The sequence below is a fragment of the Pseudomonas lyxosi genome (assembly GCF_047758685.1).
Lineage (GTDB): Bacteria > Pseudomonadota > Gammaproteobacteria > Pseudomonadales > Pseudomonadaceae > Aquipseudomonas > Aquipseudomonas lyxosi.
On sequence record NZ_CP180481.1, the window covers coordinates 3,074,094 to 3,129,444 of the forward strand.

The 55,351-nt window shown below is 60.2% G+C and carries 52 protein-coding genes, 4 tRNA genes and 3 pseudogenes (2 of these 59 only partly in view); 36 read left to right on the forward strand and 23 right to left on the reverse strand.

Annotation, left to right across the window (positions count from 1 at the left end; translation table 11 throughout):
• The 3 genes and pseudogenes from ACMXYI_RS14115 to ACMXYI_RS30885 form a co-directional block, all read left to right on the forward strand.
• On the forward strand, positions 1 to 87 hold the end of the coding sequence (locus tag ACMXYI_RS14115) for a response regulator (RefSeq protein WP_046046505.1). Its footprint begins 591 nt before the window's first position; only the last 87 of its 678 coding nucleotides appear in the window; its start codon lies off the left edge, out of view; its stop codon occupies positions 85 to 87.
• Entirely contained in the window at positions 84 to 1,430 is a 1,347-nt protein-coding gene (locus tag ACMXYI_RS14120; protein WP_415773650.1) for an ATP-binding protein, read from the forward strand. Before ACMXYI_RS14115 ends, ACMXYI_RS14120 begins: the two co-directional genes overlap by 4 nt.
• A gap of 163 nt (positions 1,431 to 1,593) precedes the next feature.
• Positions 1,594 to 1,674: pseudogene (locus tag ACMXYI_RS30885) on the forward strand (DUF6124 family protein); the annotation flags it as partial.
• Between the two features lie 132 nt (positions 1,675 to 1,806).
• Here ACMXYI_RS30885 and ACMXYI_RS14125 read toward each other — a convergent pair.
• Positions 1,807 to 2,805: an AraC family transcriptional regulator gene (locus tag ACMXYI_RS14125; protein WP_415773651.1), complete on the reverse strand. Its 999-nt coding sequence runs from the start codon at positions 2,803 to 2,805 to the stop codon at positions 1,807 to 1,809.
• 339 nt (positions 2,806 to 3,144) lie between these two features.
• On the opposite strand from ACMXYI_RS14125, the gene ACMXYI_RS14130 reads away from it, so the two are divergent.
• Positions 3,145 to 4,479: a dicarboxylate/amino acid:cation symporter gene (locus tag ACMXYI_RS14130; RefSeq protein ID WP_415773652.1), complete on the forward strand. Its 1,335-nt coding sequence runs from the start codon at positions 3,145 to 3,147 to the stop codon at positions 4,477 to 4,479.
• A gap of 144 nt (positions 4,480 to 4,623) precedes the next feature.
• Entirely contained in the window at positions 4,624 to 5,805 is a 1,182-nt protein-coding gene (locus ACMXYI_RS14135; protein WP_415773653.1) for a CaiB/BaiF CoA transferase family protein, read from the forward strand.
• Positions 5,806 to 5,912: 107 nt separating this feature from the next.
• On the opposite strand, the gene ACMXYI_RS14140 is transcribed toward ACMXYI_RS14135, so the two are convergent.
• Both ACMXYI_RS14140 and ACMXYI_RS14145 read right to left on the reverse strand, forming a co-directional pair.
• Positions 5,913 to 6,407 carry a SprT family zinc-dependent metalloprotease gene (locus tag ACMXYI_RS14140; RefSeq protein ID WP_033055255.1) on the reverse strand — a complete coding sequence of 165 codons (495 nt, stop codon included), beginning with the start codon at positions 6,405 to 6,407 and terminating at the stop codon, positions 5,913 to 5,915.
• Between the two features lie 158 nt (positions 6,408 to 6,565).
• Positions 6,566 to 7,168, reverse strand: coding sequence for a Yip1 family protein (locus ACMXYI_RS14145; protein WP_008147981.1), 603 nt, complete (start codon positions 7,166 to 7,168; stop codon positions 6,566 to 6,568).
• A gap of 347 nt (positions 7,169 to 7,515) precedes the next feature.
• On the opposite strand from ACMXYI_RS14145, the gene ttcA reads away from it, so the two are divergent.
• Both ttcA and ACMXYI_RS14155 read left to right on the forward strand, forming a co-directional pair.
• Positions 7,516 to 8,340 carry a tRNA 2-thiocytidine(32) synthetase TtcA gene (gene ttcA / locus ACMXYI_RS14150; protein ID WP_415773655.1) on the forward strand — a complete coding sequence of 275 codons (825 nt, stop codon included), beginning with the start codon at positions 7,516 to 7,518 and terminating at the stop codon, positions 8,338 to 8,340.
• A 127-nt stretch (positions 8,341 to 8,467) separates the two neighbouring features.
• Positions 8,468 to 9,142: a DNA-3-methyladenine glycosylase I gene (locus ACMXYI_RS14155; protein ID WP_074879137.1), complete on the forward strand. Its 675-nt coding sequence runs from the start codon at positions 8,468 to 8,470 to the stop codon at positions 9,140 to 9,142.
• A 123-nt stretch (positions 9,143 to 9,265) separates the two neighbouring features.
• Here the strand turns inward: ACMXYI_RS14155 and ACMXYI_RS14160 are convergent, their stop codons facing one another.
• The 3 genes from ACMXYI_RS14160 to arsC are packed head-to-tail and all read right to left on the reverse strand — an operon-like array spanning position 9,266 to position 10,639.
• Positions 9,266 to 9,691 (reverse strand): DUF2069 domain-containing protein, encoded by a 426-nt coding sequence (locus tag ACMXYI_RS14160; protein WP_415773656.1) that lies wholly within the window; start codon positions 9,689 to 9,691, stop codon positions 9,266 to 9,268.
• A gap of 1 nt (position 9,692) precedes the next feature.
• The gene (gene wrbA / locus ACMXYI_RS14165) at positions 9,693 to 10,289 is read right to left on the reverse strand and encodes an NAD(P)H:quinone oxidoreductase (protein ID WP_109633953.1); all 597 of its coding nucleotides are present in this window, start codon (positions 10,287 to 10,289) and stop codon (positions 9,693 to 9,695) included.
• On the reverse strand, positions 10,286 to 10,639 hold the full coding sequence (gene arsC / locus ACMXYI_RS14170; protein WP_123369215.1) for an arsenate reductase (glutaredoxin): 354 nt from the start codon (positions 10,637 to 10,639) through the stop codon (positions 10,286 to 10,288). The genes wrbA and arsC overlap by 4 nt, the downstream gene beginning before the upstream one ends.
• 114 nt (positions 10,640 to 10,753) lie before the next feature.
• Between arsC and ACMXYI_RS14175 the strand changes: the two genes are divergently transcribed.
• A complete protein-coding gene (locus ACMXYI_RS14175) occupies positions 10,754 to 11,221 on the forward strand; it encodes a TlpA disulfide reductase family protein (protein ID WP_415773657.1) in 468 nt (155 codons plus the stop codon).
• 48 nt (positions 11,222 to 11,269) lie between these two features.
• Here the strand turns inward: ACMXYI_RS14175 and ACMXYI_RS14180 are convergent, their stop codons facing one another.
• Both ACMXYI_RS14180 and ACMXYI_RS14185 read right to left on the reverse strand, forming a co-directional pair.
• Positions 11,270 to 11,674: an META domain-containing protein gene (locus ACMXYI_RS14180; protein ID WP_309674491.1), complete on the reverse strand. Its 405-nt coding sequence runs from the start codon at positions 11,672 to 11,674 to the stop codon at positions 11,270 to 11,272.
• A complete protein-coding gene (locus ACMXYI_RS14185) occupies positions 11,674 to 12,108 on the reverse strand; it encodes a hypothetical protein (RefSeq protein ID WP_415757492.1) in 435 nt (144 codons plus the stop codon). The genes ACMXYI_RS14180 and ACMXYI_RS14185 overlap by 1 nt, the downstream gene beginning before the upstream one ends.
• A gap of 134 nt (positions 12,109 to 12,242) precedes the next feature.
• On the opposite strand from ACMXYI_RS14185, the gene ACMXYI_RS14190 reads away from it, so the two are divergent.
• Positions 12,243 to 12,644: a hypothetical protein gene (locus ACMXYI_RS14190; protein WP_415773658.1), complete on the forward strand. Its 402-nt coding sequence runs from the start codon at positions 12,243 to 12,245 to the stop codon at positions 12,642 to 12,644.
• 5 nt (positions 12,645 to 12,649) lie between these two features.
• Here ACMXYI_RS14190 and ACMXYI_RS14195 read toward each other — a convergent pair whose 3' ends face one another.
• Entirely contained in the window at positions 12,650 to 13,639 is a 990-nt protein-coding gene (locus tag ACMXYI_RS14195) for a 2-hydroxyacid dehydrogenase (protein ID WP_415773659.1), read from the reverse strand.
• A 191-nt stretch (positions 13,640 to 13,830) separates the two neighbouring features.
• Complete coding sequence (locus tag ACMXYI_RS14200; RefSeq protein ID WP_415773661.1) at positions 13,831 to 16,584, reverse strand: response regulator; 2,754 nt, start codon at positions 16,582 to 16,584, stop codon at positions 13,831 to 13,833.
• A 214-nt stretch (positions 16,585 to 16,798) separates the two neighbouring features.
• Between ACMXYI_RS14200 and ACMXYI_RS14205 the strand changes: the two genes are divergently transcribed.
• The 8 genes and pseudogenes from ACMXYI_RS14205 to ACMXYI_RS14240 all read left to right on the forward strand — a co-directional run bounded on the left by ACMXYI_RS14205 (position 16,799) and on the right by ACMXYI_RS14240 (position 25,336).
• Complete coding sequence (locus ACMXYI_RS14205) at positions 16,799 to 17,521, forward strand: response regulator transcription factor (RefSeq protein ID WP_415773662.1); 723 nt, start codon at positions 16,799 to 16,801, stop codon at positions 17,519 to 17,521.
• Positions 17,508 to 18,938 carry a histidine kinase sensor domain-containing protein gene (locus tag ACMXYI_RS14210; protein ID WP_415773664.1) on the forward strand — a complete coding sequence of 477 codons (1,431 nt, stop codon included), beginning with the start codon at positions 17,508 to 17,510 and terminating at the stop codon, positions 18,936 to 18,938. Before ACMXYI_RS14205 ends, ACMXYI_RS14210 begins: the two co-directional genes overlap by 14 nt.
• A 41-nt stretch (positions 18,939 to 18,979) precedes the next feature.
• Positions 18,980 to 19,204, forward strand: a pseudogene (locus ACMXYI_RS14215) (DUF1016 N-terminal domain-containing protein); the annotation flags it as partial.
• 100 nt (positions 19,205 to 19,304) lie between these two features.
• Positions 19,305 to 20,207 carry a cysteine synthase CysM gene (gene cysM / locus ACMXYI_RS14220; RefSeq protein WP_415773899.1) on the forward strand — a complete coding sequence of 301 codons (903 nt, stop codon included), beginning with the start codon at positions 19,305 to 19,307 and terminating at the stop codon, positions 20,205 to 20,207.
• Positions 20,207 to 21,559 carry a 23S rRNA (uracil(1939)-C(5))-methyltransferase RlmD gene (gene rlmD, locus ACMXYI_RS14225; RefSeq protein WP_415773665.1) on the forward strand — a complete coding sequence of 451 codons (1,353 nt, stop codon included), beginning with the start codon at positions 20,207 to 20,209 and terminating at the stop codon, positions 21,557 to 21,559. Before cysM ends, rlmD begins: the two co-directional genes overlap by 1 nt.
• A 123-nt stretch (positions 21,560 to 21,682) precedes the next feature.
• Positions 21,683 to 23,926, forward strand: coding sequence for a GTP diphosphokinase (gene relA / locus ACMXYI_RS14230; RefSeq protein ID WP_140895605.1), 2,244 nt, complete (start codon positions 21,683 to 21,685; stop codon positions 23,924 to 23,926).
• 5 nt (positions 23,927 to 23,931) lie between these two features.
• Entirely contained in the window at positions 23,932 to 24,765 is an 834-nt protein-coding gene (mazG, locus tag ACMXYI_RS14235; protein WP_415773900.1) for a nucleoside triphosphate pyrophosphohydrolase, read from the forward strand.
• 28 nt (positions 24,766 to 24,793) lie between these two features.
• Positions 24,794 to 25,336, forward strand: coding sequence for a DUF2058 domain-containing protein (locus tag ACMXYI_RS14240; RefSeq protein ID WP_033056870.1), 543 nt, complete (start codon positions 24,794 to 24,796; stop codon positions 25,334 to 25,336).
• A gap of 70 nt (positions 25,337 to 25,406) precedes the next feature.
• Here the strand turns inward: ACMXYI_RS14240 and ACMXYI_RS14245 are convergent, their stop codons facing one another.
• From ACMXYI_RS14245 to ACMXYI_RS14270, 6 genes are all read right to left on the reverse strand, one after another.
• Positions 25,407 to 25,595: a hypothetical protein gene (locus ACMXYI_RS14245; protein ID WP_095132420.1), complete on the reverse strand. Its 189-nt coding sequence runs from the start codon at positions 25,593 to 25,595 to the stop codon at positions 25,407 to 25,409.
• A 399-nt stretch (positions 25,596 to 25,994) separates the two neighbouring features.
• On the reverse strand, positions 25,995 to 27,215 hold the full coding sequence (fabB, locus tag ACMXYI_RS14250) for a beta-ketoacyl-ACP synthase I (RefSeq protein WP_415773667.1): 1,221 nt from the start codon (positions 27,213 to 27,215) through the stop codon (positions 25,995 to 25,997).
• Between the two features lie 11 nt (positions 27,216 to 27,226).
• The gene (gene fabA, locus ACMXYI_RS14255) at positions 27,227 to 27,742 is read right to left on the reverse strand and encodes a 3-hydroxyacyl-[acyl-carrier-protein] dehydratase FabA (protein WP_008148022.1); all 516 of its coding nucleotides are present in this window, start codon (positions 27,740 to 27,742) and stop codon (positions 27,227 to 27,229) included.
• 247 nt (positions 27,743 to 27,989) lie between these two features.
• Entirely contained in the window at positions 27,990 to 29,891 is a 1,902-nt protein-coding gene (locus ACMXYI_RS14260; protein WP_415773668.1) for an ATP-binding protein, read from the reverse strand.
• A complete protein-coding gene (locus tag ACMXYI_RS14265; RefSeq protein WP_415773669.1) occupies positions 29,888 to 30,820 on the reverse strand; it encodes an ABC transporter substrate-binding protein in 933 nt (310 codons plus the stop codon). Before ACMXYI_RS14265 ends, ACMXYI_RS14260 begins: the two co-directional genes overlap by 4 nt.
• Before the next feature lies 1 nt (position 30,821).
• Complete coding sequence (locus tag ACMXYI_RS14270) at positions 30,822 to 32,945, reverse strand: TonB-dependent receptor plug domain-containing protein (protein ID WP_415773670.1); 2,124 nt, start codon at positions 32,943 to 32,945, stop codon at positions 30,822 to 30,824.
• 196 nt (positions 32,946 to 33,141) lie between these two features.
• Between ACMXYI_RS14270 and ACMXYI_RS14275 the strand changes: the two genes are divergently transcribed.
• The 10 genes from ACMXYI_RS14275 (at position 33,142) to ACMXYI_RS14320 (ending at position 41,788) form a co-directional block, all read left to right on the forward strand.
• Positions 33,142 to 34,167, forward strand: a complete 1,026-nt coding sequence (locus ACMXYI_RS14275) for an NAD(P)H-dependent glycerol-3-phosphate dehydrogenase (protein ID WP_033056878.1) — start codon at positions 33,142 to 33,144, stop codon at positions 34,165 to 34,167.
• A gap of 31 nt (positions 34,168 to 34,198) precedes the next feature.
• The gene (locus ACMXYI_RS14280; protein ID WP_046046475.1) at positions 34,199 to 34,546 is read left to right on the forward strand and encodes a DUF4389 domain-containing protein; all 348 of its coding nucleotides are present in this window, start codon (positions 34,199 to 34,201) and stop codon (positions 34,544 to 34,546) included.
• Positions 34,543 to 34,995 (forward strand): phosphohistidine phosphatase SixA, encoded by a 453-nt coding sequence (gene sixA, locus ACMXYI_RS14285; RefSeq protein WP_129437530.1) that lies wholly within the window; start codon positions 34,543 to 34,545, stop codon positions 34,993 to 34,995. The genes ACMXYI_RS14280 and sixA overlap by 4 nt, the downstream gene beginning before the upstream one ends.
• Before the next feature lie 166 nt (positions 34,996 to 35,161).
• Entirely contained in the window at positions 35,162 to 36,829 is a 1,668-nt protein-coding gene (locus tag ACMXYI_RS14290) for an AMP-binding protein (protein ID WP_415773671.1), read from the forward strand.
• Between the two features lie 32 nt (positions 36,830 to 36,861).
• Positions 36,862 to 37,305 (forward strand): hotdog fold thioesterase, encoded by a 444-nt coding sequence (locus ACMXYI_RS14295; RefSeq protein ID WP_415773672.1) that lies wholly within the window; start codon positions 36,862 to 36,864, stop codon positions 37,303 to 37,305.
• A gap of 175 nt (positions 37,306 to 37,480) precedes the next feature.
• A complete protein-coding gene (locus tag ACMXYI_RS14300) occupies positions 37,481 to 38,287 on the forward strand; it encodes an alpha/beta fold hydrolase (protein ID WP_415773674.1) in 807 nt (268 codons plus the stop codon).
• Positions 38,284 to 39,138 (forward strand): alpha/beta hydrolase, encoded by an 855-nt coding sequence (locus ACMXYI_RS14305; protein WP_415773675.1) that lies wholly within the window; start codon positions 38,284 to 38,286, stop codon positions 39,136 to 39,138. Before ACMXYI_RS14300 ends, ACMXYI_RS14305 begins: the two co-directional genes overlap by 4 nt.
• Positions 39,139 to 39,188: 50 nt before the next feature.
• The gene (locus tag ACMXYI_RS14310; protein ID WP_415773676.1) at positions 39,189 to 39,848 is read left to right on the forward strand and encodes a glutathione S-transferase family protein; all 660 of its coding nucleotides are present in this window, start codon (positions 39,189 to 39,191) and stop codon (positions 39,846 to 39,848) included.
• A gap of 8 nt (positions 39,849 to 39,856) precedes the next feature.
• Positions 39,857 to 40,663 carry a DUF4892 domain-containing protein gene (locus tag ACMXYI_RS14315; protein ID WP_415773677.1) on the forward strand — a complete coding sequence of 269 codons (807 nt, stop codon included), beginning with the start codon at positions 39,857 to 39,859 and terminating at the stop codon, positions 40,661 to 40,663.
• 69 nt (positions 40,664 to 40,732) lie between these two features.
• Positions 40,733 to 41,788, forward strand: coding sequence for an AI-2E family transporter (locus ACMXYI_RS14320; protein WP_056745051.1), 1,056 nt, complete (start codon positions 40,733 to 40,735; stop codon positions 41,786 to 41,788).
• 50 nt (positions 41,789 to 41,838) lie between these two features.
• Here the strand turns inward: ACMXYI_RS14320 and xopAW are convergent, their stop codons facing one another.
• The 3 genes from xopAW to ACMXYI_RS14335 form a co-directional block, all read right to left on the reverse strand.
• The gene (gene xopAW, locus ACMXYI_RS14325) at positions 41,839 to 42,687 is read right to left on the reverse strand and encodes a XopAW family type III secretion system calcium-binding effector (protein ID WP_415773678.1); all 849 of its coding nucleotides are present in this window, start codon (positions 42,685 to 42,687) and stop codon (positions 41,839 to 41,841) included.
• 247 nt (positions 42,688 to 42,934) lie between these two features.
• A complete protein-coding gene (locus ACMXYI_RS14330) occupies positions 42,935 to 43,987 on the reverse strand; it encodes a sensor histidine kinase (protein ID WP_415773679.1) in 1,053 nt (350 codons plus the stop codon).
• Complete coding sequence (locus ACMXYI_RS14335) at positions 43,987 to 44,745, reverse strand: response regulator (RefSeq protein WP_033053235.1); 759 nt, start codon at positions 44,743 to 44,745, stop codon at positions 43,987 to 43,989. The genes ACMXYI_RS14330 and ACMXYI_RS14335 overlap by 1 nt, the downstream gene beginning before the upstream one ends.
• A 293-nt stretch (positions 44,746 to 45,038) precedes the next feature.
• On the opposite strand from ACMXYI_RS14335, the gene pyrF reads away from it, so the two are divergent.
• On the forward strand, positions 45,039 to 45,737 hold the full coding sequence (gene pyrF / locus ACMXYI_RS14340) for an orotidine-5'-phosphate decarboxylase (protein WP_415773680.1): 699 nt from the start codon (positions 45,039 to 45,041) through the stop codon (positions 45,735 to 45,737).
• A gap of 139 nt (positions 45,738 to 45,876) precedes the next feature.
• Here pyrF and ACMXYI_RS14345 read toward each other — a convergent pair whose 3' ends face one another.
• Both ACMXYI_RS14345 and ACMXYI_RS14350 read right to left on the reverse strand, forming a co-directional pair.
• Entirely contained in the window at positions 45,877 to 46,881 is a 1,005-nt protein-coding gene (locus ACMXYI_RS14345) for an NADP-dependent oxidoreductase (protein ID WP_415773681.1), read from the reverse strand.
• Positions 46,878 to 47,015, reverse strand: coding sequence for a hypothetical protein (locus ACMXYI_RS14350; RefSeq protein WP_415773682.1), 138 nt, complete (start codon positions 47,013 to 47,015; stop codon positions 46,878 to 46,880). The genes ACMXYI_RS14345 and ACMXYI_RS14350 overlap by 4 nt, the downstream gene beginning before the upstream one ends.
• 101 nt (positions 47,016 to 47,116) lie before the next feature.
• Here ACMXYI_RS14350 and ACMXYI_RS14355 point away from each other — a divergent pair, with 101 nt between their 5' ends.
• The 4 genes and pseudogenes from ACMXYI_RS14355 (at position 47,117) to ACMXYI_RS14370 (ending at position 51,527) form a co-directional block, all read left to right on the forward strand.
• Positions 47,117 to 47,878, forward strand: coding sequence for an SDR family oxidoreductase (locus ACMXYI_RS14355; RefSeq protein WP_415773683.1), 762 nt, complete (start codon positions 47,117 to 47,119; stop codon positions 47,876 to 47,878).
• Between the two features lie 184 nt (positions 47,879 to 48,062).
• Entirely contained in the window at positions 48,063 to 49,454 is a 1,392-nt protein-coding gene (locus tag ACMXYI_RS14360; protein ID WP_415773684.1) for a PLP-dependent aminotransferase family protein, read from the forward strand.
• A 987-nt stretch (positions 49,455 to 50,441) separates the two neighbouring features.
• Positions 50,442 to 50,666 (forward strand): annotated as a pseudogene (locus ACMXYI_RS14365) (HAMP domain-containing protein); the annotation flags it as partial.
• A complete protein-coding gene (locus ACMXYI_RS14370; protein ID WP_415773901.1) occupies positions 50,664 to 51,527 on the forward strand; it encodes a methyl-accepting chemotaxis protein in 864 nt (287 codons plus the stop codon). The pseudogene ACMXYI_RS14365 and the gene ACMXYI_RS14370, both read left to right, overlap by 3 nt.
• Positions 51,528 to 52,001: 474 nt before the next feature.
• On the opposite strand, the gene ACMXYI_RS14375 is transcribed toward ACMXYI_RS14370, so the two are convergent.
• Positions 52,002 to 52,760, reverse strand: a complete 759-nt coding sequence (locus ACMXYI_RS14375; protein WP_415773685.1) for a hypothetical protein — start codon at positions 52,758 to 52,760, stop codon at positions 52,002 to 52,004.
• A 393-nt stretch (positions 52,761 to 53,153) separates the two neighbouring features.
• On the opposite strand from ACMXYI_RS14375, the gene ACMXYI_RS14380 reads away from it, so the two are divergent.
• From ACMXYI_RS14380 to ACMXYI_RS14395, 4 genes are all read left to right on the forward strand, one after another.
• Positions 53,154 to 53,229, forward strand: a tRNA-Glu gene (locus ACMXYI_RS14380).
• 2 nt (positions 53,230 to 53,231) lie between these two features.
• A tRNA-Gly gene (locus ACMXYI_RS14385) sits at positions 53,232 to 53,307 on the forward strand.
• A gap of 105 nt (positions 53,308 to 53,412) precedes the next feature.
• Positions 53,413 to 53,488: transfer RNA gene (locus ACMXYI_RS14390), tRNA-Glu, on the forward strand.
• A 3-nt stretch (positions 53,489 to 53,491) separates the two neighbouring features.
• Positions 53,492 to 53,567 (forward strand) — tRNA-Gly (locus ACMXYI_RS14395).
• A 125-nt stretch (positions 53,568 to 53,692) separates the two neighbouring features.
• Here ACMXYI_RS14395 and ACMXYI_RS14400 read toward each other — a convergent pair.
• Positions 53,693 to 55,351: the 3' portion of a dipeptidase gene (locus ACMXYI_RS14400; RefSeq protein ID WP_415773686.1), read on the reverse strand. The gene runs 81 nt beyond the window's last position; only the last 1,659 of its 1,740 coding nucleotides appear in the window; its start codon lies off the right edge, out of view — the gene reads right to left on this strand; its stop codon occupies positions 53,693 to 53,695.

A 55,351-nucleotide genomic window follows, 5' to 3' on the forward strand; every position in this document is an offset into this window, starting at 1 on the left:
CGCCGCAAACTTGAAGGCCCGGCCGGCTTCAAACCAATCGATACCGTGCGTGGCCTCGGCTACCTGTTCAATGAGCGCTGCACTTGATTCGTTCCCTTCGTGTCCGTTTGATGCTCGCCGCCACGATCCTGGCGGTGTTGTTCATGTTGGCGTTGCTGCCGGCGATGCAGGGCGCGTTCAGTCTGGCGTTGCAGGACTCGATCGAACAACGCCTGGCGTCGGACGTCACCACGCTGATCTCCGCCGCCCGGGTGGAGAACAACCGCTTGCAGATGCCGGCGCAGTTGCCCGATGAGCGTTTCAACCTGACTGACGGCCGTTTGCTTGGCTACATTTATGACCGCGAAGGGCATCTGGTCTGGCGCTCGAAGGGCACCCAGGAAGAGCACATCAACTACAAGCCGCGTTACGACGGACGCGGTAATGAGTTCGCGAGGATCAGCGAAGCCAACGGCCAGGAATTCTTCGTCTACGACGTCGAAGTCAAACTGCTCGGCGGCAAGAGCGCGGCGTTCAGCATCGTCGCGCTGCAGCCGGTGCGTGAGTACGAAGCCACCCTCGAAGGCCTGCGGGAAAATCTCTACCTCGGATTCGGTGCAGCCTTGCTGGTGTTGCTCGCGCTGCTGTGGATCGGCCTGACCTGGGGCTTGCAGGCGTTGCGCCGGCTCAGTCAGGAGCTGGACGAAATCGAAAGCGGCACCCGCGAAAGCCTCAGCGAACAACACCCGCGCGAACTGCTGCGCCTGACCGGCTCCCTCAACCGCCTGCTGCACAGCGAGCGCGAACAACGCAGCCGCTATCGCGATTCCCTCGACGACCTGGCCCACAGCCTGAAAACCCCGCTGACCGTGCTGCAAGGCGTCAGCGAAGACATGGCCCAGCGCCCGGCCGATCGTGATCAGGCCTGGGTGCTGCAAACCCAGATCGAACGCATGAGCCAGCAGATCAGCTATCAACTGCAACGCGCCAGCCTGCGCAAAAGTGGTCTGGTGCGCCATCAGGTACGCCTGCGCCCGGTGCTGCAAAGCCTGTGCGACACGCTGGACAAGGTCTACCGCGACAAACGCGTGCGGGTCGCTTTCGATTTGCCGGAGCAGTGTTACGTGCCGATCGAGCAGGGTGCGTTGCTGGAAATGATGGGCAACCTGCTGGAAAACGCCTATCGCCTGTGCCTCGGCGAAGTGCGTATCAGCGTGCGCGAAAGCCTTGGCGGGGTTGAGTTGTGTGTTGAGGATGACGGGCCGGGTGTGCCGCCGGATCAGCGGGCGCGGATTCTGCAAAGGGGGGAACGGCTGGATCGGCAACATCCAGGGCAGGGGATTGGGCTGGCGGTGGTGAAGGACATTATCGAGAGCTATAGCGCGAAGCTGACGCTGGGGGATTCGCCGATGGGTGGGGCGGCGTTTCGGATTCATTTTCCGGTGGTTTGACTCCTGTCACCGATCGTTCCCACGCTCCGCGTGGGAATGCAGCCCGGGACGCTCCGCGTCCCATCTACAGCCGAACGCGGAGCGTCCGTTGAGGCATTCCCACGCGGAGCGTGGGAACGATCATAAACAGCGGTGTTTAAAACACATCTCCAGACACTCACGCAGGTTGGGTATTGCGCAGATCATCATGCTGGGGGAGCTGGCGGTGAATCGGGCGCTGGATAACATCGATCCGCGAGACTGACAGGCGCACTGATCGTTCCCACGCTCTGCGTGGGAATGCCTCAAGGGACGCTCCGCGTTCCAGCTCCCGAAAGGGACGCGGAGCGTCCCTTGAGGCATTCCCACGCGGAGCGTGGGAACGATCAGTGTGCCTTCAGTTTTCTTGGGCGCGGTAGGCGCCGGGTGTAAGACCGGTCCATTTCTTGAACGCCCGATGAAACGCCGAAGGCTCTGAAAACCCCAACTGCTCGGCAATCTGCTGCAACGACAAATCCGCCCGCCCCAGGTGATAAATCGCAATGTCCCGCCGCAGCTGATCCTTCAATTCCTGAAAACTCGACCCTTCCTCCCGCAAATGCCGACGCAAGGTTTGCGGGCTGATGTGCAAGTGCGCGGCCACCGCTTCCAGGTCTGGCCAGTGTGAACTGTCGCGGCTGAGCAACCGTCGCAGCTGGCTACTCAAACTGTCGCCGTCATCCGGGCGTGACAACAGGTCGGCGGGGGAGTGTTCGAGGAAATGTTTGAGTGTCCGTTCGTCCTGCAGCAATGGCATGTTCAAGTAGCGACTGTGAAACAACAGGCTGCTCTGAGTCGTGGAAAAGGCCATCGGGCAGGGGAACAGCAAATCGTATTCGGCCCCGTGCTCGGGCCTCGGGTAACTGAACGTCGCCTGTTCCAGCCGAATGCGCTGGCCGATCAGCCAGCTGCCGAGTCGATGCCACACCATCAGCTGGCTCTCGGTGAGGAAGTGGTCCGGGTCGCGGAACTGCGAATCGTCGAGGCTGAGGCGAATCATGTCGTCTTCGCGGGTCAGGGTCAGACGCGGACCGTCGGGGAATAAGCTATAAAACAATAAGCCGCGATGAAGAGCTTTCTCCAGATTGCGGCAGTGAATCACCGCATGGCACATCATCGCGAAGCTGCCGGTTTTGCTCGGGACCGGCCCGAAGCCGAGGTATTCGTCGTCCAGTGCCAGCCACAGTCCCTGGATCAATCGGGTGAACTGTTCAGGCGCGATTCTCGCCCGTGGCTCTTCAAGCAACTCGGGGCTGATGCCGAGTTGTTGCAGCAAATTTGAATAGTCATAACCCAGCCGGCGTGCGCCACCGAGGGCAGCACGGGCGAAATGACTGGCGATGGTGCGTTCGCGCATAGAAGGCAAGTCCGTCCATTGAACGACGGATGGTAGCCGTGGTGCCTGATGATGAACAAGGCGGATATCCGCCAAATTGCAGGACGAGGTCTGGATGATGGGCGGAAATCCGCCACTTTGCCGTAACCGTTTGGTGACAAAGAAAAACCCGTAACCCTTGATGTCAAAAGGCTTGCTGGCGATTTGACGAAGGTGGCACGGGCCTTGCGATACAACCCGCAGATGCCTGCCGTTGCGCAGCTCGACAAAACAAATCCCTCCAGTGCAGGAGGGTTCGCAATTGAAGTGTCTTTGGCAACAGATGGATGTTGTCACCGGGCACTCTTGAGGAACTTTGCAATGACGACTCGTCAGCCACTGTACAAATCCCTGTATTTCCAGGTGATCGTTGCTATTGCCATCGGCATCCTGCTCGGTCACTTCTACCCGCAGACCGGTGTAGCCCTCAAGCCGCTGGGTGACGGGTTCATCAAACTGATCAAAATGATCATCGCCCCCATCATCTTCTGTACCGTCGTCAGCGGTATCGCGGGCATGCAGAACATGAAATCGGTCGGCAAGACCGGCGGTTACGCGCTGCTCTACTTCGAAATCGTTTCGACCATTGCATTGCTGGTTGGTCTGGTGGTGGTCAACATCGTGCAGCCGGGTGCCGGCATGCACATCGACGTCACTACTTTGGACGCCTCCAAAGTCGCTGCTTATGTAGCGGCCGGTGCTGATCAAAGCGTTGTTGGCTTCCTGTTGAACGTGATCCCGGCCACCATCGTCGGCGCGTTCGCCACAGGCGATATCCTGCAAGTGCTGATGTTCTCGGTGATCTTCGGTTTCGCCCTGCATCGCCTGGGTGCCTACGGCAAGCCGATCCTGGACTTCATCGATCGCTTCGCTCACGTGATGTTCAACATCATCAACATGATCATGAAGCTCGCGCCACTGGGTGCCTTCGGCGCCATGGCGTTCACCATCGGTGCCTACGGTGTGGGTTCGCTGGTGCAACTGGGTCAGTTGATGGCGTGCTTCTACATCACTTGCCTGCTGTTCATCCTGGTCGTACTGGGCGGTATCGCTCGCGCTCACGGCTTCAGCGTGCTGAAAGTGATCCGCTACATCCGTGAAGAACTGCTGATTGTGCTGGGTACTTCTTCTTCGGAATCGGTACTGCCACGCATGCTGATCAAGATGGAACGCCTGGGCGCGCAGAAATCCGTTGTGGGTCTGGTGATCCCGACCGGTTACTCGTTCAACCTCGACGGTACTGCGATCTACCTGACCATGGCAGCGGTGTTCATTGCTCAGGCAACCGACACCCACATGGACATCACTCACCAGATCACCCTGCTGGTGGTGTTGCTGCTGTCCTCCAAAGGCGCTGCCGGTGTGACCGGTAGTGGCTTCATCGTGTTGGCGGCCACCCTGTCCGCCGTTGGCCACTTGCCGGTTGCCGGCCTGGCGCTGATCCTCGGTATCGACCGCTTCATGTCCGAAGCCCGTGCCCTGACCAACCTGGTCGGTAACGCTGTTGCCACCCTGGTTGTCGCCAAGTGGGTCAAGGAACTGGACGTTGACGTGATGCACGCCGAACTGGCTTCTGGCGGTCGCGGTATTGCCGACGAGCCTAAAGACGATGTTCTGGGCCACGTCGAAGGGGCAACCCCAACCAACGTCAAATAAGACGGCTGCACTGAAAAAACCCGCTTCGGCGGGTTTTTTCATGCCTGCGATTTGAGCGCAACGGTCAGCGCATCTGACGCATAAGGTGATTGCTGCAATGCCGTCGGCTGCCTAGTCTGAGAACATCGTTTACGGAGAACGCCCATGCTCGGTCCACTGGCATCACTCAAGGTTCTGGATTTCTCGACACTGCTGCCGGGGCCGTTCGCCTCGTTGTTGCTGGCTGACATGGGCGCCGAGGTGCTGCGCATCGAATCGCCAACGCGCATGGACCTGCTGCGGGTATTGCCGCCTCACGATCAGGGCGTCTCCGCCAGTCATGCCTACCTCAATCGCAACAAGCGCAGCCTGGCGCTGGACCTCAAGCAGCCTGAGGCGCTGGAGGTGATCAAGCAGTTGCTGCAGGACTACGACATCGTGCTGGAGCAGTTCCGCCCCGGTGTGATGGAGCGATTGGGCCTGGGTTATGAAGCCTTGAAGGCGATCAATCCGAAACTGATCTACGTGTCGATCACCGGTTACGGCCAGACCGGCCCCTACAAGGACCGCGCCGGCCACGACATCAACTACCTGGCGCTGGCGGGGCTGGCGAGCTACACCGGCCGCGCCGACAGCGGGCCGCTGCCGTTGGGCATGCAAGTGGCGGATATCGCCGGTGGCTCGTTGCACGGGGTGATCGGGCTGCTGGCGGCGGTCATCGCCCGGCAGCAAACTGGGCAGGGGCAGCATCTGGATGTGAGCATGACTGACTGTGTGTTCAGCCTGAACGCCATGGCCGGCGCCGGGTATCTGGCCTGTGGCGTGGAGCCGGGAAGGGAGGATCAGATGCTCAACGGTGGCAGTTTCTATGACTATTACCGTTCCCGCGACGGGCGCTGGTTCTCGGTGGGCAGTCTGGAACCCGCGTTCATGAAACAACTGTGTGCGGCGTTGGGACTGGAAGAGCTGGAAACCTTGGGCTTATCGCCTGAATCAGCCTTGCAAAAGGCGCTGAAGAACGCGCTGAGGATTGAGTTCGAGACGCGCGATTTCGCCGAGTTGTGCGCACTGTTTGCCACATTGGACGCGTGTGTCGAGCCGGTGTTGAGTTTGGGCGAAGCGGTGCGGCATCCGCAGTTGAAGTCTCGGGCGCTGGTGACCGACGTGCCGCGTGGTGACGGGACGACTCAGGCGCAGATGGCGTGTCCGTTGAAGTTTTCGCAAGGGTTGCCCGAGCCGCGGCATATCGGCGCGGCCATAGGGCAGCATACGGATCAGGTGTTGGGGGAGTTGGGGTATAGCGCTGAGCGGATTGAAGCGTTACGCCGTGCCAGGGTCGTTACATAGATCGTTCCCATGCTCCGCGTGGGAATGCATCCCGTGACGCTCCGCGCCACAGTGGACGCGGAGCGTCCATGGCGGCATTCCCACGCAGAGCGTGGGAACGATCAGACTCACTCGACCCGCATTTCCCCGCTGAACACCAACGTGCTCCGGCACCGCCGACACAAATACCGCCGCCCTTGCCGCACCAAACCATGACGCTGGGCCGAAAACGGAAAGTCACTGTCCGCGCACGGGCATTTGTAGATGTAGCGGGTCACGCTGCGGCGTTTGACGTCGTAGGTGTGGCATCGATTGGGCGGCAGCTCGTACACGCCGCGCATGATCAGTTGCCACTCTTCGCCATGGGGCTGGATGCGGTCGCCGAACAGTTGATGGGCGATCAGGTGCGCCACCTCGTGGGCCACGGTTTGCTTGAGGAAGTCTTCGGTATTTTCCCGGTACAGCTGCGGATTGAAGCGCAGCAGGTTCTCGTGCAAATGCGCGACACCGGCTTTTTGCCCGCGCAGCTTGAGGCTCACCACGGGGCGTTTGAAAGGTCGTTTGAAAAAGGATTCGGCTAGTTGGTAACAGTCTTCGACGCGGGTATTGAGTTGCTCGGGCATGCTTGATGGATCTCCAGAGACGTCGAGTATGCCGCAACCCTCGAGCGTTGCGAATCGCCGAGGCGCCGAATGGTCGTCACCGTTTTCTAACCTTGAGCATTAGAAGGCCGCCTTGCGGCGGCCTGTGTTGGCAGATCTTGTTTTTGGGTGATGTGTTGCTAATTGGTGTAGACCGGCCCCACGCCGAGTCCCCAGACAATTACAGTGAACGCCATGATGGCGACCAACACCACCAGGCCTACCGCAAGCACCGAACTCGAAAACAGAAATCCCTCGTCTGATGGAATGTTCATGAAAGTGGGTAGCCCCACATACAGCAGGTACACCGTGTAGCAGATGGCCGCGGTGCCGACGATCATCCCAAGCCACATGTGTGGGTACAGCGCCGCCAGACCGCCGATAAACAGCGGTGTCGCGGTGTAGGTCGCAAATGCAACGCAGCGTGCCAGACTCGGATTGGCGTCATAGGTACGAGCCATCCAGTGGATGAACGCGCCCATTACCGCCACACCGCCGAGCATCGCCAGGTACGACATGACCGTCATCCATATCGCGCTTTCCACCGTCAGCATCACCGGTGCGCGACTGCCAATGACCCAGCCGACCTGCGTGGTGCCGATAAACGCAGACACCGCAGGAATCGCCGCCAGAATCAGGGTGTGAGTGAGATACATGTGGCTGATGCTTTCCTCCTGATCGCCACGAATCTCTTTCCATTCTTGGTCAGGGTGGGTGAAGAGCCCCACTACGTGATGGATCATGCCAGTCACTCCTCTTGTTTTTACCGTCGCCCCCCAGTGGAGCGCCTACGGGCCAAAGTGGCCGAGTAAGGAAAGGTCTGGATATGTGTGCGACCTTATGTCGGAGTATAGAAAGGTCTTAACGGCGCAGGTTGCAGGGCTTTAGAGCAAATTGCGCTGTAAACCCCGGGCTTAATCGCAGTTGTGTCTCAAAACGTCCTGAGTTGGCGCAGACGCATTTGTAGGAGCACGGCTTGCCGGCGATGGCGTCCTTGAGGCCGCCATCGCGAGCAAGCTCAGCTCCTACTCCCGAGGAAAGTTTTTGCGTAAAATGCCGGCCTTTCGTCACACCTCACGGATTTCGCGTCATGGGCACTCTTACGGTCAACCAGAACAAACTGCAAAAGCGCCTTCGCCGCCAGGCCGGTGAGGCTGTTGCCGATTTCAACATGATTGAAGACGGCGACAAGGTCATGGTCTGCCTGTCCGGTGGCAAGGACAGCTACACCATGCTCGATGTGCTGATGCACTTGCAGAAGGTCGCTCCGATCAAGTTCGAGATCGTGGCCGTGAACATGGACCAGAAGCAGCCGGGTTTCCCCGAGCACGTGCTGCCGGCTTACCTCAAAGCGCTGGGCATCGAGTACCACATCGTCGAGAAAGACACCTATTCGGTGGTCAAGGAGCTGATTCCGGAAGGCAAAACCACCTGTTCACTGTGCTCGCGCCTGCGTCGCGGCACGCTCTACACCTTCGCCGACGAAATCGGTGCGACCAAGATGGCCCTCGGTCATCACCGTGACGACATCGTCGAGACCTTTTTCCTGAACATGTTCTTCAACGGTTCGCTCAAAGCCATGCCGCCTAAGCTGCGCGCCGACGATGGCCGCAACGTGGTGATCCGCCCGCTGGCCTACTGCAACGAAAAAGACATCCAGGCCTACTCGGATTTCAAGCAATTCCCGATCATCCCGTGCAACCTCTGCGGTTCTCAGGAAAACCTGCAACGCCAGGTGGTCAAGGACATGCTTCAGGAGTGGGAACGCAAGACGCCCGGCCGCACCGAAAGCATTTTCCGCAGTTTGCAGAACGTGATCCCGTCGCAGCTGGCGGACCGTAATCTGTTCGACTTCACCAGCCTCAAGATCGATGAAACGGCGGCTTCGCGCTTCGTCAATGTTGTAAACATCTGAACAAAATTGTGGGAGCGGGCTTGCTCGCGAATGCGTAGTGTCAGTCGACATCAATGTTGAATGACACACCGCTTTCGCGAGCAAGCCCGCTCCCACAGGTTTTTCATTTCATTTTTTAGGAAAGGGCATGCGCGATTACAAGTGGCTGCACGAATACTGTCTGAACCGCTTCGGTTCAGCGGCTGAACTGGAAGCCCATCTGCCTGTTCCGAAAACCCCGGCGCAATTGCGCAAGATCAGCGACGACCGCTACCTCTCGACCATGGCCTTGCGCGTATTCCGCGCCGGGCTCAAGCACAGCCTGGTGGACGCCAAATGGCCGGCGTTCGAAGAGGTGTTCTTCAAGTTCGACCCCGAGAAAGTCGTGCTGATGAGTGCCGAACACCTTGAGCGTTTGATGCAAGACGCGCGGATCATTCGTCACCTGGGCAAACTCAAGAGCGTGCCGCGCAATGCGCAGTTCATTCTGGATGTGGCGCATGAGAAAGGCAGCTTTGGCGCGTTGATCGCCGATTGGCCGGTCACGGATATCGTTGGGTTGTGGACCTATCTGAAAAAGCGCGGTCATCAATTGGGCGGGTTGTCGGCACCGCGGTTCTTGCGGATGGTGGGCAAGGATACGTTTGTGCCGAGCTACGACGTGGTCGCGGCGTTGAATGCGCAGAAGATCGTCGACAAGGTGCCGACCAGTCTGCGGGATCTGGCCACGGTGCAGGGCGTGTTCAACCAGTGGCATGAAGAAAGTGGCGGGCGGCCGATGAGCCAGATTTCTATGATGCTCGCGTACACCGTCAATCACTGACGAAGATGATCGTTCCCACGCTCTGCGTGGGAATGCCGCCCGGGACGCTCCGCGTCCCTGTGACGCGGAGCGTCACTTGATGCATTCCCACGCGGAGCGTGGGAACGATCACTGTGGGGGCGGTCAGGCTGCGGAGGTCTCGCCTTCACCCGCCAACTTGCGGTTCAACTGAAACCGCCACCGCACATACAACAGCGCCGAGCAGAACACCGCCAGGCTCGCGCCCATTTCCAGCAAACCAAACAGCTGCCGGTTCGGGTCATACGCCGCCAGTGCGCCCTTGATGAAATACAGGTTCACCACAAAACACATCCACGAATGCCCGCGCGCACTGCCGATAATCATCCCCGGCGCCAGCAACAGCAGCGGCACCAGTTCGATCAGCAGAATCACCCACGGCCGGGCGCCGTGCAGGTCCGCGACTACCAGGTAGTAGGCGCAAAGCAAACCCACCAAACCGAAGTAGCACAGCAGGCTGATGATGCGCATCGCCCGAACCCGCGGTTCGAGCCATTCGATGGAGGGCAAAATCTTCGGCTTTTTGGCCACGTCAGTTCCCCAGTTTCTGTGCAGTCTTCGCCAAGCGCAGGCCCAAGGCCCGGCACAGCGCGACTTCATGTTCATTCAAGCCGCTTTTGCCATCGGCCCCAGCGTGATGGCTGGCGCCGTAAGGCGTGCCGCCGCCACGGGTTTCCAGCAAGGCCGATTCGCTGTAAGGCAGGCCGGTGATCAGCATGCCGTGGTGCAGCAACGGCAACATCATCGACAGCAGCGTGGTTTCCTGGCCGCCGTGCAGACTCGCGGTGGAGGTGAAAACGCCAGCTGGTTTGCCCACCAGAGCGCCGGTCAGCCACAGGTTGCTGGTGCCGTCGAGGAAGTACTTGAGCGGCGCCGCCATGTTGCCGAACCGGGTCGGGCTGCCCATGGCCAGGCCCGCGCAGTTCTTCAAATCGTCGAGGCTGGCGTACAGCGCGCCTTCGTCCGGAATATCGGGTGACACGGCTTCGCACTCGGTGGATATCGGCGGCACGGTGCGCAGGCGCGCTTCCATCCCGGCCTGCTCGACACCCCGGGCGATCTGCCGGGCCATTTCATTGGTCGAGCCGCTTCGGCTGTAATACAGAACCAGAATGTACGGCGCACTCACGGCAGCAGCTCCAGCACATTCTCCGGCGGCCGGCCGATGATGGCTTTGTCGCCGACTTCGAGAATCGGTCGCTCCATGAGTTTCGGGTTGGCGGCGATGGCGGCGATCAATTGCGCCTCGCTCAGGCTGCTGTCGGCCAGGTTGAGGGTTTTGTACTCGTCCTCACCGGTGCGCAGCAGTTGCCGGGCGCTGATGCCGAGCTTGGTCAGCAGGCTCTGGATTTGCGCGGCGTCCAGCGGGGTGTCCAGGTAGCGGACCACCGTCGGGGTCAGGCCACGGGCTTCGAGCAGTTCGAGCGCACCGCGGGATTTCGAGCAGCGCGGGTTGTGATAAAGCGTCAGATCGGTCATGTGCGGTTCGCATCTTGCGTAAGGTGACGGCTATTCTAACTGTGCAGCGCGTAATCCAGAACCTTGGGAGGCGATGGGTCGCAGGCGCATTCAATTTTGAACAAGGAATACGACATGACTAGGCGACTGGCAGCGGCATTGGCGATCATCGGTACGTTATTGCTGGGGGGCTGTGGTAACGACTATGGCATCGACCAGAATGGCCAGAAAGTCGCCGCCGAACGTCTGGACAAGCAATGGCTGGTGCTCAATTACTGGGCTGAATGGTGCGGGCCGTGCCGGACCGAGATCCCGGAATTGAACGCCCTGGCCGATCAGCTCAAGGACAAGAAGATTGGTGTGTTCGGGGTCAACTTCGACAATGTGCAGGGTGAAGAGCTGAAAAGCGCCAGCGAGAAGCTGGGGATCAAGTTCACCGTGCTGGCTTCTGATCCGGCCGATCTTTTTGAGTTGCCGCGCAGCGAGGCGTTGCCGGTGACTTACATCATCGATAACAAGGGCAAGGTAAGGGAGCAGCTGATGGGCGAGCAGACGGCGGCGGGGGTGATGGCGAAGCTTGAGGCGTTGCAGGCGAAGAACTGAGTGCGCTGCTCGTTCCCACGCGCGCGTGGGAACGAGCAGCTAGAGGGATCAACCCTCTTCAAGCCACCAACGCAGCGGCTTGCCTTCTGCCGGCCAGAAGCGCATCTGGTCGATCGGCGAGATGTCCCAGCGTTGAACGTTTTCCAACGCCTGGAGGAAACGCTTTTCCTGCTCCATCAACGCCGGCGCGCACAGTTTGCGCGTGCTGCCAACCTTGCCGAAGCTCAGCTTGTCGCCTTCCAGGGTGTACGGCGCGAACCAGTGGTTGCAGCCGCCGTTGCCGTAGGCCCGACCGTCTTCACCGAGGGTGATGGTCAGGTGGCTGTAGTCCATCAACGGACGTTCGCCAATCCACTCCAGAATGTAGCTGCGGTTCTGTTGCAATTGCACCGGCTCGGCGGCGCAGCCCAGCAGGCTGGCGCCAACCATAGCGGTCAGAGCGAGGCGTTTCATCACGCGGGCTCCTGGCATTTCGGGCACAGGTGCTTCTCGCCGACCGTGGTCCAGCCCAGTTCGGTGATCCGTGCGGTGGCAGCAGGCTTTTCAGCCTTGTTGCCCAGCTTGGCGTCGACCGCGAACTCGAAGTTCAGCTCTTTGGCGCAGCTGTCGCAGTTGACTTTCCAAGTGTGGATCGCCAGTTCGCCGAACACCGGACCACTGGCCACCGCGACCCATTGGCCTGGCGGATTGATCAAGTGGCGAACCGTTTCGACGGTCAGGCGCATGGACAAGTCCTTGGCGCCTTTGAGGGTCACTACCAGCACGTCGTTGTTACGAATCGAGCCGCCGTTGCCGGTGACTTGATAACGCCCCGGCACAAGGGCGCGGCATTCGGTGAGGGTATGTTGCGGGTTCATCAGGCTATAGCGGAAATCGTGTTCGACCATGGGTCCTCCAAATATGCGCGGCATGCTAGCACGGACATCAGCGCAGCATGGCGCGGGTGTATGACCTTCGATCTGGTTCAAATCACTGGCCGACTCATGGCACACTGCCGCTTTTGTATCTCTAAGGAGTGGACATGGCGTTAATCGAATGTGTTGAGTGCAAGCAAAGCATCAGCTCCATGGCGCCTGCTTGCATTCATTGCGGTGCACCGGCGGGAACGGTGCAAGCGGCCACTTCAACGGCAGCGCCTGTGCAGGCACCCCTTTCCTTTGGGCGATTGCCGGCCGATGAGAAAGTGGCCAGGGTGACCCCGGCCGCGTTCGGACGTAAACGGAAAACTGAAGTTGCAGCCGAGGTTGCGCCACCGATTCCCGCACCCAGCGGCGTGCGTCCGGTGGAGCTGTGGTTGAAACTGATGATTTTCTTTCTGCCGCCGTTTTTTGTCTGGTTCCTGCTGCGTCGTGGGCATTCCGTGGGGCAACGCTTGCTGGGCTTCGGCTGGCTGGGTCTGATGATCCTCTTGTCCAAGGCCTGATCGGCTCAGCCCTCGACCTGATTCTGCGGCGTGCCGGCGGCCCAGGAGGCGATGTTCTGCAGGGTTGTCGTGGCAATTGCTTCCAGGGCTTCGCGGGTGAGGAAGGCCTGGTGCGCGGTGATGATCACGTTGGGAAAGGTCAGCAGCCGCGCCAGCACATCGTCCTGCAGCGGCAGGTCGGAACGGTCCTCGAAGAACAGCTGTGCCTCCTCTTCGTACACATCCAGTCCCAGATAACCCAGTTGACCGTCCTTCAGCGCGTCGATCAGCGCCGGCGTGTCCACCAGACCACCACGGCCGGTGTTGATCAGCATCGCACCGGGTTGCATGTGCGCCAGTGACTCGCGATTGATCAAGTGTTTGCTTTGTTCGTTGAGCGGGCAGTGCAGGCTGATGATCTGCGACTCGGCCAGCAGTTCCGGCAGGCTCAGGTAACGGGCGCCGAGGGCTTCGACTTGCGGGTTGGGGAAGGGGTCGTATGCCAGCAATTGGCAGCCAAAGCCGTTCATGATTTTCGCGAAAGTCGCGCCGATCTGACCGGTGCCGACCACGCCGACGGTCTTGCCCACCAGGTCGAAGCCGGTCAGCCCGTGCAGGCTGAAATCGCCTTCGCGCGTGCGGTTGTAGGCGCGGTGCAGGCGCCGGTTGAGCGCCAGGATCAGCGCCACCGCATGTTCCGCCACCGCGTGGGGCGAGTAGACCGGGACGCGCACAATCGCCAGCCCCAGACGCTTTGCCACTGCCAGATCGACATGGTTGTAACCGGCCGAGCGCAGGGCGATCAGGCGTGTGCCGCCCGCGGCCAGGCGTTCGAGCACCGGCGCGCTGAGGTCATCATTAATGAAGGCGCAGACCACCTCGTGATGCTCCGCCAGCGCCACCGTATCAAGGCTCAGTCGCGCCGATTGAAAGTGCAGTTCAATGCCGGCCGGAAGCTCGGCATTGAGAAAACTGTCGCGGTCGTAGGTCTGGCTGCTGAAAAGAATCGTGCGCATGCGGTCCTCCATTTGACTCGGTCACGCTTTATGTAGCAGCTGGCGAAGCCTGCGTTCGGCGACGTAGTCGTCGTAAATCCGGCAAACGCGGTTTACCTGAAAGACCGCAGCGCCTGATTTTACGACGGCTTCGCCGCCGAACGCAGGCTTCGCCGCCGAACGCAGGCTTCGCCAGCTGCTACAGGTATTCATCAGGCATTTATACGGGCATGGGCGGCCAGGCGATTGATGGCCCGGTCGAGGTCTTCCAGCGCGCTGGGGGCTTTGGGGTCCTGTTGCTTGAGCAGGGTTTCGCTGCGCTGGCAGGCGGCGCGCAGTTGCGGGACGCCGCAATAGCGTGTCGCACCGTGCAGGCGATGGACGCGCTCGATCAGGGCGTTCTGGTCGTTGGTTTCCCGGGCGGAGCGTATCGCCTCGCGGTCGGCTTCCAGCGACGCCAGCAGCATCGCCAACATGTCTGCTGCCAGATCAGCCTTACCGGCGGCCAGGCGCAAACCTTCTTCGTGATCGAGCACCTGCAACTCATGACCACCACCGTGGCTGTCGCTGGAGCGCTCCGGCCCATGATTGCGCAGCGCCAGACCTGTCCACTTCAGCACCACTTGGGCCAGTTGCCGTTCGCTGATCGGTTTGGTCAGGTAGTCGTCCATGCCGCTTTGCAGCAGCGCACGCTTTTCGTTGGCCATGGCGTGAGCGGTGAGGGCAACGATCGGCAGCGGTGTGCAATGCCGTTCACTTTCCCACTGGCGAATCGCTTCGGTGCTTTGGCGCCCGTCCATGCCGGGCATCTGAACGTCCATCAGCACCAGGTCGAAGGTTTCGGTCTGCACGGCCTTGACCGCCGCGTAACCGCTTTCCACCGCGAGGACTTTGGCGCCCATGTCTTCGAGCAGGGTTTGCACCAGCAGCAGGTTGGCCGGGTTGTCGTCGACACAAAGCACTTTTGGCGCACGGCTGGACACCGGTTCGCCGGGTTCGCTGCGGTGCTGGCGCGGGTTGACCAGGTCGGACAAGGCCCGCCGCAGCTTGCGGGTGCAGGCCGGTTTGGCCTGGAGCTGGCTGTGGGGGTTGGGCACCGAGAGGTGGAACAGCGTCTGTTCGGTGGTCGGGCACAACACCAGCACCTTGCAGCCCAGGTGTTCGAGGTCCCAGATGTGCTGGTTGAGGCGCTCTGGCGGCATGTCGTTGCTGGTGATGCCGAGCACCGCCAGGTCGATCGCCTGATCGGTCTGATGCGCGCCGGTCACGCCATTGGTCAGGCTTTCCAACGTATTGAACGGGGTGACTTCGAGGCCGCAGTCTTCCAGTTGATGCTGCAATGCCTGGCGGGCCAGTTCGTGGTTTTCCAGCACTGCCACCCGACGCCCGAGCAATGGCGGACCGGGCAGGTCTTCGGCGTCGTCACGGGTTTTGGGCAGGCTCAGGCTGATCCAGAATTCCGAGCCTTCACCGGGGGTGCTGTCGACACCGATCTCGCCGCCCATCTGTTCGATCAGACGTTTGGAAATCACCAACCCCAGACCCGTGCCGCCGGGTTGCCGGGACAGCGAATTGTCAGCCTGGCTGAAAGCCTGGAACAAGGCGCGCACGTCCTGGTTCGACAGCCCGATGCCGGTGTCCTGAATGCTGATGCGCAGTTGCACGCTGTCTTCGTGCTCTTCTTCAAGCATGGCCCTGGCGACGATGGTGCCTTCGCGGGTGAACTTGATCGCATTGCTGACCAGGTTGGTGAGGATCTGCTTGAGCCGCAGCGGATCACCCACCAGCGACAGCGGCGTATCGCGATAAACCAGGCTCACCAGCTCCAGTTGCTTGGCGTGGGCGGCCGGGGCGAGGATGGTCAGCGTGTCCTGGAGCAGGTCGCGCAAGTTGAATGGAATATGGTCGAGCACCAGTTTGCCGGCCTCGATTTTCGAGAAGTCGAGAATCTCGTTGATGATCCCCAGCAGGCTGTCGGCGGATTTTTCGATGGTGCCCAGATAGTCGAGCTGGCGTGGGGTCAGCTCGCTTTTTTGCAGCAGATGCGTGAAGCCGAGAATGCCGTTGAGCGGCGTGCGGATTTCATGGCTCATGTTGGCCAGGAACTCGGATTTGATCCGGCTGGCTTCAAGGGCTTCCTTGCGCGCCAGGTCCAGTTCGATGTTCTGGATCTCGATGGTTTCCAGGTTCTGGCGCACGTCTTCGGTGGCCTGGTCGATGCTGTGCTGCAATTCTTCTTGTGCATTCTGCAGGGTGCCGGCCATGCGGTTGATGCCGGACGCCAGTGTGTCCAGCTCCTGGCTGCCGAGGGGCGGCAGACGGGTTTCCAGATGACCGTCCTTGAGTTGCGCCACCGCTTGCTTGATCTGACTCAGCGGCCGATTGATGCTCCGACCCATGCGCAACGCCAGCAGCGCCGCACCGGCCAGGCCTGCGCCGATCAGCAGCAGGCTGGCAAACAGGCTGCGGTAACCGCGCAGCAGCATGCCGTTGTGGGACAGTTCAAGTTCTACCCAGCCCAGCAGGCGGTCGGCTTCTCCGGGAATCAAGTCACCGGCCAGGTTGCGGTGCTTGCCGAACACCGGTAGCAAGTAACGCGTCGCGTCATTGCCGCTGCGGCGCAGCATCTGCGAACTGTTGCCGATCGGCGCCTGATTGAGCATGGTCGGGCCGGCATGGGCCAACAGGGAGCGGTCGGGCGCGAGGAACGAAACGGCGCGCACGTCCGGTTGTTCCAGCGATTGGGTGGCAATGCGTTCCAAAAGCTCGGTGTTCTTGTGGCCCATGGCCGGGGCCACCAGGGGCGCCAGTTGTTCGGCGATCATCTCGCCACGCTGCATGAGCTGGGTTTGCAGGTCGGATTGCTGCATCCAGGTGAAATAGCCGCCCAGAACCAAGGCCATCAGGCTGGTCGGCAACAGGGTCAGCAATAGCACGCGGCCTTTAATTCCCAGTTTCTTGAGCACGCATCTCTCCTGCATCCAGCGATTTAATGACCTGCACGTACGTCCAGCACGCGCCACTTGCGCAGTGTAGCGATTTGCAGGCGGGCAATCTTCGTAAAATTGATGTCGGCATTCGTCGGCCGGATCGCCACTTTTACCTCACGGGCAAACCTTGTGTTGCCCGCAGCGAGGCAATCTTGAATAATCGCCAACTGAGAATTATTTGCAGATAGTCATGACTCCCATCACTGCTGGCCACCCTCGTATCCTGTCTATAGAAGACGACCTCGTACTCGGTGCTTATGTTCATGAACACCTGGGACGTTGCGGTTTTCAGGTGACGTGGTGCCAGAACGGTCTGGAAGGCTTGACCATCGCCCGCCAGCAAGCCTTCGATGTGGTGCTGATGGATATTCTGCTGCCGGGCCTGGACGGGCTGAATGTACTGACGCAGTTGCGCCAGAGCCATTCCACCCCGGTGGTGCTGATGTCGGCGCTCGGTGCCGAGGCGGATCGCATCAGTGGTTTTCGGCTGGGCGCCGATGATTACCTGCCCAAACCCTTCAGCATGGTCGAGTTGCGGGTGCGCATCGAAGCGATCCTGCGGCGTGTCGCGCTCGACCGCCGGCCAGCGTCGGCACCGATTGCCCCTTCGGCGGACAGCCTGCGTTTCGACGATGAATGCTGTGATGTCTTTTATGGCGAACACGCTGCCGGCCTGACCCGTAGCGAATACCGGTTGCTGGAAACGCTGAACCGCAATGGCGATGAAGTCCTGAGCAAAGCCTTCCTTTACCAGCATGTGCTGCAGCGCGGTTACGCGCCCCATGACCGCAGCCTCGACATGCATATCAGTCAGATCCGCCGCAAGCTCAAGGCCGTCGGTTACCTCGAGCGCGAAGTGCGCACGGTGTGGGGCAAGGGTTACGTATTGAGTGCTGTCGATGAAGTGGACTGACCTGCCGGGCAGGCATTCGCTGTTCTGGAAACTGGCGTGTTTGTTGGTGGCGTTCTGTCTGCTGATGATCTGGCTCAGTTGGTCCTGGGGCCGCTATATGGAAAAGAAAAACCTTTTCCTGTCCGACGAGGCACGGGGCACGCTGATGCGCTACGCCGCCGAGGCCGAGCAGGCGTGGAATCAGCGTCAGAGTGCAGGCGTCGATGCCTGGTTGCAGAGCGTCGGCCATCGCGAGTCGACATGGGTCGGTGTAATTGGCGGCGATTTGCAGTCATTGAGCAGTTACCCGCTGACGGAAAAAGAAACCCGGCGCCTGACCTTTTTACGCGGTCTGGATTGGCCGACGAGTCGCCATACCAAAGGCTTGCCATGGTTGAGAGTGCCTTTTCCCAACGATCCGTCCGCCGGCAGTCTGGTGATCGAACTGCCCCAGCGTTTCGTGCCCGGCCGTTATCGGGTGTTCTGGCGGGTGATCACCAACGGGGTGATTCCCGGACTGTTCACCTTGCTGCTGTGCGTCGGTCTGTATCGGTTGCTGGTCGTGCCTTTGAACAGTTTGCGCGAACAGGCCAATGCCTGGCGTGCCGACCAGTTGAACGTACGGTTGTCGAGCCGCATCACCAATCGCCCGGATGAGCTGGGTGAACTGGGCCGGGCCTTCGACCATATGTCCGAGCGCCTGCAAAGCACGGTGGCCCTGCAACAACAACTGTTGCGCGACCTGTCCCACGAATTGCGCACGCCACTGAGTCGCCTGCGGGTGGCCAGCGAAAGCGAGCAGGGGTTGACGCAATTGCGCGAGCGCATCGGCCGAGAGGTCGATGGCATGCAGCGTCTGGTGGAAGACACCCTGCAACTGGCCTGGCTAGACACCGAGCGCGCGCCGCTGCCCGACGAATCGATCCAGATTCAGGCGTTGTGGGAAATGCTCACGGAAAATGCCTGCTATGAAAGTGGCTGGCCGGCGAGCCAGTTGCAGTGTGCGGTGGATTCGTCCTGCTGGGTGCGCGGCCATCTCAATACGTTGGCTCAAGCGCTGGAAAACATCCTGCGCAATGCCATTCGTCATTCACCGCAGGGCGGCGTTGTACGCCTTGGTGGGCAGCGCGATGGCGATTTCTGGCATGTGTGGCTGGAGGATGAGGGCGGCGGGGTGGCTGAGGCGGATCTTGAGCGGATCTTCTGTCCGTTCATTCGACTCGACGGTTCGCGGCCGGGGGATGGTGGGTTCGGGTTGGGGTTGAGCATTGCGAGGAATGCGGTGCAGCGGCAGGGCGGGAGTCTTTGGGCTGAGAACACCGAGGTAGGGTTGCGGCTGAATATTCGATTAGTGGCTGATGATGGTGGTGTCAGTGACGACGCCATCGCGAGCAAGCTCGCTCCCACAGTGGATGTGTGTCGGCCACAAATGGTGTGATCAACCCCTAACCTTGTGGGAGCGAGCTTGCTCGCGAAGAGATCAGTCGTAAGCTGGAACAGGTTGAGTGGGGCGATTCTGTGGTCAGCTAACTGGCTGAACATCTGGCTCAGACTCAACCAGGGTTGCGCGGGTTTACCCGGTCGAAATTGTGCCGGAAGCGCCAATTCTATGAGATCTGCCACGCTGAAAAGAAAGTCGCACCACTGGTGCGACAATTATCCTGGTCGCAAAACTTAATCATCTTCAGCCAGAGCAAACACCCCTTATTCCCATAAACCATAAGCACCGTACTTTGCGTGATATGGCCTGCGAAGGTTTGCCGGTATGATAGGCGCCCCCGCAGTCTGGATTGCGAATTACGCCATGACCTTGCAGTACCCAACCATCGCCGATTGCGTCGGCAACACTCCGCTGGTCCGTTTGCAGCGCCTGCCTGGCGCCACCAGCAATACCCTTTTGCTCAAGCTCGAAGGGAATAACCCGGCGGGTTCGGTCAAGGACCGTCCGGCGCTGTCGATGATCACCCGCGCTGAATTGCGCGGGCAGATCCACGTCGGCGATACGCTGATCGAAGCGACCTCGGGTAACACCGGGATCGCCCTGGCGATGGCCGCCGCGATCAAGGGTTACAAGATGATCCTGATCATGCCGGACAACTCCAGCGCCGAACGTAAAGCCGCCATGACGGCGTATGGCGCCGAGCTGATTCTGGTCACTCAGGAAGAGGGCATGGAAGGCGCCCGCGACCTCGCCCAGCGAATGGAAGCCGAAGGCCGCGGCAAGGTGCTGGATCAGTTCGCCAACGGGGACAACCCGCAAGCGCACTACACCACCACCGGCCCGGAAATCTGGCGTCAGACCGAAGGCACTATTACCCATTTCGTCAGCTCCATGGGCACCACCGGTACCATCATGGGCGTCTCGCGCTACTTGAAAGAGCAGAACGAGAACGTGCAGATCATCGGTCTGCAACCGATGGAAGGCTCGGCGATTCCGGGTATCCGTCGCTGGCCGCAGGAATACCTGCCGAAGATCTACCAGGCCGAGCGCGTGGACAGGATCGTCGACATGGCGCAAAGCGAAGCCGAAGACGTGACCCGTCGTCTGGCCCGCGAAGAAGGCATCTTCTGCGGCGTGTCCTCGGGCGGTGCCGTGGCAGCCATGCTGCGTCTGTCCAAAGAAGTTGAAAACGCGGTGATCGTCGCGATCATCTGCGACCGTGGCGACCGTTACTTGTCGACCGGCATTTTCGACGCGCCCAACTGATGGCCAAGCAAGAGAGAGGCCTGCGCTTCCAGCCCACCGGCGGCAGCAAGGCCCCGCAAATTCCGACCGGCAAAAAGCAGCGCTTGAGTATTGAGCGCCTGGCTAATGACGGTCGCGGTATCGCGTTTTTTGAAGGTCGCACCTGGTTCGTCATCGGCGCATTGGCCGGTGAAGAAGTTGAAGCGCGCGTGTTGGGCGCCCACGGCAAAGTGGTCGAGGCGCGCACCGAACGGGTGTTCCAGGCCAGCGAACTGCGCCGCCCGGCACCGTGTCCGCATGCCGGTCGCTGTGGCGGTTGCAGCGTGCAACATCTGCCGCACAACGAACAACTCGCCCTGAAACAGCGCATGCTCGCCGAGCAATTGTCGAAGGTCGCCGGTGTCGAACCCGAAGAATGGGCCGCGCCGTTGAGCGGTCCGGAGTTCGGTTACCGGCGTCGCGCCCGAGTGGCGGTGCGCTGGGACATGAAGGCGAAAAAACTCGAAGTCGGTTTCCGCGCCGCTGGCAGTCAGGACATCGTTGCGATCAACGAATGCATGGTGCTGGTACAACCCTTGCAACCGATCATGACCCGCTTGCCGGAAATGCTTCGGCGCTTGAGCAAACCTCAGGCGCTGGGGCATGTGGAATTATTTGCCGGATCGAAGTTGGCCGTTTTGTTGCGGCACATGGCGCCGCTGTCCGACGCCGACATGACGATCCTCAAGGATTTCTGCGCGTTCCATGAAGCCCAACTGTGGCTGCACGGTGACGGCGAACCGCAACCGGTCGAGGCTGACCAGTCGTTGGGTTATCGGCTTGAACAGTGGGACTTGAACCTGGCGTACCGGCCAGGGGATTTCATCCAGGTCAACGCCGGGGTCAACGAAGCGATGATCGCCCAGGCACTGGACTGGCTGAAGCCGACGGCAGAGGAACGAGTTCTCGATCTATTCTGTGGCTTGGGTAACTTTGCCTTGCCGCTGGCCAAGGTCGTTCGCGAAGTGGTGGCGGTGGAAGGTGTGCAGGCGATGGTCGAGCGGGCAGCTGCAAACGCTGCTAGCAACAATCTTCATAATGCGAAGTTTTTTCAGGCCGATTTATCCCAGCCTTTGGCTGATGCCGAATGGGCGCGCGAAGGCTTTTGTGCGGTACTCTTGGACCCACCGCGTGACGGTGCTTTCGAAGCAGTGCGCAAGCTGGCGTCCCTGGGCGCCAAACGGTTGGTGTATGTGTCGTGCAATCCGGCAACGCTGGCGCGCGATACGGTTGAATTGATCAAGCAGGGCTACCGGTTAAAACGTGCCGGGATTCTCGATATGTTTCCTCAGACGGCACATGTCGAGGCCATGGCGTTATTTGAAGCGAGCTAGGACGGCTCGTCTGGTCCGACTGGCCCGCCCGTGCAGCCGCGTACCGGCCCTGATGTGGGCGCACGGGCAACGAAGGTCAGCGATTTGACGCATTGAATCTGCGTCGTAGGGAAGGTAAGCAAGATGGTACAGGTGAGAGCACACCAGCCGATCAACACCGACGGCAGTATCAATCTCGAGGCTTGGCTCGATCACGCGGTCAGTGTCGATCCGGCACTGGATCGCGAAGCCTTGAAGGAAGCGTGCGAGTTTGCTCGTGCGTCTGAACAACAAGCCAATGCGGCGAAAAACCTGTGGTCCGAAGGGACCTCGAGTTTCCGCACGGGCCTTGAGATCGCCGAGATTCTCGCCGACCTCAAACTCGATCAGGATTCGTTGGTTGCCGCGATCCTGTATCGCGGCGTGCGCGAAGGCCAGATTGAGTTGCCGGCGATCAGCCAGCGCTTCGGTCCGGTGGTCGCCAAACTCATCGACGGCGTGTTGCGCATGGCGGCGATCAGTGCCAGCCTCAGCCCCCGTCAATCCCTGGTGCTGGGCACGCAGGGCCAGGTCGAAAACCTGCGCAAGATGCTGGTCGCCATGGTCGACGACGTTCGCGTTGCGCTGATCAAACTGGCCGAACGCACCTGCGCGATCCGTGCGGTGAAAACCGCCGATGACGAAAAACGCAACCGCGTCGCCCGTGAAGTCTTCGACATCTACGCGCCTTTGGCTCACCGTCTCGGTATCGGTCACATCAAGTGGGAACTGGAGGACTTGTCCTTCCGTTACCTTGAGCCCGATCAGTACAAACAGATCGCCAAGTTGCTTCATGAGCGGCGTCTGGATCGCGAGCGCTTTATCGCTGACGTGATGAGCCAACTGAAGAATGAGCTGACCGCGACTGGCGTCGATGCCGACATCAGCGGCCGGGCCAAACACATCTATTCGATCTGGCGCAAAATGCAGCGCAAGGGTCTGGAATTCAGCCAGATCTACGACGTGCGCGCCGTTCGCGTGCTGGTGCCGGAAATGCGCGACTGCTACACCGCGCTCGGTATCGTCCACACCCTGTGGCGGCACATCCCGAAAGAATTCGACGACTACATCGCCAACCCGAAAGAGAACGGCTACCGCTCGCTGCACACTGCGGTGATCGGCCCCGAGGGCAAGGTGCTGGAAGTGCAGATCCGCACCCACGCCATGCACGAAGAAGCCGAGTTGGGCGTTTGCGCGCACTGGCGCTACAAGGGCACCGACGTCAAATCCGGCTCCAACCACTACGAAGAGAAAATTTCCTGGCTGCGTCAGGTCCTCGAGTGGCATGAAGAATTGGGCGACATCGGCGGCCTGGCTGAACAACTGCGGGTCGATATCGAACCGGACCGGGTGTACATCTTCACCCCGGACGGTCACGCCATCGACTTGCCGAAGGGTGCGACGCCGCTGGACTTCGCCTACCGCGTGCACACCGAAATCGGTCACAACTGCCGTGGCGCGAAGATCAACGGGCGCATCGTTCCGCTCAACTACAGCCTGCAAACCGGTGAACAGGTCGAGATCATCACCAGCAAGCACGGCACCCCGAGCCGCGACTGGCTGAACCCGAACCTGGGTTACATCACCACCTCGCGGGCACGGGCGAAGATCGTTCACTGGTTCAAATTGCAGGCGCGCGATCAGAACGTCGCCGCCGGTAAAACGTTGCTGGAGCGCGAACTCAACCGCCTCGGCCTGCCAGCGGTAGATTTCGACAAGCTGGCCGAAAAGGCCAACATGAAAATGGCCGAAGACATGTTCGCCGCGTTGGGTGCAGGCGATTTGCGTCTGGCACAACTGGTGAACCTGGCGCAGCAACTGGTCGAGCCGGAACGCGGCAACGAACAGCTGGAACTGATTCCACGCAAGGCCACCGGTTACAAACCGGGCAAGCGCGGCGACATCCAGATCCAGGGCGTCGGCAACCTGATGACCCAGATGGCCGGCTGCTGCCAGCCGCTGCCGGGGGATGCGATCGTCGGTTACATCACCCAAGGTCGGGGCGTGAGCATTCACCGTCAGGACTGCGCCTCGGTGCTGCAACTGGGTGGGCGTGAGCCCGAGCGGATCATCCAGGTCAGCTGGGGGCCGGTGCCGGTGCTCACCTATCCGGTGGACATTATCATCCGGGCCTACGACCGCTCCGGCCTGCTGCGTGACGTTTCGCAAGTGCTGCTCAACGAGCGGATCAACGTGCTGGCGGTCAACACCCGCTCGAACAAAGAGGACAACACCGCATTGATGTCCCTGACCATCGAGATTCCGGGGCTGGATGCACTGGGGCGGTTGCTGGGGCGGATTTCCCAGTTGCCGAACATCATCGAAACCCGCCGTAACCGGACCCCATGAAACCGATGTACAGCCTTGAAGACTTGCTGCACCTGATGAGCCGTCTGCGCGACCCGCAGTTCGGCTGCCCGTGGGACATCAAGCAAACCTACGAAACCATCGTCCCCCACACGCTGGAAGAAGCCTACGAAGTCGCCGACGCCATCGAGCGCGGTGACTTCGATCACTTGCAGGGTGAGTTGGGGGATTTACTGTTCCAGGTGGTTTATTACAGCCAGTTGGCACGGGAAGAAGGGCGCTTCGAATTCGAGGGTGTGGTCGACAGCATCACCCGCAAGTTGATTCGTCGGCATCCTCACGTGTTCCCCACCGGGGATCTTTACGCGCCACTGGATGTTCCGCGACTGAGTGAAGAACAGGTCAAACAGCGCTGGGAAGAGATCAAGGCTGAAGAACGAGCGGAGAAATCTTCGGCGCCCGAACAGCTGTCCTTGCTCGACGACGTACCCGCAGCACTGCCGGCATTGTCCCGTTCGGCGAAGTTGCAGAAGCGTGCAGGGCAGGTCGGTTTCGACTGGCCTGACGCCTTGCCGGTGCTCGACAAAGTGCGCGAAGAGCTCGATGAAGTGCTCGAAGCCATGGCCGACAATGACTCGGCAGCGATTGCCGATGAAGTCGGTGATCTGTTGTTTTCCGTGGTCAATCTGGCGCGTCATCTCAAGGTTGATCCCGAAACTGCACTGCGTGGCGCCAACAGCAAGTTCGAAAGACGCTTCCGTTTTATCGAACAGGCATTGCGCGACACCCACCGTCCCATAGAAGATTGCACCCTCGAAGAGTTGGACGCCTTGTGGGGCGAAGCCAAACGTCAGGAAAAGAATTTGCCCAGCTGCGGTTGAGCAGTTGCCTAAGTGAGTAATAAGCACCATGAGCATTTCCCTTCGCGACCAGTTGCTCAAAGCAGGGCTGGTCAACCAGAAGCAGGCCAAACAGGTCGGCAAAGAGAAGCAGAAACAGCAGCGTCTGGCCCACAAAGGTCAGATCGAACTTGATGACTCGCAGCAGCGGGCGGCTCAGGAAGCCATGGCCGAGAAGGTCAAGCGCGATCAGGAGCTGAACCGACAGCAACAGGAGAAGGCCGAGGCCAAGGCTCGCGCTGCTCAGGTCAAACAGTTGATCGAAGTCTCGCGTCTGCCGAAGCTGACGACTGAGGACTACTACAACTTCGTCGACGACAAGAAGGTCAAGCGCATCTCCGTCAACACGCTGATGCGTAACAAGCTCAGCAGCGGTTCGCTGGCCATCGTGCACCACGCCGGCGGTTATGAAGTGATCCCGCGTGAGGCGGCCCTGAAGATCCAGGAGCGCGATCCACAGCGCATCGTGCAGCTGAATGTGAAGACCGAAGAAGTCGCTGTCGAAGACGATCCGTACGCGGCCTATCAGATCCCGGACGATCTGATGTGGTAAGCCGTTAAAGACTGCAACAACGACAAACCCCGCTCATGGCGGGGTTTGTCGTTTTCAATGCTGTCATTGCTTATGCGGATTGGAGCTCTCGTTGCTGCTCCAGTTTTTCCAGTTCGGCCTTGTAGCTGTGGGCATCGGTTTCGGAGTGGAACATCCCCACCAGCATGTCTTGTTGGTGCACGTCCCAGATCCGGATACCGGCGGCTACGCCTTCGTGGGACTTATGTGAATCGTCGCGTTCAGTTACTTTTACAGTCATCTGCTAGCTCCAATCTCTGTTATCTGCAGCAAGGCGTGTGCAGGACTCCGTTATATGTTTGGTTAGCCTGCTAAGTAAACGACTGAGTTTGGTAACGGACTTTTGCGAGTTTGGTAAAAGTCCTGCAGCCCGCCAAGCACGCGACATTCGGTCGCAGGGCGTTGAGTTTCATGACAAAAGCTTCATGTTCGCATTGAAGAAAGCCCGGCTTGAAGGTGACCAAAATCCCCTGTGGGAGCGAGCTTGCTCGCGATGGCGGTGTATCAGACAAACAATGATGTCGACTGACACTCCCTCATCGCGAGCAAGCTCGCTCCCACAGGTTTTTGCGTTTTCCAGGCACAAAAAAACGCCCCGAACCAGTCGGGGCGTTTTTATGTGCAGCGTAGTGGCGGTGTATTACTTACCGGCCCAGCGCTTCAGTACCAGCGTAGCGTTGGTACCACCGAAGCCGAAGCTGTTGCTCATCACGGTGTTGATGGTGGCGTTTTCACGAGTCTTGGTCAGGATCGGCATGTCAGCCACTTCCGGGTCCAGTTCGTCGATGTTGGCGGAACCCGCCATGAAGTTGCCTTCCATCATCAGCATGCAGTAGATCGCTTCGTGAACGCCGGCGGCGCCCAGGGAGTGACCTGACAGGCTCTTGGTGGAGCTGATGGCCGGAGCCTTGTCGCCGAACAGTTCACGCACACCTTTCATTTCCATGACGTCGCCGACCGGAGTCGAGGTGCCATGGGTGTTCAGGTAGTCGATTGGAGCGTCAACGGTGGACATGGCCATCTGCATGCAGCGGATGGCGCCTTCGCCGCTTGGGGCGACCATGTCGTAGCCGTCGGAGGTCGCGCCGTAGCCAACGATTTCCGCATAGATCTTCGCGCCGCGGGCCAGAGCGTGTTCCAGCTCTTCGACCACGACCATGCCGCCACCGCCGGCGATGACGAAACCGTCACGCTTGGCGTCGTAGGCACGGGAAGCTTTTTCCGGGGTCTCGTTGTACTGGCTGGACAGTGCGCCCATGGCGTCGAACAGGAACGATTGGCTCCAGTGTTCTTCTTCACCACCGCCGGCGAACACGATGTCCTGCTTGCCCATCTGGATCTGTTCCATGGCGGTACCGATGCAGTGAGCACTGGTGGCACAGGCAGAAGCGATGGAGTAGTTCAGGCCCTTGATCTTGAACGGCGTGGCCAGGCAAGCGGAAACGGTGCTGCTCATGGTCCGCGTGACGCGGTATGGGCCGACGCGCTTGACGCCTTTCTCGCGCAGGATGTCCAGCGCTTCCATCTGGTTCAGCGTGGAGGCGCCACCGGAACCGGCAATCAGGCCGGTACGCGGGTTGGAGACTTGCTCATCGGTCAGACCAGAGTCGGCGATGGCGTCTTTCATGGCCAGGTAGGCGTAAGCCGCCGCGTGGCCGACGAAGCGAAAGATCTTGCGATCGATCAGCTCTTCGAGGGGAAGGTCAATGGAGCCGGAAACCTGGCTACGCAGACCCATTTCGGCATATTCCGGGTTGAACCGGATGCCAGGGCGGCTTGCACGCAGGTTAGCGGAGACGGTCTCTTTGTCATTGCCCAGGCACGAAACGATGCCCAGACCAGTGATAACGACGCGGCGCATGCGGATAACCCTTAGAAGTTGTCAGTGGAGGTGAAAACGCCGACCCGAAGGCCTTCGGCGGTGTAGATCTCGCGGCCGTCGACGCTGACCGAACCATCGGCGATGGCCAGGTTCAGCTTGCCCTTCAGTACGCGCTTGATCTGAATGTTATAGGTCACTTTCTTGGCGGTCGGCAGAACCTGACCGAAGAATTTCACTTCGCCCGAACCCAGGGCGCGACCGCGGCCCGGCAGACCTTGCCAGCCGAGGAAGAAGCCGACCAGTTGCCACATGGCGTCGAGGCCCAGGCAGCCTGGCATCACCGGATCACCTTCGAAGTGGCAGGCGAAGAACCACAGGTCCGGAGTGATATCCAGCTCGGCGACCAATTCACCCTTGCCGTACTTGCCACCCTCGGCGCTGATATGGGTGATGCGATCCACCATCAACATGTTCGGGGCGGGCAGTTGTGCGTTACCTGGGCCGAACAGCTCACCGCGACTGCAGCGCAGCAGGTCTTCCCGAGTAAAGGCGTTTTGTTGGGTCATGCGAGCTCCTCAATAATCCCATGCGGCAGGTGGGGCAAATCTTCCCGGCCGATCGAAGCGTTCATGCCTCGAGTCAGCAGCCTACTCATAGACTATTGCGTTGTGGTGAAAGTCACAGCACCAAGGACATGAATGTACACTTGTGCACTGAAATTATTATTCAAGCCCCTTTTCGGGCCTGTTCGGGTGCCTAAGACTGCCGCACTTTCGCCTTCCGCGCCAGTCGCAGATAGCCGAAAGGCCTGCACTACTGCACCCAGCGCTGCAGAATTTGCTGCAAATCTGTGCGTTTGAAGGGCTTGGCCAGGTAATCGTTCATTCCCGCCGATAAACAGGCTTCGCGGTCACCCTGCAAGGCGTTGGCGGTCAGCGCGATGATCGGCAAGTCTGTGCAGCCGGGTAATTGGCGAATCTGTCGGGTAGCCTCGTAGCCGTCGATGATCGGTAGCCGGCAGTCCATCAGAATGGCTTCGAAAATCAGACTCTCCGCACTGCGCACTGCCTGCGCGCCATCGGTGACGACGCTGACAGTAAAGCCCAGACTGCGCAACATTGCTTCGATGACCGTCTGATTGACCGGATTGTCTTCCACCAGCAACACGTTGCGCCCTTCGCCATCACCGTTGCCGGTCGGTGTGCGTGGCGCCAGCACGGGCAGCGTCTGTTTATAGAGCGCCAGCGGGATTTCCAGGGTGAACACCGAGCCGCGACCTTCCTCGCTCTGGGCGCGCAACGTGCCGCCCATGCGTTCAGCCAGCGTGCGCGCAATCGGCAGGCCCAGCCCGGTGCCACCGTATCGCCTCGAAATAGAACTGTCGGCCTGCTGGAAGGCGTTGAACATCAATTCCAGGCTTTCAGCCGAGATACCAATCCCGCTGTCGCGCACGGTGCAGGTGAACCACAGCAGTTCGTGATCCAGCGACTGCCATTGCGGTTCGATGCTGACGCGGCCTTGTTCGGTGAATTTCAGCGCATTGCCGATCAGGTTGACCAGGATCTGCCGGATCCGCGTCGGGTCGCCCTGCACCTGCAGCGCGCGCATGTCGTCCGGAATCGACAGCGCCAGGTCGAGCCCGCGTTGCACGGCGCCGTGCGAGAACGACTGGGCGCAACTGCCGATCAGGTCCGCGAGGTTGAACGGAATGTGCTCCAGCTCCAGTTCCGATCGCTCGATGCGCGAGAAATCCAGAATGTCGTTGATGACTTTGAGCAGGTGTTCGGTGGACTCCGAAGCGAGCGCCGCGTATTCGACCTGCTCCTCGGTCATCTCGGTGGTTTCCAGCAATTGCAGCATGCCCAGCACGCCATTCATCGGCGTGCGCAGTTCGTGGCTCATCATCGCGAGGAAATCGGATTTGGCGTTGTTGGCCTTTTCCGCTTCCTCGCGAGTCTGAATCAACTGCGCCATCGCTTGATGCTGTTCGCGACTGGCTTGTTCGAGTCCGTTGGCGAGGTTGTTGATGTGTTGCGACAGTGCGCCCAGTTCAGTGTCGTCGACGATCGGCAGCGGCGTTTTGTAGTCGCCGTCCTGAATCGCCTTGACCGCGTTGCCGATGTCGCGGATCGGTTGCGACAGGCTGCCGGCCAGTCGCCGGGCGACCAGAAAAGTAAACAGCAGGGCGAACAGCGCCAGGATCCCGGCCTTGAGCAGAATTTCCTGCTGACGCTGGCTGAAGGCGTCATTGGACAGGCCGACGATCACCCGACCCAGATAATCCTCGGAGGGCGCTGTGTTGGCGACGCGGCTGCCCTGCAGGAAATCATTGTGCAACTGGATTCGTTGCAGCCGCACCGGGGCCTGGAACACTTCGACCTGATGCGAGCGGTTGTGGGTTTCCGATGGTTGCTCGACGTACACCAGAATCCGGTTGGCGCTGTCCTGGACTTCCAGAAAGCGCACATTGGGCGTGGCCAGGGTGGCCTTGAGCAAACTGTCGAGTACCTCGTTGTTGCCCGAGATCACCCCGTATTCGGTGGCCGGCGCCAGTTGGTTGGCGATCAGTTGCCCAGTGTGATTGAGCTCCTGACGCAGGTCCTGGATTCGCACGAATGTGAAGAAGCTGATCAACAGCAACGTCAGCAACAGGGCAGGGCCGAGGCTGATGATTTGCGTGCGGGTGTTGATGTCCCAACGGCGACGGAAGGTCATGGGCGATTTTCTCCTTCGGCCAACTGTGTTGCGACAGACGCTTCGTTCATCTGTTCAATCCCTAATGAACGAGCCACTTGCGGGTTGCTTAAGACTTTGAAGCGTTGCGGGTAGTGCGTGCGTGGCCATGTGGCCGGTGGCCGGTCGAGCAGTTCGTCGAGCATCGCCAGCCAATCGCTCTGATCGCTGTAGGTGCTGGCCAGGCTCCCGGCCCTGACGAAGCCGGCGTTAGGGCCGATCAGCGCCAATTGCCGTGCATAGCTGCTGAGCAACAGGTTTTTCGCGGTTTTCGGGTTGTACAAATCGGGGTCGTCGAGGCCAAGCAACACGTCGCTGTTTTTCAGCAACGCCTGCAAAGGCCGGCTGTCGTTCGTGTTCTCCCAGCGCTCGGTGACCACTTCAAGGCCCAGGGAGTGGGCGGCCTGATGCAGTTCTTTCAAGAGAAATTCGCTGTGGCTGTCGAAGAGCACGCCGACCCGTTTGGCCTGCGGCAGCAGCAGTCGGGTCAGGCGCAATTGTCGATCCAGGGGCGGATCGCTCCAGAGCAGGCTGAGGCGCGGGGGCAGGGTGGCCCCCAGATGCTGACGGGCTTGCAGGCGGCTGATGCGCAGCACCAGCGTCGCCGGCCCCTGGGTGTCTTGCAGGCGCCAGTCGAGGCTCGGCAGGTCGAGCAGAATCAAACGGGTGCCGGCGGGCAGTTTGCCTGGCGCCGGCAGACTGGCCAGTGGCTGGAAGTGCACGTTATCGGCAGGCCGCAACGCGCTCAGGGCCTGGGTGAAGGATTGCATGCCCGGGCTGTCCTCGGCGCCGGTCAGCAAAATGTCCGCGGCGCTGGCCGCCAGGCTGCTCAGCAGTCCGGCAAACACCAGGCACAACCCGGCCAGCAGGCGGCCAAGGATTGGCGTCTTGCGTGACGGGCTATACAGCATCTTAGAACGCCAGCTCTGCGCTGAAGTAAAGCACCCGGCGCTCGTCGTAGTTGTTGTCGACGAAGGTTGTTGGCTGGCTGTCGAGGCGTTGCTGGAGCACGCCGGCCAGTTCCAGGCTGGCCTTGCCCAGGCCGATGCGTTTGGCGATGCGCGTGTCGACCCGTTCGAAGCGGTAGCCGTTCAGGGCATCGTCACCATAGTAGAAGAGCGCGCTGTTCCAGCCATGGCCCCAGTTGCGCAACCAACCGGCGGAACCGCTGTTTCGGGCAGTCTGTTGCGCATCCTGCGGGTTGCTCGCCTCGGCGTCGACGTAGGCATAGGTCAGGCGCAGGCGATCGGCGCTGCTGATTCTCCAGTCGAGCTGGGTTTCTGCCCCGGAGAAGCGCGCGCTGTTTGAGTTGCTGGCGATGTACTGATTGTTGCGCAGCGGTTCGCTGATCATCCCGGTGATTTCGTCGTAGAACAGCTTCACATCGACCGCCAGTCCCACTTCGGCAAAGTAGCCGTTGTAGCCCAGTTCCCGGGAGCGCATGTGTTCCTGTTCGAGGTCGCCGGGTCCACGGGTCTTGACGAAATAACGGGCACTGGACTGGCCATAGGCACTGGGCCGCAGGTTGGTGACCCGGTAACTCCAGTTGACGTTGTTCTCGAACATGTCCGGCGAGCGGATGGCTTCCGAGTACACCGCCCGCAGGCCGTGGCGCGGGTTGATCAGGTAGTTGACGGCCACCCGGGGGGTGAGCGAACTGCCGATCAATTGCGTGTCTTCGAACATCGCACCGCCCTGCAGCAACCAATGTTCGGTGGCGCGCCACTCGAGCTGGCCGAACGCCCGCCAGGTGGTGTCGTCGAGGGTGCCATTGAAGTAGGTCTCGGAATCTGCCCGGTCGTAACGATAATTCATGCCGCTGACCAGCCGCAGACTATCGGACAAGCTGAGGGTGTCTTGCAATTCAAGGTCGTAGCGCGATTCCCGGGTGCTCTGGTCAATATCGCCACAGAGGGTTTGCCGGGCGCCGTTTCGCCATTGGTCCAGCACCTGATTGGCCAGTGCGCGCTGGGCCGGGTCACCTGCGGGCGCGCCGGGGCCGGTGTAGCGCTCCATGTTGCGCGCCAGGCGCTCGGTGTAATTCGGGTTGAGTTGCCAGAGCTCGGTCAACTGCGGGCTGAACGAAACTTCGGCATCGCAGGCACGCCAGGTCTGCTGACGATCCCAGTGTTGCGCCGAGCCTTGGATGTAAAGGCTGTGATCGGGATTGATGTCGAGGTTCCAGCGCAGCGAGCCGGCGTAATCCTTGGCGATGACGTCGGAATTGTTCCCGGCAGCGGTAATCCCCGAGAAGACCGGGCGGTAGGTATACGGGCGCTGGTTGCTCCCGTCCTTGGCATTCAATTGCCAGTCGATACTCTGGTTTTCAGTGAGCGTCTGGCTGACGGCGAGGTTGAAGCGGTTCAAGCGGCGGCTGTCGCGGTAGTCGGCGCCATTGCGGTCCGAGTCGAAGCCGTCGTCTTGCTGGCCGGACAGTGACAGGCGCAGGTCGCCGCCGTCCCAGCCCACGCCCTGGCTGGCGTAAAAGTCGTCGATGCCGCGCTGCCCACGGGTGACTTTCATCCGCGTGCCGTGGCTGTCGGCCGGGTTGCGCGTAATGATGTTGACCACCGCCATCAGCGCATTGGCGCCATAGCTGACGGTGTTCGGGCCGCGAAAAACTTCGATGCGCTCGATGTCCTCCATGGCCACCGGAATGTCACTCCAGTCCACCGTGGACAGGCCTGCGCGGTACACCGAACGGCCGTCGATCAAGACTTGCATGCGTCGCGCTTCGGTCGCATTGGTGCCGTGATAGTTCACCGCCGCCTGGTTGCCGTTGATGTTGCCGACCATCATTCCCGGCACCAGCCGCAGCAACTCACTGATGTCCCGGGCGCCACTGGCGTTGATCAGTTCGCTGTCGATCACCGTCATGCTCCCCGGTACCGCGGCCGGCGACTGCTTGAGCCGCGTCGCGGTCAATACTTGCGGCAGCGGCTCGCTGTCGAGGAACAAGTCGTCGGCAAGCAATGGCGAGCTGAAAATCAGCGCCAGAACCAGCGGCGAGCGAGGCGAAGGGGAGCCAAACGACACAACACATCCTTGATAGCGAACAATTGGCGCGCATGTTAACCGAGCGCAATGACTTTTCCAGTCACGTTGTGGGCATTTTCCTCGGTTTTCTTGGTCTTCTTCCTACAAGTGCCGGTAATTGATGCGGGGGCTGGCCGCCACTGGGCCGCTCCGTATAATGCCGTCATCGCCACTGGTATGGATTAACGGATTGCATATGACTGAACAGCGCCCAATTGCGGTCCTGGGAGGCGGAAGTTTTGGTACCGCCGTGGCTAATCTGCTGGCCGAGAACGGGCATCAGGTCCGGCTGTGGATGCGTGACCCCGAGCAGGCCGAGGCCATTCGGGTCAATCGCGAGAACCCGCGTTACCTCAAAGGCATCAAGATTCTGCCGGCCGTGGAAGCGGTCACCGACCTGCTGGCCACTCTGCAAGCCTGCGACCTGTGCTTCGTCGCACTGCCGTCCAGCGCGCTGCGCTCGGTATTGATGCCGCACGCCGAACGTTTGACCGGCAAATTGTTGGTGAGCCTGACCAAAGGCATCGAAGCCCACACCTTCAAACTGATGAGCGAAATCCTCGAAGAGATCGCCCCGCAAGCGCGCATCGGCGTGCTGTCCGGGCCGAACCTGGCCCGTGAAATCGCCGAACACGCGCTGACCGCCACGGTGGTCGCCAGCGAAGATGAAGAGCTGTGCCAGCGAGTTCAAGAAGCGCTGCATGGCCGGACCTTTCGCGTGTACGCCAGCGCCGACCGCTTCGGCGTGGAGTTGGGCGGCGCGCTGAAAAACGTTTACGCGATCATCGCCGGCATGGCGGTGGCGCTGGGCATGGGTGAAAACACCAAGAGCATGTTGATCACCCGGGCGCTGGCGGAAATGACTCGCTTTGCGGTGAATCAGGGCGCCAACCCGATGACCTTCCTCGGTTTGGCGGGCGTCGGCGATTTGATCGTCACCTGCTCGTCGCCAAAAAGCCGTAACTACCAGGTTGGGTTCGCCCTCGGCCAGGGCTTGAGCCTGGAAGATGCCGTGACGCGCCTGGGCGAAGTCGCCGAAGGGGTGAACACCCTCAAGGTGCTCAAGACCAAGGCTCAGGAGGTGGGCGTGTACATGCCGCTGGTCGCCGGGCTGCATGCCATTCTGTTCGAAGGGCGCACGCTGGAGCAGGTAATCGGTCTATTGATGCGTGCCGAGCCGAAAACCGACGTCGACTTTATTTCCACCAGCGGTTTCAACTGAGCACTCAATTGACAGGGGCAGGGAGCGAGACATGAACGATCCGAAAACAGAAGCCAAGTACGAATCCATCCTGCTGCGCGTGTTGTGGATGATCGTCTATGTGCTGGTCTGGCAAGTGGCGCAGTTCATCCTTGGCGCCGTGGTGCTGGTGCAGTTGATCTATCGTTTGATATATGGCGCCCCGAGCGCCAGCCTGATGAACTTCGGCGACAGCCTGAGCCAGTTCCTGGCGCAGATCGGTCGTTTCGGCAGCTTTCACAGCGACCAGAAACCGTGGCCGTTCGCCGACTGGCCGACGCCGCGTACACCGGAAGGTGAAGCACCGCACGCTGTGGCGCCGGCACCACACCCGGCCCGAGATGAGGAGCCAAAGCTATGAAACTCTGGATACTGCGTCATGGTGAAGCCGAGCCACACGGCAAGCGTCCTGATTCGGAACGGGCACTGACTGCCCATGGTCGTGAAGAAGTGCTGCGCACTGCCGCCGAGTTGGCCGGCAAGCCGCTGACTGCGATCTATGCCAGTCCTTACCTGCGAGCGCAGGAGACCGCAGAAATTGTGCGTACAGCGCTGAATTTCGCACCGGAGATTCGCACCGTCGACTGGTTGACCCCCGACAACCGCCCGCAAGCGGTGGCGGAACAGTTGGTGTCTGTGGATCACGCGCTGCTGGTCAGTCATAACCCGCTGGTGGGTAACTTGCTGGGTTACCTTCAGCATGGACATGTGCAGGACCCGGAAGCGGTCCGCACCGCCGGCCTTGCAGAACTTGAAGGTGATTTGCCACTGGCCGGCGCAATGAAGCTCAAGGGCATCAAGCACCCCTAAAAGCAAAAGATCGCAGCCTTCGGCAGCTCCTACATGGAGTGTGTACACCTGTAGGAGCTGCCGAAGGCTGCGATCTTTTGATCTTGTTTTTGCCGACAAATAATTAACCAAGCAACTGCTTGGTTGACTACGCTTGCTCCAGACCAAAAACAAAGGAGCGAGTCGCATGCCTGCTGCTTTCCGTTTGCCGCTGGACGTCTTTTACGAGCGTGAGGCCCGTCATCCCCGCCAGCGCTTTCTGGTCCAGCCCGTGGGCGGCGGACAGGTCGAGACCCTGACTTGGGCCGACGTCGGGCATCAGGCCCGTTGCGCCGCGCATTGGTTGCGTGCGCGCGAATTGCCCCAAGGCAGCCACATCGCCCTGATCTCGAAAAACTGCGCGCACTGGATCATCGCCGACCTGGCGATCTGGATGGCCGGCCATGTGTCGGTGCCGCTCTACCCGAACCTCACCGCCGAAACGGTGGCCCAGGTCCTTGAACATTCCGAAGCGGCGCTGGCGTTCATCGGCAAACTTGATGACTGGCCAGGCATGTCTCGCGGGGTCAGCCCCGATCTGCCGACGATCAGCCTGCCGTTGCATCCACCTGGTACTTTCGATTTCAGCTGGGCCGACCTGCAAAAGAGCTCACCGATCCAGGACGATCCCAAGCCGTCCGCCGACCAGTTGGCGACCATCATTTACACCTCCGGCACCACCGGCATGCCCAAAGGCGTGATGCACAGCTTCGCCAATCTTGGGTTTGCCACCACTCGCGGCACGCAGTTGTTTGGTTTGAATGAGTCGGATCGGCTGCTGTCCTACCTGCCGCTGTGCCATGTCGCCGAGCGGATGTTCGTCGAGCTGGCGTCGATCTACACCGGGCAAACGGTGTTTTTTGCCGAGAACCTCGACACCTTCCTGACCGATTTGCGCCGCGCACGTCCGACCGCGCTGTTCGGTGTGCCAAGGATCTGGACCAAATTCCAGATGGGTGTGTACAGCAAGATCCCGGCAAAGCGCCTCGACTTCCTGCTCGGTCTGCCGATCATCGGCAAGCGAGTCGGGCACAAAGTGCTTGTCGGGCTCGGGTTGGATGCCTTGCGCATCGCCTTGTCCGGCGCCGCACCAGTGCCGCAGACGTTGCTGCTGTGGTACCGCAAACTGGGGCTGGATGTGCTGGAGGTCTACGGCATGACTGAAAGCTGCGGCTATTCGCACATTTGTCTGCCAGGCCAGAACAAACCTGGCTGGATCGGCAAGCCCTGCCCGGAGGTCGAGGTGCGGATCGCCGAGTCGGGCGAGGTCATGGTGCGCAGCAGTGCGACCATGCTGGGGTATTTCAAGGAGCCTGTGAAAACCGCCGAAACCATCACCGAGGACGGCTTCCTGCGCACTGGCGATAAGGGCGAGCAAGACGCCGATGGCAACCTGCGCCTGACCGGGCGACTGAAGGAAATATTCAAGACCAGCAAAGGCAAATACGTCGCCCCGGCGCCGATCGAGAATCGTCTGGCGGAGCATTCGCGCATCGAGCAGGTTTGCGTGGTGGGTGATGGCCTGAGTGCGCCGCTGGGTTTATGCGTGCTCTCGGCAGTCGGTCAGCAGGACGCCAGCGGAACGGCGAGGGCGGGCCTGCATTCAAGCCTGGAAAAACTCCTGGAGGAGGTCAACGGCGTCCTCGACAAACACGAGCGCTTGCGTCGATTGGTGGTGGTCAAGGACAGTTGGGCGGTGGAAAACGGCTTCCTGACGCCGACCCTGAAGATCAAGCGCAACGTGATCGAAGCCGCCTACGGTGCCCGTTTCGAAGAATGGAGCGAGCGCAGCGAAGCGGTGCTGTGGCAGGATTGAGTGACGAATAAAACCAACAAAGGATGTCAGCAATGAGCTTGTGGCGTACCAATCCCAACATTGAACAGTTGAACGCAATCCAGAAAAACACCATCGGCGACGTGCTGGATATTCGCTTCGAAGCCTTCGACGACGAGTCCCTGACCGCGAGCATGGTCATCGACCATCGTACTCACCAGCCTTACGGTTTGTTGCACGGCGGCGCCTCGGTGGTGCTGGCCGAAACGGTCGGCTCGATGGCCAGTTACCTGTGCATCGACGCCAGCAAGTTTTACTGCGTGGGCCTGGAAATCAACGCCAACCATTTGCGCGGCTTGCGCAGCGGGCGGGTCACGGCGGTGGCCAAGCCGATTCACATTGGCCGCACGACGCATGTCTGGGATATCCGTTTGACCAGCGATGAGGGGAAGGCTAGCTGTGTGTCGCGGTTGACCATGGCGGTGGTGCCATTGGGTGAGAATCCGCCGGCGCGCTGAAACTCGATCCCCTGTAGCCGCAGGCTTCGCCAGCGGCTACATAGGACTACATCAGATTTAAGTTTTTGCGACATAGCCTTGACCGGACTGTCATCATTCCTGGCACTTACGGTCATTGCTGTAGGACGCCGTCTTACGGACAATCAACCCTTGTTTTCGTTGATGGATCACCGGTATGTCGCAACAGATATTTTTCGCCCACGCCAACGGGTTTCCCTCGGGCACCTACGGCAAGTTGTTCGCGGCGCTGGCGCCCGAGTATCAGGTGACGCATCTGCAGCAGCACGCCCATGACCCGCGTTTTCCGGCGGACGATAACTGGTACAACCTGGTCGACGAGCTGATTCATCACCTCAAGCAGCAACCGGAACCGGTGTGGGGCGTCGGCCACTCCTTCGGTGGCGTGCTGCATTTGCACGCGGCGTTGCGGTGCCCTGAGCTCTATCGCGGCGTGGTGATGCTTGATTCGCCGGTGCTGACCCGCGCTGATCAATGGGTGATCCGCGCCGCCAAACGCTTCGGTTTCATCGATCGCTTGACCCCGGCCGGCCGTACGTTGGGACGTCGGGAAGAGTTCACCGATCTGGAAGCGGCCCGACTCTATTTCGCTGGCAAAACCCTGTTTCGCAGTTTCGACCCGGAATGCTTCGACGCTTACCTGCAACACGGCTTGCACAAGGTGGGCGACAGGTTGCGCCTGCGCTTCGACCCGGCCACGGAAATCAGTATCTACCGTGGCGTGCCGCACACCAGTCCCGGCCGCACACGGCAACTGAAAGTGCCGCTGGCGGTGGTTCGGGGGCACAAGAGCCGGGTGGTGATGCGTCATCACGCAAGCCTCGTGGGGCGCTTGCCGCTGGGCGAGTCCCTGACCATGCCTGGCGGCCACATGTTTCCCCTCGAACGTCCCCAGGACACGGCTACGCTGCTGAAGAACCTGCTCAGCCGTTGGGAAGGTCGCCGCCAACAGGATTGCGCATGAGCAACGTCGTTGAAGAAGTTCGCCTGAGCCTGCCGCACATCGAGTTGGCAGCGCACTTGTTCGGCCCCGAAGACGGCATGCCGGTGATCGCCTTGCATGGCTGGCTGGACAACGCCAACAGCTTCGCCCGGCTGGCGCCGAAGCTCAAAGGCTTGCGCATTATCGCGCTGGACATGGCCGGTCACGGTCATTCCGGGCATCGGCCGCCCGGTGCCGGTTACGCACTGTGGGACTACGCCCATGACGTGCTGCAAGTGGCCGAGCAATTGGGTTGGAAGCGCTTTGGCCTGCTGGGGCATTCCATGGGCGCGATCGTTTCGCTGGTGCTGGCCGGTTCGCTGCCGGAACGCGTGACCCACCTGGCGTTGATCGACGGCATCATTCCTCCTACAGACAAAGGCGAAAACGCTGCCGAACGGATGGGCATGGCCCTGCAAGCGCAGCTGGATTTGCGGGAGAAGCGCAAACCGGTCTACAACACGCTCGACCGGGCCATCGAGGCGCGCATGAAAGGCTTGGTCGCTGTCAGTCGCGAAGCCGCAGAACTGCTGGCCCAGCGTGGATTGATGCCGGTGCCGGGCGGTTATACCTGGCGCACCGATAACCGCCTGACGTTACCGTCGCCGCTGCGTCTGACCACCGAACAGGCGATGGCATTCGTCCAGCGGGTCAGTTGTCCTGCAAAACTGGTGGTGGCTGCCGACGGCATGCTCGCCAAACATCCCGAGTTGCTGGAGCGTCTACCCTTTAGCCGTGAACAGCTGCCTGGCGGTCATCATTTGCACCTGAATGACGAACCCGGTGCCGACCTTGTCGCAGACTGTTTCAATCGGTTTTTCGCCGTTCCTTGACTTGCGCCGGGCAACTGTCGAGGCTGGGCGGGTTGAAATGGGAGACAACCATGATAGATCTCTACACCGCTGCGACCCCGAATGGCCACAAGGTCTCTATCGTGCTCGAGGAACTCGGCCTGCCCTACACGGTGCACGCCTTGAGTTTCGACAAAAAGGAACAGAAATCCGAGGGCTTCCTCAAGATCAATCCCAATGGCCGGATTCCGGCGATTGTCGACCGCGCCAACGGCGATTTCGCCGTGTTTGAATCCGGCGCTATCCTGATTTACCTGGCTGAACTGAGCGGCAAACTGCTGCCAAAAGACCCCAAGGGGCGTTCAGTGGTCCTGCAATGGCTGATGTTCCAGATGGGTGGAATCGGCCCGATGCAGGGTCAGGCCAACGTGTTTTTCCGTTATTTCCCGGAGAAGCTCCAGGGCGCCATCGACCGCTATCAACATGAAACCCGCCGCCTCTATGACGTGCTCGACACGCGTCTGCAAGCCGTAGAGTTTCTGGCCGGTGAATACAGCATTGCCGACATCGCCACTTATCCGTGGGTCCGTGGCCATGAGTGGTCGGGTGTCGAGGTCGACGGTCTGCCGGCCTTGCAGCGCTGGATGGCAACCATGGAGGCGCGTCCGGCGGTACAGCGTGGTTTGCTGGTGCCTGAGCGCATCGATGACGCCAGTATCATCAAGGGTGCCCAGGCCATGCTGATCCGATGAGTCTATCCATGCGTTCATTCAGTCTGCTGGCGCTGTGTTGCTTCAGTCCGCTGTTATTTGCCGCCGATGTCCCGGGCAGTCAGGACCTGCCGATCGTGCCGCGTATGGCCGATGCGCAGATCGTTGACTATCGTCCGGTCGCCGAACTTGAGCGGATCTATCCACTGGGCTCGATCCGCAAAATCAGTGGCCAGTTGCGCTTTGACGGCCAGGTCGCTGCCCGAGGGCAAACCACTTCGGTAACCTACGAGTTGCCACCGGAGCATTCCTCCACCGAGGCCTTCACCGCCGCTCGTGAAGCCTTGCAGAAGCAGGACGCCCAGTTGCTGTTCTGGTGCCAGGCCCGTGATTGCGGCGAAAGCAGCCTGTGGGCCAATGATGTTTTCGGCAATGCCAAGCTTTATGGCGCTGATGATCAGCAAGCGTATTTGCTGTTGCGCCTCGCGGCCCCGCAAGACAACACGCTGGTGGCGCTTTACAGCATCACGCGAGGCAATCGCAAAGCGTATCTGCACGTCGAACAGTTCGACGCCGCTGCGCCGCTGGGTGATTTGCTGCCGACTTCTGCAACCTTGCTTCGAGAGCTCAAAAGCACCGGTGAGCTAGATTTCCCCAAATTGACCGGCGATCCTGACGATACCTGGCTGCGCCTGATCTCTCGTGGGCTGAATCTGGACACCACGTTGCGGGTCAGTGTTTCCGGGCCGAAGGCCGAAGCCTGGCGTCAGGCACTGATCGGGCAGGGTGTGCGTACCGCCAGGATGGAAGCAGGTGGCGTCGACGGCGCTGGCTTGCACATCCAACTGTTGCGATAAGCTTTATCAGGCGAACGTACACGCTGCGTTCGCCTACTCTTTTGCGAACTGACTTTTTTCGAGATTTAGATGATCAATAACGATCGGCTGTTGGTGCAGATCCTGCTCCTGGTGCTGTTTGGCGCGAGCTTCTGGGTGATGGCGCCGTTCTGGTCGGCGCTGTTCTGGGGCGCGGTGCTGGCGTTTGCCAGCTGGCCGCTGATGCGTTTGCTGACGCGTTTGCTCAATGGTCGCGAATCTCTGGCGGCCGCAGTGCTGACGCTGGGCTGGATGTTGCTGGTGGCGTTGCCGTTGGTCTGGCTGGGGTTCAACCTCGCGGATCATGTGCGCGACGCCACGGCGTTCATCAAGGATGTGCAGGTCGACGGGCTGCCGGAAGCGCCGATCTGGCTGGGCAGTATTCCCTTGGTGGGCGAGCGGCTGGTGGGGGTCTGGAACAGCATCGATCAGCAGGGCGCAGCGATGATGCTGGCGGTCAAACCATACCTGGGTCAGGTCGGCAATTGGCTGCTGGCGCGCAGTGCGCAGATTGGCGGCGGGATTCTCGAGCTGACGTTGAGTATCGTCTTCGTGTTCTTTTTCTACCGTGACGGGCCGCGTCTGGCTGCGTTTGTTCACGGGTTGCTGGAACGTCTGATTGGTGACCGTGCCGGGTATTACATTGAATTGGTGGCGGGCACGGTGCAGCGGGTGGTGAACGGCGTGATCGGGACGGCGGCGGCCCAGGCGGTTCTGGCGTTGATCGGGTTTTTGATTGCCGGGGTGCCCGGGGCGCTGGTGCTGGGGATCGTCACGTTTTTGTTGAGCCTGATTCCGATGGGGCCGCCGCTGGTATGGATTCCGGCCACGGCCTGGCTGGCCTGGAAGGGCGAGTACGGGATGGCGGTGTTTCTCGGAATTTGGGGGATGTTCATCATCAGTGGCGTCGACAACGTGCTCAAGCCGTACCTGATCAGCCGGGGCGGTAATTTGCCATTGGTGATTGTCCTGCTCGGGGTGTTTGGCGGGTTGATTGCCTTTGGGTTTATTGGCTTGTTCATCGGCCCGACGTTGTTGGCGGTGGCCTACAGCCTGCTGAATGACTGGAGCAAGAGTCAGGCACGGGTTGAGGATCGCCGGCCCTGAGTCGTTAGCCTAAAGCCCACTGAACCCTGGACGGTCAGTGGACTTTTGACTTAAGTGGCCTCGTTCAGGTATTTGCCCACGGTCGCCACGTTGTCGAGCGAGTACTGCTTGCTCAGGTTGGCGATCATTTTGTTCAGGGCTTCGGTCACGTTCGACTGATCGGTGGAGCTGTCGGTGTTACGCTCGCGGCCGGCTTGCAACGCCGCGTTCAACTCGTCGCTGCTGACGCCGCCACTGCTGTCGCTATCCAGCACTTTGAGCAACGCGGCGCTGGTGTCGGTGCCGGTCGACGAGGTGCTGCTGGTCTGCAACGCGCTGGTCAGTTCGGTGGCACTGACACTGCCGTCGCTGTCCGTATCGAGCTGGCTGAACAGTTCTTCGCTGGACACTTGTTGAGGTGGCGGCGGAGGCGGGGCGAGGCTGGCGGCGAGTTCGTCCTGGCTGACGGAGCCGTCTTCGTTCTTGTCCAGGGCCGAGAAGATTTCTGTGCTGTCGGCGCTGCTGCCGGCGCTGGCCAGGCCGTTGCTCAGTTCATCGCTGCTGATGGCGCCGTCACCGTCGGCGTCCAGGGCGCTGATCAGCGCGTCAGCCAGTTCGGTGTTCGGTGCCTGGTCCCGTGGCGGTGGCGGCGGAGGGGCCATCGCGGCCATTTCTTCACCGCTCAGGCTGCCGCTTTCGTCGCTGTCCAGGTCGGCGAAATTCTTGCTGAGGCTGACCAGCAGACCGTCGTCGGTTTTCTGCGACAGGGCGCTCTTGAGTTCATCCTGATCCACCGCGCCGTCGCTGTTGCTGTCGAGTTTGGCGAGCAGCTCTTTCTGAAACTGCTGACTGCGGGCAGTGCTGGTTGTGGTGCTGCTGGTGCTGGTATAGCTCGTGTAACTGCTGACGCTACCAATCATTGCGCTCACTCCTTGGAATGGATAGCCGGTGGGTGCACCGGCTTATGCAGCCTCAAGGGGCAAGTTGTCGTGGGTATGTGAGGTTTGTACCGAGCGGTACACAGAATACGACGGGCTCGTGTAGCAGCTGGCGAAGCCTGCGTTCGGCTGCGCAGCAGTCGTAAATCCTGCCATATCAATCGTCCTGAAACACCGCGATGGCTGGTCTAGCGACTGCTTCGCAGCCGAACGCAGGCTTCGCCAGCTGCTACACGGATCGAGGTAACCGGATAACGGCTGTCAGGCCACCACCGGGCGTTTCTTCCAGGCTCAACTGCCCACCCAGGCGTTCGGCCGCCTCGCGGGCGATGGTCATGCCCAGCCCGACGCCACCGGAGTTGCGGTTGCGCGATCCTTCCAGACGAAAGAATGGCTCGAACACGGCCTCACGTTTATCCGCCGCAATACCCGGCCCATGGTCGATAACCCGGATCACCAGGGTTTCGCGCGTGTCTTCGAGCGTAATCATGGCCTGCCCGGCATAACGCAGGGCATTGTCCAGCAGGTTGTTGATGCACGAACGCAAGGCCATCGGCTGCACTTGCAGCGGCGCGCAGTGGCCGCTGGTGAGCACATCGGCGCCCTGGTCCTGGGCGTTTTCACTGAGGGATTCGACCAGCGCCTGCACGTCCATCCACTGCAGGACCTCACTGGTGCGCTGCTCGTGCAGGTAGGTGAGCGTGGCGTCGAGCATGCCGATCATGTCGTCCAGATCCTGACGCATCTGGCCTTGCAGTTTGTTGTCGTCGATCTGCTCCAGCCGCAGCTTGAGCCGCGACAGCGGCGTGCGCAGGTCGTGGGAGACGGCGCCGAGCATCCGCGAGCGTTGCTGCACTTGTTCACGAATGCGTTGCTGCATCTTGTTGAAGGTGTGTGCCGCTTGCCGTGCTTCCCGTGGGCCGGACTCATCCAGAGGCGGGCTGTCGAGGTTTTCGCTCAGTCGCTCGGCCGCATCGCTCAGGCGCTGGATCGGCCGACTCAGCAGTTTGGCGCCGTACCAGGCGGCGATGATCAGCGAGACCAGTTGAAAGGTCAGTGGCACCAAGGGGCCGCCGAACCACGGCCGCGGTGGCCGATTTCCGAAGCGCGGGTCCATCGGCGGGCGCTGTCCGTCGAAGTTTTCGGAAAACCCCGACGGCGGCGGGGGCGGCGGTGGGCCGTAATAGTGAAACCAGAAAAACGCCAACAAGTGCGCCAGGATGATCGCCACCAGCAGCATGCCAAACAGGCGGCCGAAGAGCGTATCGAAGCGCGCACGCATCAGCCGATGTCTCGGGCGTCGAACAGATAACCCTCACCGCGAACGGTCTTGATCAACTGCGGGGCTTTCGGGTCATCACCGAGTTTCTGGCGCAAGCGCGAGACCAGCAAGTCGATGCTGCGATCAAAGGCTTCGATCGAGCGACCGCGAGCGGCATCCAGCAGTTGTTCGCGGCTGAGTACCCGGCGCGGACGTTCGATAAACACCCAGAGCAAACGGAACTCGGCGTTGGACAGCGGCACCACCAGACCATCAGCGGCGATCAACTGACGCAGCACGCTGTTCAGGCGCCAGTTGTCGAAACGGATGTTGGCCCGTTGTTCAGTGCGATCGTCGCGTACCCGGCGCAGGATCGTCTGGATGCGCGCCACCAATTCTCGCGGTTCGAACGGCTTGGCCATGTAGTCGTCGGCGCCCAGTTCCAGGCCGATGATCCGGTCGGTGGGTTCGCAGCGGGCGGTGAGCATCAGAATCGGGATGTCCGATTCGGCACGTAGCCAGCGGCACAGCGACAAACCGTCTTCGCCGGGCAGCATCAGGTCGAGCACCACCACGTCGAAATGCTCCGCTTGCAGCGCGAGGCGCATCGCGGCGCCATCGGTGACGCCGCTGGCGTGAATGTTGAACCGGGCCAGATAGTCGATCATCAGTTCGCGGATCGGGACGTCATCGTCGACGATCAGGGCACGAATGCTCCAGCGTTTGTCGTCGCCGGGCGCTTTTTGATCGTCGTTCACAGGTGCGTGGAGGTTGTGCATGCGTGCGTTCATCTGCCAGGTAGGCTGCCAACCACAAAGATGGGCTGCGAGGTTGTGGTTTCAGCATAGGCGTCCGGCCCGGAGGCGGGAAGTGCTGTAAGGACGTGTTGCGGCTGCCGAAGGTAACGTTGAAGGGTGTTGCAGGCGTGTCATGTGTGTATCCGACTCGACACAATGGGTGCAAGGGCTAGTCTTGCTTGAGCCGCCTCGACGAATTACCGATCATCGGGTCCCGCAGAGGCGCTGGTTCCGCTACAATGCGCGCCGATTTCGACCTGCCTGAGAGCCCACTCATGTCCGCCTGCCAGACTCCTATTATCGTCGCCCTGGATTTTCCCACCCGTGACGCCGCACTGAAGCTGGCCGATCAGTTGGACCCGAAGCTGTGCCGGGTCAAAGTCGGTAAAGAATTGTTCACCAGTTGCGCTTCGGAAATCGTTGGCACCCTGCGTGACAAGGGTTTCGAAGTGTTCCTGGACCTCAAGTTCCATGACATCCCGAACACCACCGCCATGGCCGTCAAGGCGGCTGCTGAGATGGGCGTGTGGATGGTCAATGTGCACTGCTCCGGTGGTTTGCGCATGATGGCCGCGTGCCGCGAAGTGCTCGACCAGCGCACCGGTCCGAAACCACTGCTGATTGGCGTGACCGTGCTGACCAGCATGGAGCGTGAAGATCTGGCAGGTATCGGTCTGGATATCGAGCCGCAGGAGCAAGTGTTGCGCCTGGCCGCGTTGGCGGAAAAAGCCGGGATGGACGGTCTGGTTTGCTCGGCTATGGAAGCTCAGGCCCTGAAATCGGCGCACCCGTCGCTGCAACTGGTGACCCCGGGGATTCGTCCGGCGGGCAGCGCCCAGGACGATCAGCGCCGCATTCTGACCCCGCGTCAGGCGCTGGATGCCGGTTCCGATTATCTGGTGATCGGCCGTCCGATCAGCCAGGCCGCGGATCCGGCCAAGGCGTTGGCGGCCGTTGTAGCCGAAATCGCCTGATCAAACACTGAAGATCAAAATGTGGGAGCGGGCTTGCTCGCGAAAGCGGTGTATCAGTTGACATCAATGTCGCTTGACACACCGCTTTCGCGAGCAAGCCCGCTCCCACATTGGTTTTGTGGTCACCTCAAATGTTGGGTTAAACCTTCAACACCAACTTCCCGAAATTCTCGCCGCTGAACAACTTCATCAGCGTCTCCGGGAACGTCTCCAGTCCTTCAACAATATCTTCCTTGCTCTTGAGCTGCCCCTTGGCCATCCAGCCGGCCATTTCCTGTCCGGCGGCGGCGAACTGTGCGGCATAGTCCATCACCACAAAACCTTCCATCCGCGCGCGGTTGACCAGCAGCGACAGGTAGTTGGCCGGACCTTTGACCGCTTCCTTGTTGTTGTACTGGCTGATGGCGCCACAGATCACCACCCGCGCCTTCATGGCCAGGCGACCCAGCACCGCGTCGAGAATGTCGCCGCCGACGTTATCGAAATACACATCGACGCCTTTCGGACATTCGCGCTTGAGGCCGGCGTGGACGTCTTCGTTCTTGTAATCGATGGCACCGTCAAAACCCAGTTCGTCGATCAGGAACTGGCACTTGTCCGCGCCCCCGGCAATGCCGACTACGCGACAACCTTTGATTTTAGCGATCTGCCCGGCAATGCTGCCCACTGCACCGGCCGCGCCCGACAGCACCACGGTGTCGCCAGCCTTTGGCGCGCCGACATCGAGCAGGGCGAAATAGGCGGTCATCCCGGTCATGCCCAGCGCCGACAGATAGCGCGGCAGAGGCGCCAGTTTCGGATCGACCTTGTAGAAACCTCGTGGCTCGCCGAGGAAGTAATCCTGCACACCCAAGGCACCGTTGACGTAGTCCCCGACCGCGAAACCCGGATTATTCGAGGCAACGACTTTGCCTACGCCCAATGCGCGCATCACTTCGCCGATACCGACCGGCGGGATGTAGGACTTGCCCTCGTTCATCCAGCCACGCATGGCAGGGTCCAGGGACAGGTATTCGTTTTTGACCAGGATCTGACCCGCAGCCGGTTCGCCGACCGGTACTTCTTGATAGGTAAAGGTCTCGCGGGTCGCCGCGCCCACCGGACGTTTGGCGAGCAGGAACTGGCGATTGGTCTGGGTAGTCATGACAGGCACTCAAGATGAATGAAGACTTGTTGATAGACCTTCATGATCGATGCCGCAAGTTTGGCTGATGCGGCGAATGCATATCGATCCAGTGCAGTGATAGTCGAACCGGTGGTTTTATCACTGTCACTCATGGCCACCCAACCGGCCTTCTGATAGTGCTGCCTCGCCGCAGGCCCTTGTGGCTAGATTGCGAACACGCGATCCCCCGCATCTTCTCTTCGAGGACATAACAATGAGCATGACGTTTTCTGGCCAGGTCGCCGTTGTCACGGGCGCCGCCAATGGCATTGGCCGCGCGACCGCCCAGGCGTTCGCCGCTGAAGGCTTGAAAGTGGTAGTGGCCGACCTGGACGCGGCGGGTGGTGAGGGCACGGTGGCGCTGATTCATACAGCTGGCGGTGAAGCCACCTTCGTGCGCTGCAACGTCACGTTGGAAAGCGATGTAAAAAATCTGATGGACGAGGTGATCAATACCTACGGCCGTCTCGACTATGCCTTCAACAATGCCGGCATCGAGATCGAGAAAGGCAAACTGGCCGAAGGCACGGTCGACGAGTTCGACGCGATCATGGGCGTCAACGTCAAAGGCGTCTGGTTGTGCATGAAGTACCAGTTGCCATTGCTGTTGGCCCAGGGCGGCGGTGCAATCGTTAACACCGCTTCGGTAGCCGGTCTCGGGGCTGCGCCGAAGATGAGCATTTACGCGGCGTCGAAACATGCGGTGATCGGCCTGACCAAATCGGCGGCCATCGAATATGCCAAGAAAAAGATTCGGGTGAACGCGGTGTGTCCGGCAGTGATCGACACCGACATGTTCCGCCGTGCCTATGAAGCCGACCCGAAAAAAGGCGAGTTCGCCAATGCCATGCACCCGGTCGGGCGCATCGGCAAAGTCGAGGAAATCGCCAGTGCGGTGCTGTACCTGTGCAGCGACGGCGCAGCGTTCACCACAGGGCATTCACTGGCGGTGGACGGTGGCGTCACGGCGTTCTGAAACCAGGCACTGGAACGTAGGAAAAAACCCGCAATTGTGCGGGTTTTTTTTCGGTTCCTTAAAGGTGTCGGACAATGTGTTTCAAATGGTTAGAACCGACGGTTTTAGCGGCGTTGTCGCACAGCTGATTGACCGCTCCTGTGATTAACTGTTTCCCGCAAAACGGACAGGAGTTTGCTTGCTCATGGAGTTGAGAATCGATCGACAGGCATTGGTGCCGGTCGTACAGCAAATCGTCGACGCGCTAGCCTGCTGGCTTTGCCGTGGCGAGGTGCCACCGGGGACGCGTTTGCCTTCCGTGCGGCAAATCGCCCGGATCAATTTGCTCAGTCAGTCCAGCGTCGTTGAGGCCTGTGAGCGTCTGGTGGCTCAAGGGGTGCTGGCGTCGCGTCATGGCGCTGGCTTCGTTGTCGCCATGCCAGCGCTGGCCGCTCAGGGGCAACAGGATTGCCCCTGGTTCGAGGGGGCAGAAATAAAACAGGGCGCCACCTCGGGCGAACTCAAACTGGGGTGTGGCGGACTGCCCGAGAGCTGGCGCGAAACTGACGACCTGAGCTACGCGATCCGCCAGGTCAGCCGCACCGACATGGCCGGCCTGTTCAACTACAGCACGCCGCTGGGCCTGCCAGCCTTGCGCCAGCAGATCAACAAACGGCTGAAACAGCTCGATATCCTGGTGGAGGAAAGCCGGATCCTGACAACGGCGGGGGCCAGCCAGGGGCTGGACCTCATCGTGCGGACCTTGTTCAAGCCGGGTGATTGCGTGGTGGTGGAGAATCCCGGTTATTGCTTGCTGTTCGATTTGCTCAGGCTGCACGGTGTCAGCATGATCGAGGTGCCGCGAACCCCGCGCGGGCCGGACATTGAAGCGCTTGAGGCGCTGCTGGTCAAGTACAGACCCTGCGGGATCTTCATCAATAGCTTCTATCACAATCCCACTGGCAGCAGTCTGGCGCCGGCGGTGGCGCAGCGGGTTGTGCAACTGGCCAAAACCTATGGTCTTCTGGTAATCGAGGATGACGTCTATGCGGATTTGTACAGCGGCCCCGGTACGCGCCTCGCTGCGTTGGGTATCGATGACAACGTGATCTACGTCGGCAGCTACTCCAAAACCCTCAGCAGTTCGTTGCGGGTCGGTTTTGTAGTGGCCGGTGCCGGGGTTATTTCGCGGTTGGCCGAGGTCAAGATGATCAGCAGCATGGGCACTTCACGGTTTTGCGAGTCGGTGCTGGCAAGCCTTTTAGCCAGCGGTGCCTACCGCAAATTGGTCCAGCGCCAGCGCCAGCGTTTGAACAATGACAGGGGGGCTGCGTTGCAAGTGCTTGAAGACGCCGAATGGGAGGTTTTCGGCAAGCCGGTCGGAGGCCTGTTCATCTGGGCGCGATCGCGGATGTCCGACTACGCTCAGGTGCGCAAACAAGCCCAGCGCTTCGGTGTCCTGTTGTCTTCTTCGACGGCATTCAGTCCCACCGCAGAGGCCAGTGACTGGCAGCGTATCAATGTGGCCTATGCCTGTGATCCGCGAGCCCGGGCGTTTTTTCAGGCCACCGCTCGGGATCGACCTCAAGCGTTCTGAAAACGACGTAAGCGTAGCTTTTTGCCATTATTCAGACGCCAGAGACTTGTGTTGATACAGGCCCGTTGCGAATCTGCGTCAACAGACTATGTCAGGGGACTAAGTGCAATGATTTCGGCCGTGCAAGGACGTTTTGCCAACCTCGGTATGGCGAAAAAACTGGGTGTCGGGTTTGTACTGGTGCTGCTGTTGACCGCCTTGGTGGCGGCCATCGGCGTATGGTCCCTGCAAACCATCAGCCAGCGCTTCGACGGGCTCAAGCAGATGTCATCGCTCAACAGCGGTTTGCTCAAGGTGAGACTGCTCGAGCAGGAATACGCCTTGCACGGCAACCCGAAAACCGCTGATGCGCTGCGCGAGGGCGTTGACGGCCTGATCGCCCTGGCAACCCAACTGAAAGCGGCGTCTGCGGCCAACGTGCCGGTGATGAATGACGTCGAGCAGTCCTTGGGGGCTTACCGCAAGGCCTTTGACGAGTTCGTCTCGCTCAGCCAGGCCAAGGACCTGGCGCTGGAGATGGCCAGTTGGTCGGTGTCCAGCGTGGCTAATAATCTCGACGTGCTGCAGGCCGGGCTGGCCGATGACGGCGCTTATACCTTGAAGGAATCCGAAGGCAAGGACGGTGGGCAGTTCATCGAACAGGCCAGTCAGGTCAGCCAGGTGTCGCGGTTGATGTTGCAAGCCATGAACGAAGCACGTGTACGCCTGGACCAGAGCCGCAAGGGCGACGACAGCGCAGGGCAGGGCAAGATCGAGCAGGCCGACCAGGCACTGACCCAGGCCGAGCAGCTGAAAACCACGGTCAAGGATGAGGGTTACCAGACGGTCCTCAATGAAGTGGTCGGGCACATCGGCGGATTCAGCGAAAAACTTGCCGAGTACACCGGCCTGCTGGCGCAGGAAAAAACCGTTTATCAACAGCTGCATCAGCGCGCCGCTCAGGTGGTGGAGCGGGTGGATCAGGCCTATGTCGCCGAAGACCAGTCGATGCAGGCGGAGTTGAAAAAGAACTCGCTGCTGATCATCGGTTCCTCGGCGCTGGCGCTGCTGGTCGGGCTGATTGCGGCCTGGGTGATTACCCGGTTGATCGTGGCACCGCTGCGCAGTGTGATCCGTGTTGCTCAACAGATTGCTTCTGGCGATTTGAGTGCGACGGTTGAAGTGACCCGTCGTGATGAGATCGGGCAGCTGATGCAGGCCATGCAGCAGATGGGCGCGGGGCTTAGCAGCATTGTCAGCGGTTTGCAGGCAGGTATCGAACAGTTGGCCAGTTCAGCGCAGTCGCTGTCGGCGGTGACCGAGCAGACCAATCTTGAAGTCAGCAGCCAGAAGGAAGAAACCGAACAGGTCGCTACCGCGATGAATCAGATGACCGCCACTGTGCACGACGTTGCGCGCAATGCGGAGGAGGCCGCCCAGGCGGCGCAGACGGCGGACGGCAAGGTTGAAAGTGGCCAGCAGGTGGTGCGCCAGAGCATGGCGCGGATCGAACAGTTGGCGGATTCCGCCACCTCGGCCAGTTCGAGCATCGAAAGTTTGAGTGCGGAAATCCAGAACATCGGCACAGTGCTGAGCGTCATCAAGAGTGTGGCTGAGCAGACCAATCTGTTGGCCCTCAACGCCGCCATCGAGGCGGCTCGAGCCGGCGAACAGGGCAGGGGCTTTGCGGTGGTGGCCGATGAAGTGCGGGCCCTGGCCAAGCGTACTCAGCAATCGACCGAGGAGATTGAACGACTGGTGAGCGCCTTGCGCTCGGCGGCTCAGTCTTCTGTTCAGCAGATTCAGAACAGTGGCGAGCTGGTGAAGCTGGCGGTGAGTGATGCGTTGCAGACTGAGAGTGCGCTGGGGAGTATTGCAGCGTCGGTGTCATTGATTCAGCAGATGAACCAGCAGATCGCAGCGGCTGCCGAGGAGCAGAGTTCAGTGGCTGAGGAGATTAATCGCAGTGTCACGAGTATTCGTGCCAGTGCGGATCAGTCTTCGTTGGCGATGCAGGGGAATGCGGCTTCCAGTATTGAGTTGGCGCAGTTGGGGGTTGAGTTGAAGGGGATGGTGGGGCATTTTCGGCTTTGATTCTTTTCTGTGTACATATCCGTTGCTGCGGTAACGGCTGCTAATGGTTTCGCCCTTACGGCGACTCCCTTTGGCAAACGCCCCAAAGGAAGCAAAGGTCTCGCCCCGAGCGTCCGGCCCCTCGCCTAGGCTCGGCGTTCCTTCGTTCCGGCATTCATCTGGGGGCATCGCCTCCGGTCGGCTTCGCTTCGACCTCCTCTCGATGTGTGCGGCTTCGCCGCACGGCGCTTCGCGCCTGCCCCCCAGATGAACACCTCCACTCAGCCTCCCGAAGGGGCGGGTGGATCAAAAGCGGTCCGAGGCGGCCTACCGGCCGACCTGTTTGTCCGGATGTACGCCGCTTCATTGTGGGAGCGGGCTTGCCCGCGAAGGCGGCCTGATAGTCGACCTTTCTATCCTGGCTGTACACGCCCATCAAACGTGACGCATAAAAAAGCCACCTGTTCAGGTGGCTCTCTTTTCTGCTTTCTCTGATCAGTCGTAGATCACTTTTTTCTTCCAGTCCGCATCGGCCTCGACGTCTTTGAGGCCTTCGGTCAGTTGGTTCACTTCGCCTTCTACCGGGGCGATGTTGTCCATGACTTGTGCGTTGGCGCGAGCCAGGAGTTTTTCCAGGTATTCCAGCTGTTCGGCGTAGACCTGGGGTTCCTGTTGTTTGCGCAGGTATTGCACGCCGCGTTCGAACGCCAGGCGGGCCTGGCCGGGCTGGTTCTGTTGCAGGGCGTGCTGGCCGAGGTTGTTGAAGAATTCGATGTGCAGCAGGACCAGGATGTGGCGAACTTCGCGGATCCAGCGTTTGGCTTCGTTGGTTGGCAGGAAGCCGTCCTGTGCGGCGCGGGTGATTTGGCCGTGCAGGGCTTCGAGCAGGAAACGTACGTCCTTGGCTTTGGCTTCGGTCTGGATCGGTGCCGGCGGGTTGTTGACCGGGATCGATTCGCCTTGGCCGACCAATACGCTCAGTTCGCCAATTCGTGCCTTGAGGTTGGAGCTGGTTTTTTCCAGATGGAGCAGGCGTTGGCAGACGTTCAGTTCCAGACGGGTCAACAGCAGCTTGAGCGCCGGTGTCATCAACTGGCCGGGGAAGGTCTCGGTGATTTCGCCGCAACGACGCAGACGATCGTTGAGCTCAACCTTGGCGCGGGCCTTTTCCAGCTTATTGTTTTCCACCACATGGTTCATGTAGCCAATGGCGATCAATAGTGCGATCCCGGCTACGACTAGCAGGGTGATCATGAGTGGTGTCACCGGTAAGACCTCTTTATGGGGTTCGCGTGCGAGTGTAGTGGCTTGGCATTGGGACGCATAGCGCCGCTCGGCGAGTTGAATCGGCTACTGCACTGTCTGTATCGGCCGCGTTCCTGCTTATATAAGTAATAGCGTGCGAGGTGCACATTGCCATCATTTTTGGCGTGGGTGGACTATAACGTCTTGGCGGGTGTCAGAATATAGGCGTCAAACGCCGGACGACGGAAAGGTCGGATTAGTGTCTCAAAGCAGGGCGAAGTCATTGATTTAAATAAATTTATATCTGGGGGTTGACGACCCCTCAATCCATCCATAGAATGCGCGCCACTTACAGCGTAAAGCACACAGCGAAACGCGGTAGGGAGTGAATGTTGTACGTGTGTCCCCTTCGTCTAGTGGCCTAGGACACCGCCCTTTCACGGCGGTAACAGGGGTTCGAGTCCCCTAGGGGACGCCAATGCGGGAATAGCTCAGTTGGTAGAGCACGACCTTGCCAAGGTCGGGGTCGCGAGTTCGAGTCTCGTTTCCCGCTCCAATTTTAAACAGCGTTGCTTTCGGGCAGGGCTGAGTGAAACCAGAACCGGTATCTTCGGATGCGGATTTGGGCACTGAAATACACACCATGTGTTTCAGTTAGCGTGTCCCCTTCGTCTAGTGGCCTAGGACACCGCCCTTTCACGGCGGTAACAGGGGTTCGAGTCCCCTAGGGGACGCCATTTGCGGGAATAGCTCAGTTGGTAGAGCACGACCTTGCCAAGGTCGGGGTCGCGAGTTCGAGTCTCGTTTCCCGCTCCATATTTAACGAAAACGCCGCTCAGCAATGAGCGGCGTTTTTGTTTGTGCGTCATTCATGAAAAAGGACCTTAAGGTCCTTTTTTTGTTTGCGTCGGACCCGCCATAACAGCGGGTCCGAAAGAGCATCAGAGCTTCGGCAACTGCCCGATACGACCCATCATCTCGGTCACGATCTGCAGATCCAGCAGGAACTGGTCGACAGTCTTGAACTCGTTGTCGGTATGACCGGTGTACTTGACCTCTGGCCTGGCCAGGCCGAACTGCACGCCATTGGGCAACTCATGCACCGAGGTGGCGCCGGCGGAAGAGCCGAACTTATGCTCCATGCCCAGGTTTTCAGTGGACACAGCCAGCAACGCCTTGACCCATTCACCCTCAGGATTGCGGTACATCGGCTCGGCGATCGAGTAGGTGAAGGTCGCCGCTACGTGGGTCTTCTTGCTCCAGGCGCCAATCTTTTCAGCAATTTTCGCCTTGAGCGCTTCCGGGGACTCGCCCTTCGGCACGCGCAGGTTGACCGCGAGCTTGAAGGCTTTGTCATCCATCCCGACAAAGGTCAGGGAAGTGGTCAGTGGGCCCATGAAGGCATCGGAGAAGCCGACCCCCAATTTGCCACCCAGGTAATCCAGGCCCCAGTTGTCGGCGGCGTAGCGGGCAGCATCAGTGATGTGGTTGTGCTTCAGCGCGACTTTTCCATCAACGCTATGGATGAAGCCCAGCATCCTGGCCACTGGGTTAACACCGGACTCGGGCTCGGAGGAGTGAGCGGAAACACCGGTGACGGTCAGCTTGACGTCCTTGCCGTCGACCTTGGCGTTTACCTCGAAGTTACCGCCATTGCGCTTGGCAAAATCCGTACCAGCCTTCTGCAGGCTGGCGGCCAGTTCGGCGGGCTTGTCGGTGACAAGGGTGGCCACCGAAGCAGAAGGAATCTGGTTGGTGGCCATCCCACCAGTCATCGAGATGATTTCGGCGCCCTTGCCTTGACCATTACGTCGCGGGAAGTTGGCCATGACTGTGCCATAGCCTTTCTCGGCAATCACCACCGGATAGCCGCCATCCAGCGCCAGGTTGTAGTTCGGCGTCGGGTTGTGTTCGAAGTAATAAGGGATGGCGTCGCCGGTGGTTTCTTCGGTGGTGTCGACCAGCAGCTTGAAATTCCTCGCCAGCGGCAGTTTTTCTTCCTTGATGACCTTCATGGCGTAGAGCGCCACGACGATGCCGTTCTTGTCATCCTCGGTGCCGCGACCATACATGCGGTCGCCGATCAGGGTGACCTTGAACGGATCGAGTTTGGTGCCGTCTTTCAGGACCCAGTTCTCCGGCGTCACGGGTACCACGTCGGCATGCGCGTGAATGCCCACGACTTCATCGCCACTGCCTTCCAGGGAGATTTCATAGACGCGGTTGTCGATGTTGCGGAAATTCAGGTCGAAGGCCTGGGCCAGGCCCTTGATCTTGTCAGCGATCTTGATGAATTCGGGATTGTCGTGCTGGTCAACGCCGTCCGCTCGGAAGGTCGGGATTTCCACCAGCTCGCGCAAGGATTCGGTGGCAGCGGCGCCGTACTTCACTCGTGCATAAAGGCCAAGCAGGCGATGGATTTCGTTCAGTTGCTCAGGGGAAAGGGTCTTGTTGTCGAGAAAGGCACTGATGGCCGGGCCGAGGTCGTCGGTTTTGGCGATGTCGCTTTTGGCCAACCCACCCAGGAACTGCCTGAAATCCGTTACCGATGCGTCCCCGAAGGTCTTGAGGATGGCTGCGCTCTGTTGCGGGGTGATGTT

Bases quoted from the DNA above. Each gene is read 5' to 3' on its own strand.
- ACMXYI_RS14130 (WP_415773652.1), top strand. From the start codon at position 3,145: ATGACGACTCGTCAGCCACTGTACAAATCCCTGTATTTCCAGGTGATC.
- ACMXYI_RS14295 (WP_415773672.1), top strand. From the start codon at position 36,862: ATGAGCTTGTGGCGTACCAATCCCAACATTGAACAGTTGAACGCAATC.
- relA (WP_140895605.1), top strand. From the start codon at position 21,683: ATGGTACAGGTGAGAGCACACCAGCCGATCAACACCGACGGCAGTATC.
- ACMXYI_RS14175 (WP_415773657.1), top strand. From the start codon at position 10,754: ATGACTAGGCGACTGGCAGCGGCATTGGCGATCATCGGTACGTTATTG.
- ACMXYI_RS14345 (WP_415773681.1), bottom strand. From the start codon at position 46,881: ATGACTACCCAGACCAATCGCCAGTTCCTGCTCGCCAAACGTCCGGTG.
- arsC (WP_123369215.1), bottom strand. From the start codon at position 10,639: ATGACCGATCTGACGCTTTATCACAACCCGCGCTGCTCGAAATCCCGC.
- ACMXYI_RS14355 (WP_415773683.1), top strand. From the start codon at position 47,117: ATGAGCATGACGTTTTCTGGCCAGGTCGCCGTTGTCACGGGCGCCGCC.
- ACMXYI_RS14300 (WP_415773674.1), top strand. From the start codon at position 37,481: ATGTCGCAACAGATATTTTTCGCCCACGCCAACGGGTTTCCCTCGGGC.
- ACMXYI_RS14280 (WP_046046475.1), top strand. From the start codon at position 34,199: ATGAACGATCCGAAAACAGAAGCCAAGTACGAATCCATCCTGCTGCGC.
- ACMXYI_RS14240 (WP_033056870.1), top strand. From the start codon at position 24,794: ATGAGCATTTCCCTTCGCGACCAGTTGCTCAAAGCAGGGCTGGTCAAC.
- ACMXYI_RS14260 (WP_415773668.1), bottom strand. From the start codon at position 29,891: ATGACCTTCCGTCGCCGTTGGGACATCAACACCCGCACGCAAATCATC.
- ACMXYI_RS14155 (WP_074879137.1), top strand. From the start codon at position 8,468: ATGCGCGATTACAAGTGGCTGCACGAATACTGTCTGAACCGCTTCGGT.
- fabB (WP_415773667.1), bottom strand. From the start codon at position 27,215: ATGCGCCGCGTCGTTATCACTGGTCTGGGCATCGTTTCGTGCCTGGGC.
- ACMXYI_RS14265 (WP_415773669.1), bottom strand. From the start codon at position 30,820: ATGCTGTATAGCCCGTCACGCAAGACGCCAATCCTTGGCCGCCTGCTG.
- ACMXYI_RS14135 (WP_415773653.1), top strand. From the start codon at position 4,624: ATGCTCGGTCCACTGGCATCACTCAAGGTTCTGGATTTCTCGACACTG.
- xopAW (WP_415773678.1), bottom strand. From the start codon at position 42,687: ATGATTGGTAGCGTCAGCAGTTACACGAGCTATACCAGCACCAGCAGC.
- ACMXYI_RS14315 (WP_415773677.1), top strand. From the start codon at position 39,857: ATGCGTTCATTCAGTCTGCTGGCGCTGTGTTGCTTCAGTCCGCTGTTA.
- ACMXYI_RS14180 (WP_309674491.1), bottom strand. From the start codon at position 11,674: ATGAAACGCCTCGCTCTGACCGCTATGGTTGGCGCCAGCCTGCTGGGC.
- rlmD (WP_415773665.1), top strand. From the start codon at position 20,207: ATGGCCAAGCAAGAGAGAGGCCTGCGCTTCCAGCCCACCGGCGGCAGC.
- ACMXYI_RS14320 (WP_056745051.1), top strand. From the start codon at position 40,733: ATGATCAATAACGATCGGCTGTTGGTGCAGATCCTGCTCCTGGTGCTG.
- ACMXYI_RS14140 (WP_033055255.1), bottom strand. From the start codon at position 6,407: ATGCCCGAGCAACTCAATACCCGCGTCGAAGACTGTTACCAACTAGCC.
- mazG (WP_415773900.1), top strand. From the start codon at position 23,932: ATGTACAGCCTTGAAGACTTGCTGCACCTGATGAGCCGTCTGCGCGAC.
- ACMXYI_RS14360 (WP_415773684.1), top strand. From the start codon at position 48,063: ATGGAGTTGAGAATCGATCGACAGGCATTGGTGCCGGTCGTACAGCAA.
- ACMXYI_RS14245 (WP_095132420.1), bottom strand. From the start codon at position 25,595: ATGACTGTAAAAGTAACTGAACGCGACGATTCACATAAGTCCCACGAA.
- ACMXYI_RS14335 (WP_033053235.1), bottom strand. From the start codon at position 44,745: ATGCACAACCTCCACGCACCTGTGAACGACGATCAAAAAGCGCCCGGC.
- ACMXYI_RS14185 (WP_415757492.1), bottom strand. From the start codon at position 12,108: ATGGTCGAACACGATTTCCGCTATAGCCTGATGAACCCGCAACATACC.
- fabA (WP_008148022.1), bottom strand. From the start codon at position 27,742: ATGACCCAACAAAACGCCTTTACTCGGGAAGACCTGCTGCGCTGCAGT.
- ACMXYI_RS14275 (WP_033056878.1), top strand. From the start codon at position 33,142: ATGACTGAACAGCGCCCAATTGCGGTCCTGGGAGGCGGAAGTTTTGGT.
- ACMXYI_RS14210 (WP_415773664.1), top strand. From the start codon at position 17,508: ATGAAGTGGACTGACCTGCCGGGCAGGCATTCGCTGTTCTGGAAACTG.
- ttcA (WP_415773655.1), top strand. From the start codon at position 7,516: ATGGGCACTCTTACGGTCAACCAGAACAAACTGCAAAAGCGCCTTCGC.
- cysM (WP_415773899.1), top strand. From the start codon at position 19,305: ATGACCTTGCAGTACCCAACCATCGCCGATTGCGTCGGCAACACTCCG.
- ACMXYI_RS14310 (WP_415773676.1), top strand. From the start codon at position 39,189: ATGATAGATCTCTACACCGCTGCGACCCCGAATGGCCACAAGGTCTCT.
- ACMXYI_RS14145 (WP_008147981.1), bottom strand. From the start codon at position 7,168: ATGATCCATCACGTAGTGGGGCTCTTCACCCACCCTGACCAAGAATGG.
- ACMXYI_RS14195 (WP_415773659.1), bottom strand. From the start codon at position 13,639: ATGCGCACGATTCTTTTCAGCAGCCAGACCTACGACCGCGACAGTTTT.
- ACMXYI_RS14375 (WP_415773685.1), bottom strand. From the start codon at position 52,760: ATGATCACCCTGCTAGTCGTAGCCGGGATCGCACTATTGATCGCCATT.
- sixA (WP_129437530.1), top strand. From the start codon at position 34,543: ATGAAACTCTGGATACTGCGTCATGGTGAAGCCGAGCCACACGGCAAG.
- ACMXYI_RS14205 (WP_415773662.1), top strand. From the start codon at position 16,799: ATGACTCCCATCACTGCTGGCCACCCTCGTATCCTGTCTATAGAAGAC.
- ACMXYI_RS14190 (WP_415773658.1), top strand. From the start codon at position 12,243: ATGGCGTTAATCGAATGTGTTGAGTGCAAGCAAAGCATCAGCTCCATG.
- ACMXYI_RS14290 (WP_415773671.1), top strand. From the start codon at position 35,162: ATGCCTGCTGCTTTCCGTTTGCCGCTGGACGTCTTTTACGAGCGTGAG.
- ACMXYI_RS14305 (WP_415773675.1), top strand. From the start codon at position 38,284: ATGAGCAACGTCGTTGAAGAAGTTCGCCTGAGCCTGCCGCACATCGAG.
- pyrF (WP_415773680.1), top strand. From the start codon at position 45,039: ATGTCCGCCTGCCAGACTCCTATTATCGTCGCCCTGGATTTTCCCACC.
- ACMXYI_RS14330 (WP_415773679.1), bottom strand. From the start codon at position 43,987: ATGCGTGCGCGCTTCGATACGCTCTTCGGCCGCCTGTTTGGCATGCTG.
- ACMXYI_RS14350 (WP_415773682.1), bottom strand. From the start codon at position 47,015: ATGAGTGACAGTGATAAAACCACCGGTTCGACTATCACTGCACTGGAT.
- ACMXYI_RS14370 (WP_415773901.1), top strand. From the start codon at position 50,664: ATGGGCGCGGGGCTTAGCAGCATTGTCAGCGGTTTGCAGGCAGGTATC.
- ACMXYI_RS14125 (WP_415773651.1), bottom strand. From the start codon at position 2,805: ATGCGCGAACGCACCATCGCCAGTCATTTCGCCCGTGCTGCCCTCGGT.